This is a genomic window from Streptomyces sp. NPDC025793 (assembly GCF_055558375.1).
The window spans coordinates 1-56,019 of the sequence record NZ_JBVHMR010000028.1; the positions used below are offsets into that span (position 1 = coordinate 1).

52 protein-coding genes (1 of these 52 only partly in view) are annotated in these 56,019 nt (G+C 71.3%); 28 read left to right on the forward strand and 24 right to left on the reverse strand.

Features of this window, described 5'->3' with window-relative positions:
- The 3 genes from ACZ4MF_RS35420 to glgB form a co-directional block, all read left to right on the forward strand.
- Window positions 1–317 (forward strand): alpha-glucosidase C-terminal domain-containing protein (locus tag ACZ4MF_RS35420; RefSeq protein WP_467496645.1); only part of this gene is annotated, 317 nt, incomplete at its 5' end.
- A gap of 100 nt (window positions 318–417) precedes the next feature.
- Window positions 418–1,797: a maltokinase N-terminal cap-like domain-containing protein gene (locus ACZ4MF_RS35425; RefSeq protein ID WP_467496647.1), complete on the forward strand. Its 1,380-nt coding sequence runs from the start codon at window positions 418–420 to the stop codon at window positions 1,795–1,797.
- On the forward strand, window positions 1,794–3,980 hold the full coding sequence (gene glgB / locus ACZ4MF_RS35430; RefSeq protein WP_467496649.1) for a 1,4-alpha-glucan branching enzyme: 2,187 nt from the start codon (window positions 1,794–1,796) through the stop codon (window positions 3,978–3,980). The genes ACZ4MF_RS35425 and glgB overlap by 4 nt, the downstream gene beginning before the upstream one ends.
- On the opposite strand, the gene ACZ4MF_RS35435 is transcribed toward glgB, so the two are convergent.
- The 5 genes from ACZ4MF_RS35435 to ACZ4MF_RS35455 all read right to left on the reverse strand — a co-directional run bounded on the left by ACZ4MF_RS35435 (window position 3,955) and on the right by ACZ4MF_RS35455 (window position 9,718).
- The gene (locus ACZ4MF_RS35435; RefSeq protein ID WP_467496651.1) at window positions 3,955–6,186 is read right to left on the reverse strand and encodes a HelD family protein; all 2,232 of its coding nucleotides are present in this window, start codon (window positions 6,184–6,186) and stop codon (window positions 3,955–3,957) included. The genes glgB and ACZ4MF_RS35435 overlap by 26 nt on opposite strands.
- A 169-nt stretch (window positions 6,187–6,355) precedes the next feature.
- Window positions 6,356–6,700, reverse strand: coding sequence for a thioredoxin family protein (locus tag ACZ4MF_RS35440; protein ID WP_467496653.1), 345 nt, complete (start codon window positions 6,698–6,700; stop codon window positions 6,356–6,358).
- Window positions 6,697–7,125, reverse strand: coding sequence for a MerR family transcriptional regulator (locus tag ACZ4MF_RS35445; RefSeq protein ID WP_356027869.1), 429 nt, complete (start codon window positions 7,123–7,125; stop codon window positions 6,697–6,699). Before ACZ4MF_RS35445 ends, ACZ4MF_RS35440 begins: the two co-directional genes overlap by 4 nt.
- A gap of 29 nt (window positions 7,126–7,154) precedes the next feature.
- Window positions 7,155–7,928, reverse strand: coding sequence for a DUF2127 domain-containing protein (locus ACZ4MF_RS35450; protein ID WP_467496656.1), 774 nt, complete (start codon window positions 7,926–7,928; stop codon window positions 7,155–7,157).
- A gap of 116 nt (window positions 7,929–8,044) precedes the next feature.
- Entirely contained in the window at window positions 8,045–9,718 is a 1,674-nt protein-coding gene (locus ACZ4MF_RS35455; RefSeq protein ID WP_467496658.1) for an MFS transporter, read from the reverse strand.
- Window positions 9,719–9,852: 134 nt separating this feature from the next.
- On the opposite strand from ACZ4MF_RS35455, the gene ACZ4MF_RS35460 reads away from it, so the two are divergent.
- Window positions 9,853–10,473, forward strand: coding sequence for a TetR/AcrR family transcriptional regulator (locus tag ACZ4MF_RS35460; protein WP_467496660.1), 621 nt, complete (start codon window positions 9,853–9,855; stop codon window positions 10,471–10,473).
- A gap of 82 nt (window positions 10,474–10,555) precedes the next feature.
- Here ACZ4MF_RS35460 and ACZ4MF_RS35465 read toward each other — a convergent pair whose 3' ends face one another.
- Window positions 10,556–11,965 carry a cation:dicarboxylate symporter family transporter gene (locus ACZ4MF_RS35465; protein ID WP_467496782.1) on the reverse strand — a complete coding sequence of 470 codons (1,410 nt, stop codon included), beginning with the start codon at window positions 11,963–11,965 and terminating at the stop codon, window positions 10,556–10,558.
- 123 nt (window positions 11,966–12,088) lie between these two features.
- Here ACZ4MF_RS35465 and ACZ4MF_RS35470 point away from each other — a divergent pair, with 123 nt between their 5' ends.
- Window positions 12,089–13,738, forward strand: coding sequence for an ATP-binding protein (locus ACZ4MF_RS35470; protein WP_467496662.1), 1,650 nt, complete (start codon window positions 12,089–12,091; stop codon window positions 13,736–13,738).
- A complete protein-coding gene (locus ACZ4MF_RS35475; protein ID WP_467496664.1) occupies window positions 13,735–14,424 on the forward strand; it encodes a response regulator in 690 nt (229 codons plus the stop codon). The genes ACZ4MF_RS35470 and ACZ4MF_RS35475 overlap by 4 nt, the downstream gene beginning before the upstream one ends.
- Before the next feature lie 93 nt (window positions 14,425–14,517).
- On the opposite strand, the gene ACZ4MF_RS35480 is transcribed toward ACZ4MF_RS35475, so the two are convergent.
- Window positions 14,518–15,066, reverse strand: a complete 549-nt coding sequence (locus ACZ4MF_RS35480; RefSeq protein ID WP_467496666.1) for a hypothetical protein — start codon at window positions 15,064–15,066, stop codon at window positions 14,518–14,520.
- A 155-nt stretch (window positions 15,067–15,221) separates the two neighbouring features.
- Between ACZ4MF_RS35480 and ACZ4MF_RS35485 the strand changes: the two genes are divergently transcribed.
- From ACZ4MF_RS35485 to ACZ4MF_RS35500, 4 genes are all read left to right on the forward strand, one after another.
- Entirely contained in the window at window positions 15,222–16,595 is a 1,374-nt protein-coding gene (locus ACZ4MF_RS35485; protein WP_467496668.1) for an extracellular solute-binding protein, read from the forward strand.
- A complete protein-coding gene (locus ACZ4MF_RS35490) occupies window positions 16,592–17,485 on the forward strand; it encodes a carbohydrate ABC transporter permease (RefSeq protein WP_467496670.1) in 894 nt (297 codons plus the stop codon). The genes ACZ4MF_RS35485 and ACZ4MF_RS35490 overlap by 4 nt, the downstream gene beginning before the upstream one ends.
- Before the next feature lie 6 nt (window positions 17,486–17,491).
- Window positions 17,492–18,319: a carbohydrate ABC transporter permease gene (locus tag ACZ4MF_RS35495; RefSeq protein WP_467496672.1), complete on the forward strand. Its 828-nt coding sequence runs from the start codon at window positions 17,492–17,494 to the stop codon at window positions 18,317–18,319.
- Between the two features lie 129 nt (window positions 18,320–18,448).
- Window positions 18,449–19,135 carry a helix-turn-helix domain-containing protein gene (locus tag ACZ4MF_RS35500; protein ID WP_467496674.1) on the forward strand — a complete coding sequence of 229 codons (687 nt, stop codon included), beginning with the start codon at window positions 18,449–18,451 and terminating at the stop codon, window positions 19,133–19,135.
- Between the two features lie 12 nt (window positions 19,136–19,147).
- Here the strand turns inward: ACZ4MF_RS35500 and ACZ4MF_RS35505 are convergent, their stop codons facing one another.
- A complete protein-coding gene (locus ACZ4MF_RS35505; protein ID WP_356027850.1) occupies window positions 19,148–20,173 on the reverse strand; it encodes an ATP-dependent 6-phosphofructokinase in 1,026 nt (341 codons plus the stop codon).
- Between the two features lie 210 nt (window positions 20,174–20,383).
- Here ACZ4MF_RS35505 and pta point away from each other — a divergent pair, with 210 nt between their 5' ends.
- The 3 genes from pta (at window position 20,384) to pyk (ending at window position 25,209) form a co-directional block, all read left to right on the forward strand.
- Window positions 20,384–22,459 (forward strand): phosphate acetyltransferase, encoded by a 2,076-nt coding sequence (gene pta, locus ACZ4MF_RS35510; protein ID WP_467496677.1) that lies wholly within the window; start codon window positions 20,384–20,386, stop codon window positions 22,457–22,459.
- 29 nt (window positions 22,460–22,488) lie between these two features.
- Window positions 22,489–23,697: an acetate kinase gene (locus ACZ4MF_RS35515; RefSeq protein WP_467496679.1), complete on the forward strand. Its 1,209-nt coding sequence runs from the start codon at window positions 22,489–22,491 to the stop codon at window positions 23,695–23,697.
- A gap of 84 nt (window positions 23,698–23,781) precedes the next feature.
- Window positions 23,782–25,209, forward strand: coding sequence for a pyruvate kinase (gene pyk / locus ACZ4MF_RS35520; protein WP_467496680.1), 1,428 nt, complete (start codon window positions 23,782–23,784; stop codon window positions 25,207–25,209).
- A gap of 115 nt (window positions 25,210–25,324) precedes the next feature.
- Here the strand turns inward: pyk and ACZ4MF_RS35525 are convergent, their stop codons facing one another.
- The 4 genes from ACZ4MF_RS35525 to ACZ4MF_RS35540 form a co-directional block, all read right to left on the reverse strand.
- Entirely contained in the window at window positions 25,325–26,689 is a 1,365-nt protein-coding gene (locus tag ACZ4MF_RS35525; RefSeq protein WP_467496682.1) for a hypothetical protein, read from the reverse strand.
- Window positions 26,679–27,242, reverse strand: coding sequence for a DUF6114 domain-containing protein (locus ACZ4MF_RS35530; RefSeq protein WP_356027840.1), 564 nt, complete (start codon window positions 27,240–27,242; stop codon window positions 26,679–26,681). Before ACZ4MF_RS35530 ends, ACZ4MF_RS35525 begins: the two co-directional genes overlap by 11 nt.
- Window positions 27,243–27,357: 115 nt before the next feature.
- Window positions 27,358–27,990 (reverse strand): DUF6230 family protein, encoded by a 633-nt coding sequence (locus ACZ4MF_RS35535; protein WP_467496684.1) that lies wholly within the window; start codon window positions 27,988–27,990, stop codon window positions 27,358–27,360.
- 619 nt (window positions 27,991–28,609) lie between these two features.
- The gene (locus tag ACZ4MF_RS35540) at window positions 28,610–29,578 is read right to left on the reverse strand and encodes a tetratricopeptide repeat protein (protein ID WP_467496686.1); all 969 of its coding nucleotides are present in this window, start codon (window positions 29,576–29,578) and stop codon (window positions 28,610–28,612) included.
- A gap of 222 nt (window positions 29,579–29,800) precedes the next feature.
- Here ACZ4MF_RS35540 and ACZ4MF_RS35545 point away from each other — a divergent pair, with 222 nt between their 5' ends.
- On the forward strand, window positions 29,801–30,418 hold the full coding sequence (locus tag ACZ4MF_RS35545; RefSeq protein WP_362818797.1) for a TetR/AcrR family transcriptional regulator: 618 nt from the start codon (window positions 29,801–29,803) through the stop codon (window positions 30,416–30,418).
- A gap of 37 nt (window positions 30,419–30,455) precedes the next feature.
- Here ACZ4MF_RS35545 and ACZ4MF_RS35550 read toward each other — a convergent pair whose 3' ends face one another.
- The 4 genes from ACZ4MF_RS35550 to ACZ4MF_RS35565 form a co-directional block, all read right to left on the reverse strand.
- Window positions 30,456–32,156 (reverse strand): acyl-CoA mutase large subunit family protein, encoded by a 1,701-nt coding sequence (locus ACZ4MF_RS35550; RefSeq protein WP_356027832.1) that lies wholly within the window; start codon window positions 32,154–32,156, stop codon window positions 30,456–30,458.
- 97 nt (window positions 32,157–32,253) lie between these two features.
- Window positions 32,254–32,592 (reverse strand): DUF3817 domain-containing protein, encoded by a 339-nt coding sequence (locus ACZ4MF_RS35555; protein WP_356027830.1) that lies wholly within the window; start codon window positions 32,590–32,592, stop codon window positions 32,254–32,256.
- 67 nt (window positions 32,593–32,659) lie between these two features.
- Window positions 32,660–33,169 carry a MarR family winged helix-turn-helix transcriptional regulator gene (locus ACZ4MF_RS35560; protein WP_356027829.1) on the reverse strand — a complete coding sequence of 170 codons (510 nt, stop codon included), beginning with the start codon at window positions 33,167–33,169 and terminating at the stop codon, window positions 32,660–32,662.
- Window positions 33,170–33,180: 11 nt separating this feature from the next.
- Window positions 33,181–34,419, reverse strand: coding sequence for an MFS transporter (locus ACZ4MF_RS35565; protein WP_467496690.1), 1,239 nt, complete (start codon window positions 34,417–34,419; stop codon window positions 33,181–33,183).
- A gap of 83 nt (window positions 34,420–34,502) precedes the next feature.
- Here ACZ4MF_RS35565 and ACZ4MF_RS35570 point away from each other — a divergent pair, with 83 nt between their 5' ends.
- Window positions 34,503–35,483, forward strand: coding sequence for an ArsR/SmtB family transcription factor (locus ACZ4MF_RS35570; RefSeq protein WP_467496692.1), 981 nt, complete (start codon window positions 34,503–34,505; stop codon window positions 35,481–35,483).
- Window positions 35,484–35,492: 9 nt separating this feature from the next.
- Here the strand turns inward: ACZ4MF_RS35570 and ACZ4MF_RS35575 are convergent, their stop codons facing one another.
- The 3 genes from ACZ4MF_RS35575 to ACZ4MF_RS35585 form a co-directional block, all read right to left on the reverse strand.
- Window positions 35,493–36,245 (reverse strand): SRPBCC family protein, encoded by a 753-nt coding sequence (locus tag ACZ4MF_RS35575; protein ID WP_467496694.1) that lies wholly within the window; start codon window positions 36,243–36,245, stop codon window positions 35,493–35,495.
- A gap of 83 nt (window positions 36,246–36,328) precedes the next feature.
- Window positions 36,329–36,640 carry an MTH1187 family thiamine-binding protein gene (locus ACZ4MF_RS35580; RefSeq protein WP_356027821.1) on the reverse strand — a complete coding sequence of 104 codons (312 nt, stop codon included), beginning with the start codon at window positions 36,638–36,640 and terminating at the stop codon, window positions 36,329–36,331.
- Entirely contained in the window at window positions 36,637–36,981 is a 345-nt protein-coding gene (locus tag ACZ4MF_RS35585; RefSeq protein ID WP_356027820.1) for a DUF3817 domain-containing protein, read from the reverse strand. Before ACZ4MF_RS35585 ends, ACZ4MF_RS35580 begins: the two co-directional genes overlap by 4 nt.
- 159 nt (window positions 36,982–37,140) lie before the next feature.
- Between ACZ4MF_RS35585 and ACZ4MF_RS35590 the strand changes: the two genes are divergently transcribed.
- The 4 genes from ACZ4MF_RS35590 to ACZ4MF_RS35605 all read left to right on the forward strand — a co-directional run bounded on the left by ACZ4MF_RS35590 (window position 37,141) and on the right by ACZ4MF_RS35605 (window position 39,819).
- The gene (locus tag ACZ4MF_RS35590; RefSeq protein ID WP_467496697.1) at window positions 37,141–37,773 is read left to right on the forward strand and encodes an AIM24 family protein; all 633 of its coding nucleotides are present in this window, start codon (window positions 37,141–37,143) and stop codon (window positions 37,771–37,773) included.
- Window positions 37,774–37,775: 2 nt separating this feature from the next.
- Window positions 37,776–38,426, forward strand: a complete 651-nt coding sequence (locus tag ACZ4MF_RS35595) for an AIM24 family protein (protein ID WP_356027817.1) — start codon at window positions 37,776–37,778, stop codon at window positions 38,424–38,426.
- The gene (locus ACZ4MF_RS35600; protein ID WP_467496700.1) at window positions 38,423–39,250 is read left to right on the forward strand and encodes an AIM24 family protein; all 828 of its coding nucleotides are present in this window, start codon (window positions 38,423–38,425) and stop codon (window positions 39,248–39,250) included. Before ACZ4MF_RS35595 ends, ACZ4MF_RS35600 begins: the two co-directional genes overlap by 4 nt.
- 92 nt (window positions 39,251–39,342) lie before the next feature.
- Window positions 39,343–39,819 (forward strand): MarR family winged helix-turn-helix transcriptional regulator, encoded by a 477-nt coding sequence (locus ACZ4MF_RS35605; protein WP_467496702.1) that lies wholly within the window; start codon window positions 39,343–39,345, stop codon window positions 39,817–39,819.
- On the opposite strand, the gene ACZ4MF_RS35610 is transcribed toward ACZ4MF_RS35605, so the two are convergent.
- From ACZ4MF_RS35610 to ACZ4MF_RS35620, 3 genes are all read right to left on the reverse strand, one after another.
- Window positions 39,794–41,011 (reverse strand): MFS transporter, encoded by a 1,218-nt coding sequence (locus ACZ4MF_RS35610; RefSeq protein ID WP_467496704.1) that lies wholly within the window; start codon window positions 41,009–41,011, stop codon window positions 39,794–39,796. The two genes, ACZ4MF_RS35605 and ACZ4MF_RS35610, sit on opposite strands and share 26 nt — an antisense overlap.
- A gap of 151 nt (window positions 41,012–41,162) precedes the next feature.
- Window positions 41,163–42,119 carry a methylmalonyl Co-A mutase-associated GTPase MeaB gene (gene meaB / locus ACZ4MF_RS35615; RefSeq protein ID WP_356027809.1) on the reverse strand — a complete coding sequence of 319 codons (957 nt, stop codon included), beginning with the start codon at window positions 42,117–42,119 and terminating at the stop codon, window positions 41,163–41,165.
- 34 nt (window positions 42,120–42,153) lie between these two features.
- Window positions 42,154–43,353 carry an acetyl-CoA C-acetyltransferase gene (locus ACZ4MF_RS35620; protein WP_356027807.1) on the reverse strand — a complete coding sequence of 400 codons (1,200 nt, stop codon included), beginning with the start codon at window positions 43,351–43,353 and terminating at the stop codon, window positions 42,154–42,156.
- 148 nt (window positions 43,354–43,501) lie between these two features.
- Between ACZ4MF_RS35620 and mce the strand changes: the two genes are divergently transcribed.
- The 7 genes from mce (at window position 43,502) to ACZ4MF_RS35655 (ending at window position 53,314) form a co-directional block, all read left to right on the forward strand.
- Complete coding sequence (gene mce, locus ACZ4MF_RS35625; RefSeq protein WP_356027805.1) at window positions 43,502–43,942, forward strand: methylmalonyl-CoA epimerase; 441 nt, start codon at window positions 43,502–43,504, stop codon at window positions 43,940–43,942.
- A 209-nt stretch (window positions 43,943–44,151) separates the two neighbouring features.
- A complete protein-coding gene (gene scy, locus ACZ4MF_RS35630) occupies window positions 44,152–48,066 on the forward strand; it encodes a polarized growth protein Scy (protein WP_467496707.1) in 3,915 nt (1,304 codons plus the stop codon).
- Window positions 48,067–48,249: 183 nt separating this feature from the next.
- Complete coding sequence (locus ACZ4MF_RS35635) at window positions 48,250–49,185, forward strand: coiled-coil domain-containing protein (protein WP_071376412.1); 936 nt, start codon at window positions 48,250–48,252, stop codon at window positions 49,183–49,185.
- A 130-nt stretch (window positions 49,186–49,315) separates the two neighbouring features.
- Window positions 49,316–50,275, forward strand: coding sequence for an ABC transporter ATP-binding protein (locus ACZ4MF_RS35640; RefSeq protein ID WP_467496709.1), 960 nt, complete (start codon window positions 49,316–49,318; stop codon window positions 50,273–50,275).
- A 5-nt stretch (window positions 50,276–50,280) separates the two neighbouring features.
- A complete protein-coding gene (locus tag ACZ4MF_RS35645; RefSeq protein WP_467496784.1) occupies window positions 50,281–51,054 on the forward strand; it encodes an ABC-2 transporter permease in 774 nt (257 codons plus the stop codon).
- A 131-nt stretch (window positions 51,055–51,185) separates the two neighbouring features.
- The gene (locus ACZ4MF_RS35650) at window positions 51,186–52,436 is read left to right on the forward strand and encodes an ABC transporter ATP-binding protein (protein WP_467496711.1); all 1,251 of its coding nucleotides are present in this window, start codon (window positions 51,186–51,188) and stop codon (window positions 52,434–52,436) included.
- Window positions 52,433–53,314 carry an ABC transporter permease gene (locus tag ACZ4MF_RS35655; RefSeq protein WP_467496713.1) on the forward strand — a complete coding sequence of 294 codons (882 nt, stop codon included), beginning with the start codon at window positions 52,433–52,435 and terminating at the stop codon, window positions 53,312–53,314. The genes ACZ4MF_RS35650 and ACZ4MF_RS35655 overlap by 4 nt, the downstream gene beginning before the upstream one ends.
- A gap of 18 nt (window positions 53,315–53,332) precedes the next feature.
- Here ACZ4MF_RS35655 and ACZ4MF_RS35660 read toward each other — a convergent pair whose 3' ends face one another.
- Window positions 53,333–53,665, reverse strand: coding sequence for an ATP/GTP-binding protein (locus ACZ4MF_RS35660; protein WP_467496715.1), 333 nt, complete (start codon window positions 53,663–53,665; stop codon window positions 53,333–53,335).
- A gap of 223 nt (window positions 53,666–53,888) precedes the next feature.
- Between ACZ4MF_RS35660 and ACZ4MF_RS35665 the strand changes: the two genes are divergently transcribed.
- A complete protein-coding gene (locus tag ACZ4MF_RS35665; protein ID WP_467496717.1) occupies window positions 53,889–54,917 on the forward strand; it encodes an LLM class flavin-dependent oxidoreductase in 1,029 nt (342 codons plus the stop codon).
- A 119-nt stretch (window positions 54,918–55,036) separates the two neighbouring features.
- On the opposite strand, the gene ACZ4MF_RS35670 is transcribed toward ACZ4MF_RS35665, so the two are convergent.
- Window positions 55,037–55,429: an SCO5389 family protein gene (locus ACZ4MF_RS35670; RefSeq protein WP_356027789.1), complete on the reverse strand. Its 393-nt coding sequence runs from the start codon at window positions 55,427–55,429 to the stop codon at window positions 55,037–55,039.
- Between the two features lie 278 nt (window positions 55,430–55,707).
- Here ACZ4MF_RS35670 and nucS point away from each other — a divergent pair, with 278 nt between their 5' ends.
- Window positions 55,708–56,019 carry the beginning of an endonuclease NucS gene (gene nucS, locus ACZ4MF_RS35675; protein WP_071376419.1) on the forward strand. 360 nt of this gene lie beyond the right edge of the window, so only the first 312 of its 672 coding nucleotides appear in the window; its start codon is at window positions 55,708–55,710; the stop codon falls past the right edge of the window.

Below are 56,019 nucleotides of genomic sequence, written 5' to 3' on the forward strand. Positions count from 1 at the left end.
TGATCGAGATCCGCAAGCAGAACCCCGCCTTCGGACTCGGGTCGTACAACGAGCTCCAGTCCTCCAACCCGGCGGTGCTCGCCTTCCTGCGCGAGGCCCCCCTGTCGCGGGACGGCGAGGACGACCTCGTGCTGTGCGTGCACAACTTCTCGCGCTTCGCCCAGCCGACCGAGCTGGACCTGAGCCGGTTCCGCGGGCGGCATCCCGTCGAACTGTTCGGCGGGGTCCGCTTCCCGGCGATCGGTGAACTGCCGTACCTGCTCACCCTCGCGGGGCACGGCTTCTACTGGTTCAGGCTGCGCCGCGAGTCCGCGTAGCGGACCCGCGTGGTTCCGGCCGGGCGGGGCGATGGCGCGTTTCCACCGGCCCGCCCGGGGCACGCACAAGGAACACCCCCGACGACCCCGGGGAAAGGACATGACCCCCATGGCGGACCCGGTCACCACCCCCTCGCTCCTGGATTCCCTCGCTCCCCTGTTGCGCACCTGGCTGCCGAGACAACGCTGGTTCGCGGGCAAGGGACGCGCGGTCACCGGGTTCACCCCGGTCGCCGTCACCGAGCTGCTCCCGCCCCACGGCCGCCTCGGCCTCTACCACCTGCTGCTCCGCGTCCACCAGCCGGACCTGCGCGGCCCCGGCGACTGCTACCAGTTCCTCATAGGCGTGCGCGAGGCGCTGCCGCCCCGGCTGGCGCCCGCGCTGATCGGACACGTGGACGAGGGGCCGCTCGCCGGACGCACGGTGTACGAGGCCCTGTACGACCCCCGGCCCGCCGAAGTGCTCCTGGAGGCCCTGCGCACCCGGGCCCGCATCGGCGGGCTGCGCTTCGAACGGGACCCGGGGCACGAGATCCGCACGGGGCTGGTGGCCCGGCTGCTGACCGCCGAACAGTCCAACTCCTCGGTGGTGTACGGCGACACGTTCATCCTGAAGCTGCTGCGCCGGGTGGTGCCCGGCGTCAATCCCGACCTGGAGCTGCCGCTCGCGCTGGCCCGCGAGGGCTGCCCCCGGGTGCCCGCGCCGACGGCGTGGGCGCGCGCGGAGATCGGGCGGGAGACGTATGTCCTCGCCGTGCTCCAGCCCTTCCTGCGCGGCGCGGCCGACGGCTGGGAGCTGGCGCTGCGCGAGCTGGCCAAGGGCGAGGACTTCGTCTCCGAGGCGCGCGCACTGGGCCGGGCCACCGCCGAGGTGCACACCGCGCTCGCCCGCGCCCTGCCGACGGTCACCCTCGGGCACGCCCCCCTGCGGGCGCTGGCCGAGGGGATGAGGGAGCGGCTGGGGGCGGCGGTACGGGCCGTACCGGCGCTGCGGCCGTACGAGGACGGGCTGCGGCACGCCTACGCGGATCTGGACCGGCCGGCCGCCGAGGGCCGCACCTGGACCGCGCAGCGGATCCACGGCGATCTGCACCTCGGGCAGTGTCTGCGCGCGGCCGACGGGACCTGGTCGCTGATCGACTTCGAGGGCGAGCCGGCCCGGCCGCTCGCCGAACGGCGCCTGCCGCAGCCGCCGGTGCGGGACATCGCCGGGATGCTGCGCTCCTTCGACTACGCGGCCCACTCGGTGCGGCCGCCCGCACCGGACTGGGCGCGCGGGTGCCGGGCCGCCTACTGCGCGGGGTACGCGCAGGTGGCGGGCCGCGATCCGCGCGCCGACGCGGTGCTGCTGCGGGCCTACGAGACCGACAAGGCGGTGTACGAGGTCCTCTACGAGGCCCGGCACCGGCCCGACTGGCTCCCCGTACCGCTCTCGGCGATCCGCCGGCTCGCCGCGTCCGACCAGGAGGCCCGTCCGTGACGAACCGGCACACCGGCTCCGCCGCCGTGGACCGAGCCGACCGCGAGCGGCTGCTGCACGGCGTCCATCACGACCCGCACGCGGTCCTCGGCGCCCATCCGGTGCCGGGCGGTGTCGCGTTCCGGGCCTTCCGGCCGTACGCGCTGTCCGTCACCGTCGTCGCCGGCGAGCTGAAGGCGGAACTGCACGACGACGGGGACGGCTTCTTCAGCGGCCTGCTCCCGCTCCCCGAGGTCCCCGCCTACCGGCTGCTCGTGGCGTACGAGGGGACGGTCCTGGAGACCGAGGACGCCTACCGTTTCCTGCCCACGCTCGGCGAGCTGGACCTGCATCTGATCGGCGAGGGCCGGCACGAGCAGCTGTGGCGGGCGCTCGGCGCGCATGTCACCGTCCACCAGGGCGTGTCCGGCACCCGGTTCGCGGTGTGGGCGCCGAACGCGCGCGGGGTGCGGCTCGCGGGCGGTTTCGACTTCTGGGACGGCACCGGGCATCCGATGCGCTCGCTGGGCTCCTGCGGGGTGTGGGAGCTGTTCGTGCCGGGCCTCGGCGAGGGCGAGCTGTACAAGTTCGAGATCACCCGTCCCGACGGCTCGCGCACCCTGCGGGCCGATCCGCTGGCCCGCCGCACGGAGGCCCCGCCCGCCACCTCGTCGATCGTGACCGCCTCGCACCACGAGTGGGGCGACGCGCAATGGATGGCGCACCGGGGGGACAGAGCCGTGCACCGGGCGCCGCTGTCGGTGTACGAGGTCCATCTGCCGTCCTGGCGGCCGGGGCTGACGTATCGCGAGCTGGCCGATCAACTCCCCGCGTACGTCTCCGAGTTGGGTTTCACGCATGTGGAGCTGATGCCGGTCGCCGAGCATCCCTTCGGCGGCTCCTGGGGCTACCAGGTGACCGGCTTCTACGCCCCCACGGCCCGGCTCGGCACACCGGACGACTTCCGCCACCTGGTGGACAGGCTGCATCAGGCCGGGATCGGGGTGCTGATGGACTGGGTGCCGGCGCACTTCCCGCGCGACGACTGGGCGCTGGCCGAATTCGACGGGCGGCCGCTGTACGAGCACCACGATCCGCTGCGGGCCGCGCATCCGGACTGGGGGACGCTGGAGTTCGACTTCGGCCGCCGGGAGGTGCGCAACTTCCTGGTGGCGAACGCCGTGTACTGGTGCGAGGAGTTCCACATCGACGGGCTGCGCGTGGACGCCGTGGCCTCGATGCTGTACCTGGACTACTCGCGCGAGCCCGGCCAGTGGACGCCGAACGAGCACGGCGGCCGGGAGAACCTGGACGCGGTGGCCTTCCTCCAGGAGATGAACGCGACCGTGTACCGGCGCTGCCCGGGGGTCGTCACCATCGCCGAGGAGTCCACGGCCTGGGACGGGGTGACCCGGCCCACCGACAGCGGCGGGCTCGGCTTCGGGCTGAAGTGGAACATGGGCTGGATGCACGACTCGCTCCAGTACGTCCAGAAGGAGCCGGTGCACCGCAAGTACCACCACCACGAGATGACCTTCTCGATGGTGTACGCCTACAGCGAGAACTACGTCCTGCCCATCTCCCACGACGAGGTCGTGCACGGCAAGCGGTCCCTCGTCTCGAAGATGCCCGGCGACTGGTGGCAGCAGCGCGCCGACCACCGGGCCTATCTGGGCTTCATGTGGGCCCATCCCGGCAAGCAACTCCTCTTCATGGGCCAGGAGTTCGCGCAGGGCGCCGAGTGGTCCGAGGCGCACGGCCCCGACTGGTGGCTGCTCGACCCGGCGTACGGCGCCGAGGCCGACCACCGGGGCGTACGGGACCTGGTCCGCGACCTGAACACCCGCTACCGCGCGGCCCCCGCGCTCTGGGAGCGGGACACCGACCCGGCGGGCTTCGAGTGGATCACCGGGGACGCGGCCGACGACAACGTCCTCGCGTTCCTGCGCCGGTCCGCCGACGGCACCCCGCTCCTCGCCGTCTGCCACTTCTCGCCGGTGGTACGCGAGGACTACCGCCTCGGCGTCCCGGAGGACGTGCCGGCGTGGGCGGAGGTGCTCAACACCGACGCCGTGCGCTACGGCGGCAGCGGCGTCGTCCACCCGGACGTGGTCAAGCCGGAGCCGAGGGGGGCCCACGGCCGCCCCGCGAGCATCCGGCTGACCCTGCCCCCGCTGGCTACGGTGTGGCTGCGGCCGGCGTGAGCGCCTCGGGCAGAGCGTCCGTGTACAGCACCCCGAGCCGCTGCGTGGCCCGGGTCAGGGCGACGTAGAGGTCGCTGGTGCCGTAGCGGCCCGGTTCCACCACGAGGACCGCGTCGAACTCCAGGCCCTTGGACTGGCGGGGGTCGAGGAGGACGACGCCGCGGGTGAGGTCGGGTTCGGCGCCGGCCGTGACGCCGTCGAGGCGGGCGGCCAGCCGCCGGTGCAGCTCGCGCGGGGCGATGACCGCCAGGCGGCCCTCGGCGGGGGCGAGTTCGGCGACCGCCTCGGCGACCGCGCCGGGCAGGTCGTCCGCCGCCCGGCGCACCCACGGCCGTACGCCCGTCGAGCGGACCGAGCTGGGCGGCTCGAAGTCCGGGTGCTCGGCGCGCACGACGGCCGCGGCCAGCTCCATGATCTCGGCCGGGGTGCGGTAGTTGACGCCGAGCCGGGTGTGCTCCCAGCGGTCCTCGACGTACGGCGCGAGGATGTCCGACCAGGAGCCGACACCGGCCGCCTCCGCCGTCTGGGCCGGATCGCCGACCAGGGTCATCGAGCGGGTCGGGCTGCGCCGCATCAGCAGCCGCCAGGCCATCGGCGACAGCTCCTGCGCCTCGTCCACGATGATGTGCCCGAACGCCCAGGTGCGGTCGGCCGCGGCCCGCTCGGCGGCGCTGCGGTGGTCCGCCTCCTCCTGCCGCTCGGCGAACCGCTCGGCGTCGATGATGTCGTGCGCGGACAGGACCTCGGAATCGTCGTCGTGCCTGTCCTCGAACTCGTACGTCCGGGACGCGTAGGAGACGTCCAGCACGCCCTGCGCGTAGGCGACCTGCGTCTCGCGTTCCCGCTCGGCCCGGGCGCGGGCCGAGCGGTCGTCCTCGCCGAGGAGTTCGGCCGCCTCGTCGAGGAGCGGGACGTCGGCGACCGTCCAGGCGCGGGTCACCGGTCTGCGGATCGCGTCCGCTTCCGTCTGCGTCAGGTAGTCGTGCGGGTCGGCGAGGAAGTCGGCGACGAGCCGCTGCGGGGTGATCCGGGGCCACAACCGGTCGACGGCGGACCAGACTTCGGGGTTCTCGGCGAGTTCGTCGCGGATCTGGGTGATGTCGGAGGCGTCGAGCAGGCTGGTTCCGTCGTAGGGGTCGGTGCCGACGCGTTCGGCGTACAGCTCGGTGAGGGTGTTGAGGATGTGGCCCTCGAAGTACTCGCGGGCCGCGTTGTGCGGGAGCTTCGCGGCGCGGGTGCGCTCGCGGGCGACGGAGACGAGTCCGTCGTCGAGCATCAGCACCTCGCGGTCGTGCTGGACGGTGATCACCGGGTCGGGCAGGGCCTGCCGGTCGCGGACGACGGCGGCCAGCACCTCGGCCATGTCGGCGCGGCCCTTCACGGCGGCCGCCTCGGGGGTGTCGGTCGCGGTGGCCTTCACACCGGGGAACAGCTCGCCGACGGTGGCGAGCAGCACGCCCGTCTCACCGAGCGAGGGCAGCACCTCGCCGATGTAGCCGAGGAAGGCCGGGTTGGGGCCGACGATCAGCACGGCGCGGCGGGCCAGCAGCTCGCGGTACTCGTAGAGCAGATAGGCGGCGCGGTGCAGCGCGACCGCCGTCTTGCCCGTCCCCGGCCCGCCCTCGACCACCAGCACCCCGCGGTGCGGTGCCCGGATGATCTCGTCCTGTGCGGCCTGGATGGTCTGCACGATGTCGCTCATGCGGCCGGTGCGCGCCGAGTTCAGCGCGGCCAGCAGCACGGCGTCGCCGCTCGGGTCCTCGTGCCCGGTGCGGGTGGTGTCGCCGAGGTCCAGGATCTCGTCGTGCAGCGAGGTCACGGTGCGGCCCTCGGTGCTGATGTGCCGGCGGCGACGCAGGCCCATCGGGGTGTGCCCGGTGGCGAGGTAGAAGGGCCGGGCGACGTCGGCCCGCCAGTCGATCAGCACCGGGGTGTGCTCGGCGTCGTCCTCGCGCAGCCCGATCCGGCCGATGTGGTGGGCGGTGCCGTCGGCCAGGTCGATCCGGCCGAAGCAGAGCGAGCCGTCCACCGCGTTCAGCGCGGCGAGCAGCCCCGAGCGCTCGGCGACGAGGATGTCCCGCTCCAGCCGGGCCTGCATGGGCTTGTCGCCCTGGGCGAGCGCGTCCGTGACCGAGGTCTCGGCCTCCCCGCGCAGAACGTCCACGCGCGCGTACAGTCCGTCGATGAATTCCTGTTCGTTGCGCAATTCATCGCCTGGATATTCGCTGTTTGACAATTCCACTCCCGCCCGGATATACTCTGCTCAGTGAACTTCCTCGCGACATCGCAGGATTGAAGTCGCGAACCACTGAATATACGCAGAGAAATCCCCCGAGCGCAATTGCTCAGGGGATTTTTTGGTGCCCGGCCGTTCTTTACCGCATGTCGTCCAGCACGTCGGCCAGTTCCTCGCGCAGGCGCCGCTTGGGCCGCGCCCCCACCATCGCCTTCACCGGCTCACCGCCCCGGAACAGCATGAACGTCGGCATCGACAGCACCTTGTACGCGTTCGTGGTCTCCGGATTGGTGTCCACATCCAGCTGTACGACCTTCAGCCGGCCCTCCTCCTCGGCCGCGAGTGCGCTGAGCACCGGGCCCATCTGCCGGCACGGCGGACACCAGTCGGCCGTGAACTCGACCAGCACCGGCAGATCCGACCACAGCACCTCCGCCTCGAAATCCGTGTCCCGCACCTCGGCCACGCCCGCCGCGTTGATCACCGCTGCTGTCCTCCCAGTTCGCACCCGGGCTCCGGACCCCCCGGAACCAGCGCGTCGGCGGCCAGCGCGTCCCGCGCCTCCTCGGCCCGCACCAGCTGCCCCGCGACCGTCTCCCGCACCGACCGGAGCTGCCCGATGAGCGCGTCCAGCTCGGCCAGCTTGCGCCGGTAGACCTGGAGCGAGGCCGGGCAGGAGTCGCCCTCCGGGTGCCCGGCCCGCAGGCACTCCACGAAGGGCCGCGTCTCCTCCAGCCCGAACCCGAAGTCCTGGAGGGTCCGGATCTGCGCCAGCAGCCGCAGATCCCCCTCGTCGTACGTGCGGTGCCCCTTGGCGTCGCGCCGGGCCGGCAGCAGCCCGCGCGACTCGTAGTACCGCAGCGCGCGGGTCGTGGTCCCGGCCCGCGCGGCCAGCTCGCCGATTCGCATGACGACGACGGTAGGCGTTGACGCCGGGGTCAGGGCAAGACCGGCTGGACCCCCGCCGACTCCTCGACCTCCATCAGCGACGCGCTCTGCCGCTCCTCCTCGAAGGCCCTGGCGCCGCCCCGGAGGCCGAAGAGGCGTTTGGCGACGGCGATGTAGAGGACGGCCAGGATGTTGAGGACGAGGGTGGCGATCTTCAGATAGCTGACCTTCTCGGTGAGTTCGTAGATCTCCAGAGGGAGGAACGCGGCCGTCGCGACGACGGTCAGGTACTCCGCCCAGCGCTTGGCGTACCACAGGCCGACCGCCTCGATCAGCTCGATCAGGGCGTAGGCCAGCGCCAGTGCGGCGACGACCATGAGGGTGGAGTGCTTGTAGCCGAACGCCTTCTGGATCGAGCCGACCACGGGTGAGTGGTCGAGGTCGTAGTGGAAGTGCCGGAAGACCGGGCGCAGGACGTCCAGGTATTCGTTGAAGAGGCGGCGCACCGCGTCCTGGCTGTTGCTGAACTTCCAGACCGCTATGGCGACCAGCACGATGAACACGCCGCGCACCAGCCGCTCGATCGCGAGGAAGCGCAGGATGAACAGGTCGCGCAGCACCTTGCCGCGCGGCACCAGCGGGGCGTTCACCGCCGGTCCCGAGCCGTGCGGCTCGCCGAGCACGAAGTCGCCGCAGCGCAGACAGCGCCAGGCGTCCCCGAGCGCGGTCTCGGCGTGCAGCCGCGGCCGCAGCGTGGGCTCGTCGGGCGCGTAGGTCGTATGGCCCTTGCGCGCGCAGGTCCGCCGGTCCCAGTCGATCTTCATGTCCCCCGAGCCTCCACTTGCCTGTACCTGATGTCTCGCCTGTACGGACGCCACGCGCGAACGTGCCGTTCCGAATGATCCGGAGCGGCACGTTAGCGGACGGGGGCGAGGAGTGCTCAGGCGGCGGTGCTGTCCGCCAGTTCCCGCTCCTGCTCCTTCACCTCGGGCGCGGCCTTTTCACGGCGCGGGAGCAGAACGGCCACCAGGACGGTGCCGATGCCGAGGATGACCGCGCCGACCAGGCTGGTGTGCGCGACGGCGTCGGAGAAGGAGGAGCCGACCGCGTCGGCCATCTGCCGGGCGCCGGCGGCGAGTTCGGCGGCCTGCTGCTTGAGCTGCGCCGCCTGCTGCGGGTCGGTCGCCTTCGCGGCCTGTGCGGCCAGTGCGTGCGCCTTGTCGCCGATGCCCTGGGCGACCGCGTACCCGGCGCCGACCGAGTCCTGCGCCGTGTCCAGGGCGCTCGCCGGGAGCTTGCTGCCGGCCGTGGCGTCGCTCAGGTGGTTGCCGTACGACGTCGCGAGCACCGAGCCGAGGATGGCGATGCCGAGCGAGCCGCCCAGCTCCAGCGAGGTGTCGTTGACCGCGCCTCCGACGCCCAGTTCGGACTCGGGGAAGGCGCCCATGATGGCGTCGGTGCAGGGCGAGAGGGCGAGACCGATGGCGAGGCCCAGGATGATCAGGGGGGCGAGGAAGTCGCCGTACGTCGAGCCGGCGTCGACCCGGGTCAGCAGGGCGAGGGCGGTGGTGCCGCCGACCATGCCCGCGCCGACCGTCCACTTCATGCCGACGCGCGGGGTCAGGAAGCCGGTCAGGGCCGAGCCGACGAAGACGGCGCCGGCCAGCGGGAGCATCCGGACGCCGGTCTGGAGGGCGTCGTAGCCGAGGACGAACTGGAGGTGCTGGGTCAGGTAGTAGAAGGCGCCGAAGACGGCGAGGAAGAACAGGGCGACGGCGAGGTTGGAGCCCGCGAAGCGGCGGTGCGCGAAGCGGCGGACGTCCAGGATGGGGCGGGGGTGGCGCAGCTCCCAGAGGACGAACGCCACCAGGCCGGCGCCGGCGACGACCGCGGCCGTGATCGCCTTCGCGTGCCAGCCGAAGTGCGGACCCTCGATGATCATGTAGACGAGGGAGCCGGTCCACAGGACGGAGAGCAGGCCGCCGACGTAGTCGATGCGGTCGTGGTGACCGGCCTTGGACGGCGGGATGAGCACGAAGGCGAGGACGATCGCGACGGCCGCGATGGGCACGTTGATCAGGAAGGTCGAGGACCAGCCGTGGTCGCGCAGCAGCGCACCCGCGACGACCGGTCCGGCGGCGATGGCGAGACCGGCGGTGGCGGTCCACAGCACGATCGCCTTGGCGCGCTCGGCGCGCGGGAAGGTCGCGGCGAGCAGGGAGAGCGTGGCGGGCATGATCAGCGCCGCGCCGACGCCCATCACGGCGCGGGCCGCGATGACGGTCGTGGAGCTGTCGGCGAGGTAGCCGAAGACGGCACCGCCGCCGAAGACCGCGAGACCGAGGACGAGGGCGCCGCGCCGGCTGTACTTGTCGCCGATCGCGCCGAGCAGCAGCATCAGCGCGGCGTACGGGACGGTGTAGCCGTCGATCACCCACTGGAGGTCGGCGCTGGAGAGCCCGAGGTCCTTCGTCATGTCGGGTGCGGCGACCGTGAGGGCGGTGTTCGCCATCACGATGATCAGCAGGCTCAGGCAGAGCACGAGCAGTGCCCACCAGCGCCGGGCGTATGGGCGCTCCATCTTCTCGACCGGTTCGGTCATGACGAGTCGCATGGCAGGGGTCGCCTTCCTCGGATCGCGACGGTTGGTGCGGAACGGTGCGGACTTGCACAGTGACGTGCAATTGCACAACCATGTGTAATGTACGCCGTTGCACAGTGGTGTGCAAATCCTGAAGGGCGTGCAGAATGACTGCCATGACCACGGGTAACAGCCGCGCCGACGCCAACCGGCGCCGCATCCTCGACGTCGCCCTCGCGGAACTGCTGCGCGACCCCGACGCCTCCATGGACCAGATCGCGCGCGCCGCGGGGGTCGTACGGCGGACGGTGTACGGCCATTTCCCCAGCCGTGAGGCGCTGATCAGCACGCTGGTCGACGAGGCCGTGGCGGCGCTGGCGGACGCGGACGCGGGCGCCCGCAAGGAGGTCGCCGACCCGGCGGAGGCGGTGGCCCGGTCGGTGCTCGCGATCTGGGAGATCGCCGACCGCTACCGGCTGCTGGTCGCGCTCGCCCAGCGCACGGTCACCGTCCAGGGCATCCGCGAACGCCTCGCCCCGCTGCGCGCGAACAAGGTCCGGCTGCTGGAGCGGGGACTGGAGAAGGGCGTGTTCAGCTCACCGCTGCCGGCCCCGGCGCTGGCGTACGTGCACGAGCAGCTGCTGTTCGCCGTGATGGAGGCGGTGAACGACGGCCTCCTGACAGCGGCGGAGGCGGGCCGCTCGGCCACGGTCACGGTCCTGACCGCGGCGGGCGTGCCCGCCTCGACGGCCACCGAGCTGGTGGCCGAGGTGAGTGAGGAGTCGTAGCAGCGCCGTAGCGGTGCCGTGGACATGCCGGATGCCCGGCCCCGGTTCAGGCGGGGCCGGACATCCGGAGCTTCTTTCGAGGTCAGGCCTTGGCCAGCGCATCCTCCCGCTGCTCGGGCACCTCGGCCACCGTCCCGTGGCCCTCGTCCATGAGCGTCGTCTCGTCGAAGGGCAGCTCACCGGCGAGCACCCGCCGCACCCGCTCCTTGTCGATCTCCTTGGTCCAGGTGCCCACGAGCACCGTCGCCACCGCGTTGCCCGCGAAGTTGGTCAGGGCGCGGGCCTCGCTCATGAAGCGGTCGATGCCGACGATCAGACCGACGCCGTCGACCAGCGCGGGCTTGTGCGACTGGAGGCCGCCGGCCAGGGTTGCGAGACCGGCGCCGCTGACGCCCGCCGCACCCTTGGACGCCAGCAGCAGGAACAGCAGCAGCGGGATCTGCTCGCCGATCGACATCGGCGTGCCCAGCGCGTCCGCGATGTAGAGCGACGCCATGGTCATGTAGATCATCGTGCCGTCGAGGTTGAACGAGTACCCGGTCGGCACGGTGATGCCGACGACCGGCCTGCTGACGCCCAGGTGCTCCATCTTCGCGATGAGCCGCGGCAGCGCGGACTCGGAGGAGGAGGTGGACAGGATCAGCAGGAACTCACGGGCGAGGTACTTGCACAGCGAGAAGACGTTCACCCCCGCGACGATCCGCAGGATCGCGCCGAGCACCACGAAGACGAACAGGACGCAGGTGATGTAGAAGCCGAGCATCAGCACGGCGAGGCTCTTGAGCGCGTCGATGCCGGCCGAGCCGGTCACGGCCGCGATCGCGCCGAAGGCACCGAGCGGCGCGAGCCACATGACCATCGACAGGATGCGGAAGACCAGCCGCTGGATGTGCTCGACGCCGCGCAGCACCGGCTGCCCGACCGGGCCCATGGCCTGGAGCGCGAACCCGGCGAGCAGGGCGATCAGCAGCGTCTGGAGGACCTGGCCCTCGGTGAAGGCGGAGACGAACGTGGTCGGGATGATCGACAGCACGAACTCGACGGGCGGCAGCGCGTCGCTGGAGACCTGGGCGTGCCCGGTGTGCTTGATCGCGTTGGTCAGGTGCAGCCCGTCACCCGGGTGCAGCACATTGCCGACGACGAGGCCGATGGCGAGCGCGACCAGCGACATCACGAGGAAGTAGCCGAGGGCGATACCGCCGACGGCGCCGACCTTGGCCGCCTTCCGTACCGATCCGATGCCGAGCACGATCGTGCAGAAGATGATCGGCGAGATCATCATCTTGATCAGGTTCACGAAACCGGTTCCGAGCGGCTTCAGCTGGACGGCGGCATCGGGCCAGATGAGCCCCACGGCGATGCCGAGCACGACCGCCGCGATCACGGCGATGTACAGGTAATGAGTCCGGTCCCGCTTCACGCGGGGTACGGCTGGTGCCGTATCGGGGGTGCTGGCGGCCACGGCTGCCCTCCTTGACGTCTTCGTCGGCATCACCGGCGTGCGGCTCACGTCCGGGGGTGTTGTGGGGGTTGCCGTGACTATCTCCCGGCCTGTGAGAGCGGTCACCCTTCCGTTCATTTAGTTCACGCTTAACCGAGGGGGCACACTGCTGACATGCGCGTTCCCTCCCTCCCCCGACCTCGCAGCCTGGCGGGCCAGCTGTTCGCCATGCAGGCCGTGCTGATCGCACTGGTCGTGGCCGGGTACGCGCTGTTCACCTACGTCAGCGACCGCGGGCAGGCCGAGGACGCGGCGAAGCGGCAGGTCGTCGCGGTGGCCCGGTCGATCGCGGACGCCCCCTCGGTCCGCTCGGCGATCCACACCCCGAACCCCTCCGCCGCGCTGCAGCCCTACGCCCTCCAGGTCACCCGGGACACGGACGTCGACTTCGTGACGATCATGAACACGGACGGCATCCGCTGGACCCACCCCGACCCCTCGCAGATCGGCAAGCGCTTCCTCGGCCGTATCGACCCCGCCGTGCACGGCCACACCTTCACCGAGACCTACACCGGCACCCTCGGCCCGTCCGTCCGCGCGGTGACCCCGGTCGAGGACGGCGGCCGCGTCATCGGCCTGGTCAGCGCCGGCATCAAGGTGGAGGCGATCAGCGAGCGGGTCCAGGGCCAGGTCACGGCCCTGCTCGGGGTGGCCGGCGGCACCCTGCTGCTGGGCGCGGTCGGCACGTACGTCGTCAACGCGCGCCTGCGCCGCCACACCCACGGCATGAACGCCACCGAGCTGAGCCGGATGCACGACTACCACCAGGCGGCGCTGCACGCGGTCCGCGAGGGCCTGCTGATGCTGGACGGGCAGTACAGGGTGGCGCTGATCAACGACGGCGGGCGGGAGCTGCTGGGGGTGGGGAGCGAGCAGGAGGTGATCGGCCACTCGGTGGCGGACCTCGGCCTCCCGGGCCCGCTGACGGGCGCGCTGCTGTCGTCGGAGCCGAGGGTCGACGAGGTCTATCTGACGACCTCCCGGGTCCTGGTGGTGAACACCTCCCCGGTGTCGGGCGGCGAGCGACGCGGAACGGTGGTGACGTTGCGCGACGTGACCGAACTCCAGGCGCTGATGGGAGAGTTGGACTCGGAACGCGGCTTCACCCAGGCCCTGCGCTCACAGGCCCACGAGGCCGCCAACCGCCTCCACACGGTCGTCTCGCTGATCGAGCTGGGCCGGGCCGAGGAGGCGGTGGCGTTCGCCACGGCCGAGCTGGAGCTGGCGCAGGCGCTGACCGACCAGGTGGTGGCGGCGGTGAGCGAGCCGGTGCTGGCCGCGCTACTGCTCGGCAAGACGGCCCAGGCCAACGAGCGGGGCGTGGAACTGGTCGTCTCCCCCGACAGCCGCCTGGACGACGGCCTGCTCCCGGCGGAACTGTCCTCCCGCGACCTGGTCACGATCCTCGGCAACCTGATCGACAACGCGGTGGACGCGGCGCAGGGCAGCGCCGGGGCGCGGGTGACGGTCACGGCGTACGCCTCGGACGACGAGGTGGTCCTGCGGGTGACCGACACCGGCCCCGGTGTCGACCCGGCCCATGCGGACCTGGTATTCCAGCGGGGGTTCTCCACCAAGCCGGCCGGGCCCGGCGGGCGGGGGCTCGGGCTGGCCCTGGTCCGGCAGGCGGTGGCCCGCCACGAGGGCACGCTGACGGTGGCGGAATCCGACGACAACGGCGCGGACGGCGAGGGCGGAGCGGTGTTCGAGGTGCGGTTGCCGACGCGTGCGGCTTCCCCGGTGCCGGGAGGCGACACGACATGACGGATGCACCGGCGATCAGGGTGCTGGTGGTCGAGGACGACCCGGTGGCCGCCGACGCACACGTGCTGTACGTCGGCCGGGTCCCCGGGTTCGTCGCGGTCGGCAAGGCCCACACGGGCGCGGAGGCACGCCGCGTCCTGGACCGCACGCCCGTGGACCTCCTCCTGCTGGATCTCCACCTCCCCGACGTGCACGGCCTCCAGTTCGCCCGCTCCCTGCGCGCGGCGGGCCATCACGCGGACGTGATAGCGGTGACCTCGGCCCGCGACCTCGCGGTGGTCCGCGAGGGCGTCTCCCTGGGTGTCGTCCAGTACGTCCTGAAGCCCTTCACCTTCGCCACCCTCCGCGACCGCCTCGTCCGCTACGCCGAGTTCCACGCCGCGGCCGGCGAGGCGAGCGGCCAGGACGAGGTCGACCGCGCCCTCGCGACCCTCCGTGCGCCGTCCCCCGTCGCCCTGCCGAAGGGGCTGAGCGCGCCGACGCTGGAACGCGTGACGGCGGCACTGCGGGAGGCGTCGGAGGGGCTTACGGCAGCGGGCCTGGCGGAGTCGGTGGGCATCTCCCGCATCACCGCCCGACGCTACCTGGAGCATCTGGTGGACTCGGGCCGAGCCGGACGCAGCCCGCTGTACGGGCAGGTGGGGAGGCCGGAGTTGGTGTACCGGTGGGTGGCGCAGGGGCGGTGAGGCCGCGCCGGCCCGGCGGCTCTGCGCCCCGCCTCAGGAGAACCCGGCCGGAGCAGCGCCTGAAGGGCGAGGTCCGCTGTGACCCGCGGCTTTTCACTCCGCCGTGGCGAATCCTGCGTACGACACGACCTGCACACCGAGGCCGACCACCGCCAGTGCCTCCAGCACGGAGACCGTGACGAGCATCCCACCGCCGTCCCCCGCCGCCCAGAACAGCACGAGGGCCGCCAACGGCACGACGCAGAAGGCCGTCAGGTCCACCACGCACTGAATGGCCTTGCGCGACCTGCGGCGTGCGTCGGTGCGGTGCTCCGTCTCCCAGCGAAAGACAGAAGGGGCGTCGGGGGCGCCCGCGAGTCGGGTCAGTCGCGGCCCCAGGTCGTCCCTTACGTACGCCCCGATCGCCGAGATCTTCTGATCGTTCACGAGATACGTCCACCCGAGTACGACACACACCGGCGGCAGCGCCAGCAGCATCGACGCCTGCTTGGCCTGAGCGGCGGCGGCGATGACGGCGGCCACGACGGTCAGGGTGACGTACAGCAGATTGTCCCGGAACCCGATCCGGGTCTTCTGCTCGTCCTTGAGCGTCTGGTACTCGGTGAGCAGCAACTGCCCCACGGTGACATCTCGTTCCGACACCCCAGCCCCTTCCCCCGGCAGTACTTCACGAGTGTGCCGGAGACCCAGCCCGCCGTGCCCCAATCCCGCGCACATCCATTGACCTGACTAGACCACTCCTCTTACCTTCACACGGCAGTCATCTCCGCGCCATCCCCACGTGCGCTCAGGAGGTCATGCCCGTGCGCCCCACCGCCGCCCTCTCCACCCTCCTCACCGCCGCTCTCGCCGTCGCGACTCTCACCGCGTGCGGCAGCGGTTCCGGAAGCGGTCCGAACACGCTGAAGGTGTCGTACAAGCAGTCGACCGACAACTCCATCAAGGTGATGGACACCTATCTCGCCGGGATCAAGAAGGAGTTCGAGAAGAAGTACCCGGGGAAGAGGGTCGAGTTCGTTCCGGTGAAGGCACCGGACTCCGAGTACTACACCAAGGTCCAGCAGATGATGCGCTCGCCGAGGACCGCGCCGGACCTGGTCTACGAGGACACCTTTCTCATCAACTCCGACATCACGAGCGGGTATCTGAAGCCCCTCGACCCCTATCTCGCCGGCTGGCCGGACTGGAAGCAGTTCCTCGGCACGGCGAAGGCGTCGGCGCGGGGGGAGGACGGGAAGACGTACGGCGTGCCGGACGGGACCGACACCCGGGGGCTGTGGTTCGACAAGCGGGTGTTCCGGAAGGCCGGGCTGCCGCTCGACTGGCAGCCCAAGACCTGGGCCGACGTCCTCGCCGCCGCCCGCACCATCAGGCAGAAGGTCCCCGGCGTCGTCCCGCTCAACGTCTACACCGGCAAGCCGGCCGGTGAGCGGGCCACCATGCAGGGCATGGAGATGCTGCTGTACGGCACGGGGAACGGGACGTCCGACCCGTTGTACGACAGCGGCAGCAAGAAGTGGATCGCGGGCAGCCGGGGGTTCACGGACTCGCTGAAGTTCATCGAGAGCGTCTACAAGGAGAAGCTCGGGCCCGACGTCTCCGACGCCCTCGACCCGAACTACGCCACCACCGTCGCGGGCGAACTGCTCCCCGAGGGCAAGCTGGGCATCGACCTCGACGGCTCCTGGCTGCCGCAGAACTGGCTGCCGGGCAGCGGCCGTGACTGGCCGGACTGGTCCCAGCAGCTCGGCCTCGCGTACATGCCGACGCAAGCCGGGCAGGCACCGGGCAGGGTGAGCATGTCGGGCGGCTGGACGTGGGCGATTCCGGCCAAGGCCGGCCACCCGGACATGGCTTTCGACTTCATCAAGTTGATGCAGACGGAGGCCAACGCCAGGAAGTGGTACATCGCCAACTCCGGTATCGCGCTGCGCAAGGACGTCGCCGCCGACCCCGCGTACGCCACCGCCCAGCCCGGCATCAAGTTCTTCACCGACCTCGTGTCCAGCACGCACTACCGGCCCGCGTATCCGGCGTATCCGAAGGTGTCCACGGCGATCCAGGAGGCGATGGAGAGCGTGACCACCGGTGACGCGTCGGCCGAGAAGGCGGCGAGCACGTACGACTCGACGCTGAAGGACGTCACCGGCGGCCAAGTGGTCCACAAGTGAGGCGCCGTCCCGGCCGGGCCCGTCCCGGCCAGGCCCGCCGCCGGTTCGCGCGGGCGCTCCCGCTCACCCCCGCCGTCGTCCTCGTCCTGCTCTTCCTCGCCGGGCCGATCGCCTACTGCGTCTACATCGCCTTCACCGACCTGCAGTTGACGGGGCAGGCGCACGCGTCGTTCATCGGGTTCGACAACTTCCGCCGGGCCTTCGGGGACAGCGAGTTCCTGAACGCCGTATGGCTGACGCTGGTGTTCACCGTGCTGTCCTCGCTCGTCGGGCAGAACACCCTGGGGCTCGCGCTGGCCGCGCTGATGAAGCGGGCAAGCAAGCCGGTGCGGACCCTCACCGGCGGGGTGGTGGTCACGGCGTGGGTGCTGCCGGAGGTCGTCGCCGGGTTCCTGCTGTACGCCTTCTTCCGGCGGGAGGGGACCCTCAACGCCATCCTGGAGTTGCTTCATCTGCCGCGTCAGAACTGGCTGTTCACCCTGCCCATCCTCGCGGTGTCCTTCGCCAACGTCTGGCGCGGGACGGCGTTCTCGATGCTCGTCTACTCGGCCGCGCTGGACGAGATCCCCGCCGAGATCACGGAGGCCGCGGAGGTCGACGGGGCCGGCGGCTGGCGCCGGATGTGGCACATCACGCTGCCGATGATCCGCCGGTCCATCGCCACCAACCTCATGCTCAACACCCTCCAGACGCTCTCCGTCTTCGGGCTGATCTGGGTGATGACCCGGGGCGGCCCCGGCAACAAGAGCCAGACCCTGCCGCTGTTCATGTACGAACAGGCCTTCCAGAACAGCATGATCGGGTACGGCACCGCGGTCGCCCTGCTCCTGCTGCTCGTCGGTTCCCTGTTCTCCGTCGTGTACCTGCGTCTGCTGCGAACGGAGGTGTGACCGGCCGTGCCTCGCAAGCGCACCTCCCGCCGGCTCACCGCGGACGCCGCCCTGCTGCTGGTGGCGGCCGCCTTCGCGCTTCCCCTCGCCTGGGTGGTGCTGTCCGCCGTGGACCCGCACGCCGACCTGAGGGTCCGCGTCCCGGGCGGCTTCACGCTCGCCGGCTTCCGGGCCGTCCTCACCCCCGACATCACCTACACCCCGCTGCTCAACAGCCTGATCCTGTGCGGCTGTGCGACCGTGCTGACGGTCGTCTGCGCCGCCCTCGCCGCGTACCCGCTCTCCCGCTTCCGCTCCCGTCTGAACCGGCCGTTCCTGCTGACGATCCTGTTCGCGACGAGCCTGCCGATCACCGCGATCATGGTGCCGGTGTACGCGCTGTTCGTCCGCGTGAACCTGATCGACACCATGCAGGGCACGATCCTGTTCTTCGCCGCCTCCCAACTCCCCTTCGCCATCTGGCTGATGAAGAACTTCATGGACGGCGTGCCGAGGGAGCTGGAGGAGGCGGCCTGGACGGACGGCGCCTCCGGGCTCCAGTCGCTGCTGCGCATCGTGCTGCCGCTGATGGGCCCCGGCGTCGCCGTCGTCACGGTGTTCTCGTTCGTGACGATGTGGGGCAACTTCTTCGTCCCGTTCATGCTGCTGCTCACCCCGGACCAGATGCCGGCCTCGGTCAGCATCAACGACTTCTTCGGCAACCGCGGCATGGTGGCGTACGGCCAGCTCGCCGCGTTCTCCGTGCTCTACTCGACGCCGGTGATCCTGCTGTACGTCCTGGTGGCGCGCAGACTGGGCGGCGGGTTCGCGCTGGGCGGGGCGGTCAAGGGGTAGCCGGGAGAGGTGTTCCGTCCGTTACATTCCTTGCATACCGAACAGTCGGAACTGTACGTTCACACAATCCGTATTCCTGGCCGAACAGACCGTAGCCATCCCCGCACCGGCACCCTTAGTTTGTGCGAGGTGCGCCAACCGTCAGCTCCTCCGTTCAACGCCCAGGCCGCCCGCAGACTGCGCGCGGCGCTCGGCATGGGCCCCGAGCATGTCGCCTACGGCATGCGGGTCTCGTACGGCATGCCCTATGTCACGCCCGATCTCGTCATCGCCTGGGAGCGGGGTACGGCGGTGCCGTCGAGCCCCGAAGTCACCGCTCTCGCCGGGGTGTTGTGGTGCTCCCCCGGCGAGCTGATCGGTCGGCCCCGCACCCTGCGGGAGCACCGCGTCGCGCGTGGCCTCGCCGGTGAGGACGTCGCCCGTGCCACCGGCCTGGAGCACCGCGCCTATCTGCGGATGGAGGAGAGCGACGACTGGCGCGGCAGCGAACGCCAGTCCGCCGCGCTCGCCGAGATCCTCCAGCTGTCCCTGCCGGACTTCGTCGCCGTGACGAAGCGGGAGGGGAAGCTCACCGAGCTGCTGCGCAGCGCGGTCACCACACGCTGGCAGGCCTACGTACGGCCGGTCGCCAGGCTGGTGCCCCTGGACCGGAAGCTGTTGGAGAGCGCTCTCCAACGGCTGCACACGGACTATCAGGGGCAGATGGTGGCCAGCCTCAGCTGGGGCGGGAACAGCGCGGCCGACGCCGCCGGCGACGCGGGCCGCGAGTTCCTCGACGGGATAGTCGAGCGCTTCTGGGCGCTCGCCGTTCCCTAGGGCCTGTCGTGCCTAGAAGACCGACTCCGCCTCGTCCATCCGGTCCTTCGGCACCGTCTTCAGTTCGGTGACCGCCTCGGCGAGCGGCACCATCTGGATGTCGGTGCCGCGCAGCGCGGTCATCCTGCCGAACTCGCCGCGGTGGGCGGCCTCGACGGCGTGCCAGCCGAAGCGGGTGGCGAGGACGCGGTCGTAGGCGGTGGGGACGCCGCCGCGCTGGACGTGGCCGAGGATGACCGGCTTGGCTTCCTTGCCGAGGCGCCGCTCCAGCTCGTAGGCCAGCGCGGTGCCGATGCCCTGGAAGCGCTCGTGGCCGTACTGGTCGATCTCGCCCTTGCCGTAGTCCATGCTGCCCTCGGCGGGGTGGGCACCCTCGGCGACGCAGATGACGGCGAACTTCTTGCCGCGGGCGAAGCGCTCCTCGACCATCTTGACCAGGTCGACCGGGTCGAAGGGCCGCTCGGGCAGGCAGATGCCGTGGGCACCGGCGGCCATGCCGGACTCCAGGGCGATCCAGCCGGCGTGCCGGCCCATGACCTCGACGACCATCACGCGCTGGTGGGACTCGGCGGTGGTCTTGAGCCGGTCCATCGCCTCGGTCGCGACGCCCACGGCCGTGTCGAAGCCGAAGGTGCGGTCGGTGGAGGAGATGTCGTTGTCGATGGTCTTCGGGACGCCCACGACGGGCAGGCCGGCGTCGGAGAGCATGCGGGCCGCGGTCAGCGTGCCCTCGCCGCCGATCGGGATCAGCGCGTCGATGCCGAACTCCTCGACCATGTCGGTCGCCTTGTCGCAGGCCTCGCGCAGCCGGTCGCGCTCCAGCCGGGAGGAGCCGAGGATCGTGCCGCCGCGGGCCAGGATGCCGCTGACGGCGTCCAGGTCGAGGGAGCGGTAGTGGCGGTCGAGCAGACCGCGGTAACCGTCCTCGAAGCCGATGACCTCGTCGCCGTACTGCGTCACGGCCCGGTGCACGACCGACCGGATCACGGCGTTCAGGCCGGGGCAGTCGCCGCCTGCGGTGAGAACTCCGATGCGCATCGTGCTGTGTCTCCTGCTCGCTGTCGGTGCGGGTGAGCCAGTGCCGATTGTTCCACGTCCGCCGGAGCAGTGACCCACTTGACGGGCGCCTTATCCGGAGCCGGAGGTATTGTCAAGAGGGTTCCGCTCACCTTGGTGGGCGATTTTTATGCCGGTGATGCGACATACGAGACATGGCGACATACAAGACATGAGGAACGGAGTGGACGCGTGACGCGCAGCGTGTACGTGACCGGGATCGACCGCGGTGACGGCCGCCAGGTCGTGGAGCTGGGAGTCATGGAGCTCCTGACCCGTCAGGTCGACCGGGTGGGGGTCTTCCGTCCGCTCGTCCACGACCGGCCCGATCGGATGTTCGAGCTGCTGCGGTCGCGCTACCGGCTCTCCCAGGACCCGGCGACCGTCTACGGCATGGACTACCACGAGGCCTCCGCGCTCCAGGCCGAGCGGGGCACCGACGAACTGGTCTCCACGCTGGTCGACCGCTTCCACCTGGTGGCCCGGGACTACGACGTCGTCCTCGTCCTCGGCACCGACTTCGCCGACACCCAGCTGCCCGACGAGCTGTCCCTGAACGCCCGCCTGGCCAACGAGTTCGGCGCCTCCGTGATCCCGGTGGTCGGCGGCCGCAAGCAGCCGGCCGAGTCCGTGCTCGCCGAGACCCGCAACGCCTTCCGCGCCTACGACGGCCTCGGCTGCGACGTGCTCGCCATGGTCACCAACCGGGTTGCCCGCGAGGACCGCGACGAGATCGCCGAGCGGCTGCGCGACCGGCTGCCCGTGCCCTGCTACGTCGTCCCCGACGAGCCCGCGCTGTCCGCGCCGACCGTCTCCCAGATCGTCCACACCCTCGACGCGAAGGTCCTGCTCGGCGACGACTCGGGGCTCGCCCGGGACGCGCTGGACTTCGTCTTCGGCGGCGCGATGCTGCCGAACCTGCTCGGCGCCCTGACCCCGGGCTGCCTGGTCGTCACCCCGGGCGACCGCGCCGACCTGGTCATCGGCTCGCTGGCCGCGCACAGCGCCGGCACCCCGCCGATAGCCGGTGTGCTGCTGACCCTGAACGAGGTGCCGCGCGAGGAGATCCTCACCCTCGCCGCCCGCCTCGCCCCGGGCACCCCGGTGCTGTCCGTGACCGGCAACAGCTTCCCCACCGCCGAGCAGCTGTTCTCGCTGGAGGGCAAGCTGAACGCGGCCACCCCGCGCAAGGCGGAGACCGCGCTCGGCCTGTTCGAGCGCTACGCCGACACCGCCGAGCTGGCCGCGCGGGTGAGCGCACCCAGCACCGACCGGGTCACCCCGATGATGTTCGAGCACAAGCTGCTGGAGCAGGCCCGCTCCGACAGGCGCCGGGTCGTGCTCCCCGAGGGCACCGAGGCGCGCGTGCTGCACGCGGCCGGGGTGCTGCTGCGCCGGGGCGTGTGCGACCTGACCCTGCTCGGCCCCGAGGACCAGATCCGCAAGAAGGCCGCCGACCTCGGCATCGACCTCGGCGACACCCAGCTGATCGACCCGGCCACCAGCGAGCTGCGCGACGCCTTCGCCGAGCAGTACGCCCTGCTCCGGGCACACAAGGGCGTCACCGTCGAGCTGGCCCACGACGTCGTGTCGGACGTCAACTACTTCGGCACCCTGATGGTCCAGGAGGGCCTGGCCGACGGCATGGTCTCGGGCTCCGTGCACTCCACGGCCGCCACCATCCGGCCCGCCTTCGAGATCATCAAGACCACGCCGGAGTCGTCGATCGTCTCGTCCGTCTTCTTCATGTGCCTCGCCGACAAGGTGCTGGTCTACGGCGACTGCGCGGTCAACCCGGACCCGGACGCGCAGGCGCTCGCGGACATCGCCATCCAGTCGGCGGCGACGGCCGCGCGGTTCGGCGTGGAGCCGAGGATCGCGATGCTGTCGTACTCCACCGGCACGTCCGGCTCGGGCGCCGACGTCGACAAGGTGCGCGAGGCGACCGAGCTGGCGCGCTCGCGCCGCCCCGACCTGAAGATCGAGGGGCCGATCCAGTACGACGCGGCCGTCGAGCCCACGGTCGCCGCGACCAAGCTGCCGGACTCCGACGTCGCCGGGCAGGCGACGGTCCTGATCTTCCCGGACCTCAACACCGGCAACAACACGTACAAGGCCGTGCAGCGCTCGGCCGGCGCGATCGCCGTCGGCCCGGTCCTCCAGGGTCTGCGCAAGCCGGTCAACGACCTGTCCCGGGGCGCGCTCGTCCAGGACATCGTCAACACCGTCGCCATCACGGCCATCCAGGCCCAGACGCCCGCCAACTGACCTTCCCGTACAGAGAGTTCTCGAACACCGTGGCTGCAACCCGCGTCCTCGTCCTCAACTCCGGCTCCTCGTCGCTGAAGTACCAGCTGCTCGACATGCGCGACGCCGCCCGGCTGGCCGCCGGTCTGGTGGAGCGCATCGGCGAGCAGACCTCCCGGTTCCGGCACACCTGCCTCACCAGCGGCGAGACCCGCGAGCACACCGGGCCCATCGCCGACCACGACGCCGCGCTCAAGGCGGTCGCCGCCGAGCTGGGCCGGGACGGCCTCGGCCTGGACTCGCCCGAACTGGCCGCGATCGGGCACCGGGTGGTGCACGGCGGGCTGTTCTTCACCGAGCCGACCGTCATCGACGACGCCGTGATCGCCGAGATCGAGCGGCTGGTCCCGGTCGCCCCGCTGCACAACCCCGCCAACCTCACCGGCATCCGCACCGCCCGGGCGCTGCGTCCGGACCTGCCCCAGGTCGCCGTCTTCGACACCGCGTTCCACACGACGATGCCGGAGTCCGCGGCCCGCTACGCGATCGACCCGAAGATCGCCGACCGCCACCGCATCCGCCGCTACGGCTTCCACGGCACCTCGCACGCGTACGTCTCCCGCGAGACGGCGCGACTGCTGGGCAAGGACCCGTCCGAGGTCAACGTGATCGTGCTGCACCTGGGCAACGGCGCCTCGGCCTCGGCGGTCGAGAAGGGCCGGTGCGTGGACACCTCGATGGGGATGACGCCGCTGGAGGGGCTCGTGATGGGCACCCGCTCCGGTGATCTGGATCCGGCCGTCATCTTCCATTTGGCCCGGGTTGGGGATATGTCCATGGACGAGATCGACACTCTCCTCAACAAGAGGAGCGGTCTGTTCGGCCTGTGCGGGGACAACGACATGCGGGAGATCCGCCGCCGGATCGACGAGGGCGACGAAGAAGCCGCACTCGCCTTCGACATTTACATTCACCGGCTCAAGAAGTACATCGGCGCTTATTTCGCCGTACTGGGCACGGTGGACGCGATCGCGTTCACGGCCGGGGTCGGCGAGAACGCCGCGCCGGTGCGCGAGGCCGCGCTCACGGGCCTCGACGGGCTGGGCCTCGCGGTCGACCCGGAGCTGAACGCGATGCGAGCGGGCGAGGCCAGACTGATCTCTCCGAAAGACGCGCGTGTCGCGGTCGCCGTGGTGCCGACGGATGAGGAACTGGAGATCGCGACCCAGACCTACGCACTGGTCGGAAAGAACGACTGAATAGCACCTGAGCGGTGCGCCACTCATTTGTATCTTCCGCCAGACGGAATATTCCGTAGCGAAACAAACCGATAGGATCGCCCCATGCGCCGTTCCAAAATCGTCTGTACGCTCGGCCCCGCGGTCGACTCCCACGAGATGCTCGTCGCCATGATCGAGGCGGGCATGAATGTGGCCCGTTTCAACTTCAGCCACGGCACCCACGCCGAGCACCAGACGCGGTACGACCGCGTCCGGGCCGCGTCCAAGGAGACCGCCCGGGCCATCGGTGTCCTCGCCGACCTCCAGGGGCCGAAGATCCGTCTGGAGACCTTCGCCGAGGGGCCGGTCGAGCTCGAACGCGGTGACGAGTTCGTCATCACGACCGAGGACGTCCCGGGCGACAAGTCCATCTGCGGTACGACGTACAAGGGGCTGCCGGGCGACGTCTCGCGCGGCGACCAGGTCCTGATCAACGACGGCAACGTCGAGCTGAAGGTCCTGGACGTCGAGGGCCCCCGGGTCAGGACGATCGTCATCGAGGGCGGTGTCGTCTCCGACCACAAGGGCATCAACCTGCCCGGCGCGGCGGTCAACGTGCCCGCGCTGAGCGAGAAGGACGTCGAGGACCTGCGTTTCGCCCTCCGCATGGGCTGCGACATGGTCGCGCTGTCCTTCGTCCGGGACGCCAAGGACGTCCAGGACGTCCACCGCGTCATGGACGAGGAGGGCCGCCGGGTCCCCGTCATCGCCAAGGTCGAGAAGCCGCAGGCGGTGCAGAACATGGAGGACGTCGTCGCGGCGTTCGACGCCGTGATGGTCGCCCGCGGTGACCTCGCCGTCGAGTACCCGCTCGAAAAGGTCCCCATGGTGCAGAAGCGCCTGATCGAGCTGTGCCGGCGCAACGCCAAGCCGGTGATCGTGGCGACCCAGATGATGGAGTCGATGATCACCAACTCCCGCCCGACCCGCGCCGAGGCCTCCGACGTGGCCAACGCGATCCTGGACGGCGCGGACGCGGTCATGCTGTCCGCCGAGTCCAGCGTGGGCGCCTACCCGGTCGAGACGGTCAAGACGATGTCGAAGATCGTCCAGGCGGCCGAGGAGGAGCTGCTGAGCAAGGGCCTCCAGCCGCTCGTGCCCGGCAAGAAGCCGCGTACGCAGGGCGGTTCGGTCGCGCGTGCCGCGTGCGAGATCGCGGACTTCCTCGGCGGCAAGGGCCTGATCGCCTTCACCCAGTCCGGTGACACCGCGCGCCGGCTGTCCCGCTACCGCGCGGTCCAGCCGATCGTCGCCTTCACCACGGACGAGGGCACCCGCAACCAGCTCACCCTCAGCTGGGGCGTGGAGTCGCACATCGTGCCGTTCGTCAACACCACCGACGAGATGGTCGACCTGGTGGACCAGGAGGTCGCCAAGCTGGGCCGCTTCGACGCGGGCGACACCGTGATCATCACGGCCGGCTCGCCCCCCGGCGTCCCCGGCACCACCAACATGCTCCGCGTCCACCACCTGGGCACGCAGGGCGGCTGAGCGACCGGCCGTGCCGGGGCCCGCGAGGGCCCCGTACGGCACCGAGGGCGCCTCCTGGGGATCCAGGGGGCGCCCTCGGCTTTTGTGCGGCTCCCGAACGGGCTTGTGCGACCGGTCAGTTGTCGGTCGTGTAGACGTGCATCCCGGGCACGTGGAGGTTGCCGCCGAACTGGCCGGCCTGGACGGCCTTCACGTTGGTGAAGTAGATCAGCGGGATGTTGAGCGGCGGCGGGCTGTCCGGGCTGAAGGTGATCGGGATCAGACCGAACAGATTGCCCGAGATGCTCTCCGTGTACATCGTCGTGGAGCCGCCGGTGATGGTGGACGTCGACCCCTTGGACGCCTGCACGTGGTAGACCTTGCCGGACAGCTTGTCGTTCACCGTCTGGTGCAGGTCACCGATGTCCGTGCCGCCGGAGATGACGTACTTCAGCACCTTCTTGGTGGTGCCGGACGCCGTCTTCACCTCGACGATGCCCTGGTAGTCGGCGCTCTTGAGCAGCAGCGAGCTGGCGCTGAGGTACCAGGGGTCGTCCGCCACCGGCACCTGGTTGTCGACGCCGCTCTGGTCGGTCGTGGCCGCCGGGCAGTCCCCCGCCGGAGTGCCGGCGCTCGCCGACGGACTCGGGGTGGCCGACGCGGCCGCGTCCTTCGCCGCCTTGGTCGTGTCGGCGACCGTCTTGGACACCGTGCCGGTGGCGTTCTTCACCGTGTCCGTGACGGTCGTGCCCGCCTTGGAGGCGGTGCCCTTGACCGTGTCGGCGAGCTTGGAGCCGGTGGACCCCGAGGAACTCGCCGACACGCCCGAGGCCTTCGGGGACGCGCTGGCCGACGGGGTCGCCGACGGCGAGGAGCTCGCGGACGAGCCGGAGTCCGTGCCGCCGCCGAGCAGGCCGCCGAGCGTGTCGCCGATGGTGCCCAGCAGACCGCCGCTGCTCTTGGACGCGGACGGCGACGGCGTCGGCGAGGCCGAGTCGCTGCCCGAACCCGAGCCGCCGGAGCCGGAGGTCGCGCTCGGCGTCGGGGCGGCCTTGCCGCCGGAGCCCGAACCCGATGAAGACGACGAACCCGATGAAGACGACGAAGACGACGACGAGGACGTGTCCGAGCCCTTCGTGCCGGCGCTCGCCGAGGGGGACGGCGTGGCCGAGTCGGACGCGCTCGCGGAGGCGGACGGCGTCGGCGAGGCCGAGCTGTCCTTGCCGGCCAGTTGCTTGACGCAGTTCTTGTACTCGTCCGCCGTCAGGCTCTTCGCGGTCGTCGACGGGGACGGGCTGCCGCCGCTGTCGGCGAGCGCCAGCGTGGACGTGAAGCCCATGCCCATCAGCACCGCGGTCGGCATCGCCACCGAGGCTATCGCCTTGCCGGCGGGCATGTGGAACCTGGTGAACAGCGGCTTTCTGGGTGCCGCGTGGCGGGGCCCGGTTCTCTCACGGGACCCGTCCACCTCGGTCTCGCGGGTCGCCTCGTCAGCCGGCACTGTGCCTCCCGTTCGCCCCGTTGGCCGGGCTCGTTCCTGACAGGTCGTTCTCGCCCACGCCGTCCGTGGCCATGCCCTTGTCGAAGCCGTAGGGGGCCTCGCCCGGCGTCTCGCCCCCGGCCGGGGGGACATCCTGCCCCGGCTGCGGCTGCGGAGGAACGCCCGGCGCCCAGGACACGGCCATCGCTCCGCCGATCAGGGCGAGCAGGAAGCCCATGACGAAGCCGCCGAAGTTGGACACGGGAAGGGACACCAGCGCCAGCAGGATCGCGGCGACTCCCGCGAAGGTCCGTACGTGCTTCTGGAACCAGAGGCTGATGCCCAGGACGACGAGCAGCACACCGATGATCAGGGATCCGGCACCGGCGGTGGTCGCCATCGCCAGCGTGAGATGGCCGATCTGGAGATGCGCGTACGGGAAGTACATGATCGGAAAGCCGCCGAGCAGGACGAACAGACCGGCCCAGAACGGACGCGCACCACGCCAGGCGCGGAACTGCTGCCTCCGGTAGGTGAACTGGCCGGGGTGGGCGGCAGGGGTCTCGGCGCTCATGGAAAACAGCTCCCTGTTGCGGTGTTGCTGTGGCGGTGATGTGCCCCGGGCGCGAAGGACGCCCGAGGAGTGGACGGGCGGGGGCGCCACCTGCCCCCCGCCCGTCATCGAGTGCTCAGTAGCACTCGTGCGTTCCCGTGGACACCGACATGTGCAGACCGCTGAGCTTGAAGGTTCCGGCGGTGGTCGCCCACGCCGTCTGCTTCACGTTCGTCAGCGTGGCCGAGTCGGCCTGCTGGGCGAACCCGTAGGGGTTGGACTGCTCGCTGCCGCCCTTCATGCCCGGACCCTTGCCGGCATCCTTGGCGGCCACACCGATGTCGATGTTGTTGAACGTCGCGTCGGCGCTCAGGTCATCGAGGTCGATGTAGAGGTTCGACGCCTCGACCGGGTCCTTCGCGCCGGCCTTCAGCGTGAGGCTGACCGAGCCGAACACCGGGATGTTCGGCGTCACGACGGACTGGCACATGTTCGTGATCTTCGCGGACTTGAACGCCGAGACGGCGACGGGGTGACCCGTCTTCTGGCCGTCGAGCGTGTAGCCCGAGTCGATCGCTCCGTACTGTTCGAAGCCCGTGCCGTCGAGCCGGTCCGCCGTCACCTTGAACGACTGGCCGGAGACACTGAACGACGCGGCGAGAGCGCCCTGCGCGAGGGCGACACCTATGCACGCCGTGGCGGCGACGCTGGGCACCATGACCACAGCGAACCGCTTCCATCTGGTCCCGCCACGCACCTGGGACTCCATATTTCCTCCTTCTCGGACGTACATCTCCTGGTCCGGACACCGCGGTGGACGGCTCGGCCGGACAGGGATGGGAGAAGTGCTACGTCCTCGGAAGGGGAGCGCCTGCGCCCGGTGGCGCGAAATGCACCACGATCACCGGCGATCACCCCCGAGCGACAACCACTGGTCGCGCCTGACACGCATCACGCACAACCTTGCTGGACAGGCTTCGCCGGCCGGCGAAGACCCCCCTGCCCAAGAGCCGGCGCCACTGCCGCCGGCTCTGCTCGGTGGGGACCCAGAGTCTCCCGTGACCCGACCGGTTGCCGGGGTACGGGAATGGACCGAGCGTCGCCGATCGTGGTGCATTCTCGCCCGTGACACAAGGGGCTTCGTTACTCGGTAGTAACGGCGGGATAACCGTAGGACGACCCGCCGATCTCGGAGTGCGACACACGGTTGCAACTCTGGGCAGAGCAAAGCCGTTGATCCCTGGATGAAACCAGACAGACCAACGGCTTCGATTTACTCCGAGTAACAGCGGCCGCGATTACCAAGATTTGGTAAAGCAGGGCCGCCCTGACGTCTCGTCGGCAAATCTTTCACCCCGGCATCACAAGCCGTGGCGTTTAGTGACTGGTCAGAACAGCGCCCGGGCCAGCGCCCTGCGCGCCCCGACCACCCGCGGGTCCTCCTGGCCCACGACCTCGAACAGCTCCAGCAGCCGCAGCCGCACCTTGTCGCGGTCGTCGCCCGCGGTGCGGCTCACGGTGTCGATCAGACGCCCGAAGGCGTCCTCGACATGCCCGCCCACCAGATCCAGGTCGGCCGCGGCGATCTGCGCGTCGGCGTCCTTCGGCCGCTCGGCGGCCTCCTGACGCACCTTCTGCGGGTCGAAGCCCTGCACCCGCTGGAGCAGTTCGGCCTGCGCCAGGCCGAGCTTGGCCTCCGGGTGCCCCGGGTCGTCGGCCAGCACGTTCTGGTACGCCCGAACGGCACCGGCCAGGTCGCCCGCGTCCAGGGCGTCGGCCGCCGCGTTCAGCGCCGCGTCGTACGGCCCCGCCTGCTCCTGCGCGGGCGCCTCGCCCGGCTCGGCGTCCGGGTCGACGGTCAGGCCGGTCAGCCCGAAGCGCTGCTCGGCGACCTGCACCAGCTGGTCCAGCGTCTCGCGGATCTGCTGCTCGCCGGCCGCACCCTGGAAGAGCGGCAGCGCCTGGCCCGCGACGACGGCGAACACCGCCGGGATGCCCTGCACCCCGAACTGCTGCATCAGCATCTGGTTGGCGTCGACGTCGATCTTGGCGAGGAGGAAGCGCCCGTTGTACTCGACGGCGAGCCGCTCCAGGACCGGGCTCAGCTGCTTGCAGGGCTGACACCACTCGGCCCAGAAGTCGATGACGACCGGGACCTCGGCGGAGCGCTGGAGGACATCGCGCTCGAAGCCCGCCTCATCGACGTCGATGACGAGATCGGCCGGGGCGACGGCCCCAGTGCCGCCCTGCCGGGCGGCCTCGGCGCGCGTCTGCTCGGCCTTGGCCTTGGCCTCCTGGGCCGCCTTCACCGCGGCGAGGTCGACGACGCCGCTCATGGACATGTTCCGTGGCTGCATGCGCCTATCCTCCCCCGTTACCGCGCCGGAATGAAAAAGTCGTGCGCCGGGGCGCCGGGTCCCCACCCCACACCTCATGATCGCGCCCGCGTACGTCCGTCACGGCTGCTCTCACGCGCTTTCGCTACGACTCGTAGCGTAATGCCATGGGACCCCCGCGCGACACCACCCCCCGGTGATCTCCCTCACGACACCACAGGACCCGCCCGTTATGGTCAGGGGATGCAGAGCCGCACCCCCGCCAGCCGTACCGGGCGCCCGCGCGACCCCGCCGCGGACGCCGCGATCCTGGCCGCGACCAGGGCGGCGCTGGTGGAGCTGGGCTGGTCCAAGCTCACCCTGGGAGACGTGGCGACGCGGGCCGGGGTTGCGAAGACGACCCTCTACCGCCGCTGGGCCGGAAAGAACGAACTGGTGGTCGACGCGGTCGCCGAACTCTTCGACGAACTGGAGCTGCCCGACCGCGGCAGCCTGGCCGACGACATCGAGGGCGTCGTGCTCCAGTTCGCGGCGATCCTCGCCCGCCCGGAGGCCAAGAGCGGCCTGATGGCGGTGGTCGCCGAGGCCACCCGCGACGACGCCCTGCGCGAGCGCATCCGCTCCTCCATCGTGGAGCGCCAGATGCGCCTCGTCCTCCAGGGCCGCGCGCGGGCACAGAAACGGGGCGAACTCCCGCCGGAACCCGATCCGCGGGAGGCCGCCCGCACGGTGGACCTCATCTTCGACGTGGTGGCGGGTGCGGTGGTGCACCGCACCCTGGTCAGCGGCAAGGCGGCGGACGAGGAGTGGGTGCGCAGCTTCACACGCGTCCTGATCGGCGGGCTGGCCTCGTCCGCCTGACCCCGCCGCTCACCGGCCGCTCACCCGCCGCTCGCCCTCAGAAGCCCGCCGGCTCCGTGTACACCCCCCACTCGTCCCGCAGCACCCCGCAGATCTCGCCCAGCGTCGCCTCGGCGCGTACGGCGTCCAGCATCGGCTCGATCATGTTCGAGCCGTCGCGGGCCGCGGCCAGCATGGCGTCGAGGGCGGTCCGTACGGCGCTCTCGTCCCGGGCGGCCTTGCGCGCGGCGAGCACCCGCACCTGCTCGCGCTCCACCTCGTGGCTCACCCGCAGGATCTCCAGGTCCCCGGTGACGGACCCGGTGTGGACGTTCACGCCCACGACCCGCTTGTCGCCCTTCTCCAGCGACTGCTGGTAGCGGAAGGCGGACTCGGCGATCTCGCCGGTGAACCAGCCGTCCTCGATCCCGCGCAGGATCCCGGAGGTGATCGGCCCGATCGGGTGCTGCCCGTCGGGGTGCGCCCGCAGGCCCCGCTCCTTGATCTGCTCGAAGATCTTCTCCGCGTCCGCCTCGATCCGGTCCGTCAGTTGCTCGACGAACCACGAACCGCCCAGCGGATCGGCCACGTTGGCGACCCCGGTCTCCTCCATCAGCACCTGCTGTGTGCGCAGCGCGATCTCGGCCGCCTGCTCGCTCGGCAGCGCGAGGGTCTCGTCCAGGGCGTTGGTGTGCAGCGAGTTGGTCCCGCCGAGCACCGCCGCCAGCGCCTCCACGGCCGTACGCACCACGTTGTTGTACGGCTGCTGCGCGGTCAGCGAGACGCCGGCGGTCTGCGTGTGGAAGCGCAGCCACTGCGCCTTGTCGCTCTGCGCGCCGTACACGTCGCGCATCCAGCGGGCCCAGATGCGGCGCGCGGCGCGGAACTTGGCGATCTCCTCGAAGAAGTCCAGGTGCGCGTCGAAGAAGAAGGAGAGGCCGGGCGCGAAGACGTCGACGTCCAGGCCGCGGCTGAGGCCGAGTTCGACGTACCCGAAGCCGTCCGCGAGCGTGTACGCCAGCTCCTGAGCGGCCGTCGAGCCGGCCTCGCGGATGTGGTAGCCGGAGACGGACAGCGGCTTGTAGGCGGGGATGCCGGCCGCGCAGTGCTCCATGAGGTCGCCGATCAGGCGCAGATGCGGCTCGGGCTGGAAGAGCCACTCCTTCTGCGCGATGTACTCCTTGAAGATGTCGGTCTGGAGCGTGCCGTTGAGGACCGACGGGTCCACGCCCTGGCGCTCGGCGGCGACCAGGTACATGCAGAAGACGGGCACGGCGGGGCCGCTGATGGTCATGGAGGTCGTGACGTCCCCGAGCGGGATGTCCTTGAACAGGACCTCCATGTCGGCCGCGGAGTCGATGGCGACCCCGCAGTGCCCGACCTCGCCGAGCGAGCGCGGGTCGTCGGAGTCGCGGCCCATCAGCGTCGGCATGTCGAAGGCCACGGACAGACCGCCGCCGCCGGCGGCCAGGATCATCTTGTAGCGCTCGTTGGTCTGCTCGGCGTTGCCGAACCCGGCGAACTGCCGGATCGTCCAGGTGCGGCCGCGGTATCCGGTCGGATGGAGCCCGCGCGTGAAGGGGTACTCCCCGGGCCACCCGATCCGCTCGAATCCCTCGTACGTGTCACCCGGCCGGGGACCGTACACCGGCTCCACGGGATCGCCGGAGAGCGTGGTGAAGTCAGCGTCGCGCTTGCGCGCGGCGTCATAGCGGGCCTGCCAGCGCCGGCGGCCTTCCTCGATGGCGTGAGCGTCCATACCCTCGAATTTACTTGGACGTCCTAGTAAATGTCGATGGCTGACCGCCGCACGGCACGCGAGGGGCGCTCGTACGGCGGTGGAGTCGCGCGGTGTCTCAGGCCTTCGCGGCGACCGGGGCCCGGTCGGTGACCTTGGCCTCCAGCTCGCGGGTGAGCCGCCGCTCGACGAAGAAGGCGGCGGTGGGAATCGTGCCCGCGAGCAGCACCCACAGCTGGCGGCCGACCGGCATCTTGGCCTTGGAGCCCAGGTCGAAGGCGACGACGAGGTAGACGACGTACAGCCAGCCGTGGGCGATGGCGACGACGCGCGTGACGTCGGCGGCACCGCTGATGTCCAGCCCGTACTTCGCGATCATGCTCAGGCACAGGAGCACCAGCAGGACACCCGTGGTGTAGGCCATGACGCGGTAGCGGGTCAGCACACTTTTTTTCATGGAGTCGAGCGTAACCACCCGTTCCGGCAGATCTTGGCCGGGGTCGGCCGTCGCCTCGGTCCTCGCCTCAGTCCTCGTCGAAGTCGTGCGCCGCGACCCGCAGCGGGCGGAACATCGCGAAGATCTCCGCGCACTCCTCCGCGTCGTACACGCCGAGCCCGAAGTCCATCGCCATCAGGTCGCGGGTGGCCGCGTCGACCACCTCGCGGCCCTTGTCGGTGATCACGGCGAGGGTGCCGCGGCCGTCGTTGGGGTTGGGCCGCCGGGCCACCAGACCGGACTTCACCAGCCGGTCCACGGTGTTCGTGACCGAGGTGGGATGCACCATGAGCCGCTCACCGATCTTGGACATCGGCAGCTCGCCGGCCTTGGAGAAGGTGAGCAGCACCAGGGCCTCGTAGCGCGCGAAGGTCAGCCCGTACGGCTTGACCACCGCGTCCACCTCGGCGAGCAGGATCTGCTGGGCCCGCATGATCGAGGTGATCGCGGCCATGGACGGCACGTTTCCCCAGCGCTGCTTCCAGAGCTCGTCGGCACGGGCGATGGGGTCGAAGGGGAGGCTGAGAGGCTTGGGCACGTCATCAGACCCTACCGGCCGGTCATATCCCGGGCAGCCCCGTCTCGGTCCTCGGTCGCCCGGACCGCCAGGGCCAGCCCGCAGCAGCACAGCACACCGAGCGCGCCGGCCCCCGTCACCGCCGCCCGCACCCCCACCGCCTGCGCCGCCACCCCGGCCAGCGCCATGCCCACGCCCTGGACGGTCATCAGCCCGGCGCTGAGCACGGTCATGGCCCGCCCGCGCCGCTCGTCGGGCACGGCCCGCACGAACCACTGGTCGAGGCCCAGGGTGTACGCAGAGCCGGCCCCGGAGACCAGCAGGAGCAGCAGGGACACGACGAGCCCGGGGCGCAGGGCGAAGCCCAGATAGGGCAGCAGGGTCAGGCACAGCAGGGGGAGCGCGACGCGTTCCCGGTGCGCGGGTGTGAGGCGCGCACCGGCGAGCAGTTCGCCGGCCACCGTGCCGACGGGCAGCGCGCACATCAGCAGCCCGAGCCCGGCGGAGCCGCTGCCGAGCGCGTCGGCGTACGGCGCGGCCAGCGCCTCGGGGACGACGGAGAACGCCGCCGGGAGCCAGAAGACGAGCAGCAGCACCCGGATCCGGCGGTCCGTCGCGAGCCCGCGCAGACCTGCCGGCGCATCCCCGCGGCCCCGGGTGCGGGCGGGCCGGCGCCGGGTGCCGCAGCGCAGCAGGGTGGCGGAGCCGAGGAAGCCGGCGACGGTGATCAGCAGGGCGTGGCGGGGCGTGAGGACCGTGAGGAGGAGCCCGCCGAGGCCGTACCCGACGAGCAGCGCGCTCTGGGCGACGATCCGCAGCAGGGAGCGGCCGAGCACGAACAGGTCGCCGCCGCCGAGGACGTCGGCGAGGGTGGCCATGCGGGTGCCGGCGAACACCGGGGAGACGACGGCGAGCGCGCAGCGCAGCGCGAGCAGGACGCCGATCCCGGTGCCCGGCACCGTCATCAGGGCCACGCAGCCCGCGCACACCAGGTCGCAGACGACCAGCACCCTGCGGGCCGGGAAGCGGTCGGCGACGGGCGCGAGCAGGGTGCCGCCTACGGCGTACGGCAGGAAGCCCAGGGCGAAGGTGAGCGCGCTCAGCAGGGGCGAGCGGGTGAGGTCGTAGACGAGGACGGACAGCGCGATCTCGCTGACGATGACGCCGAGCATGGACAGCACGTGCGCGGCGAAGACGGCCCGGAACTCGGGCACGGCGAGGACACGGCCGTATCCGGCGGGCGCCGGGGCCGTCTGCGGTGGTGCGGACATACGGGGAGCGTGGCGGAGGGCGGACCCGGAGGCGTAGATTTTCGGCTCCAGCCGAATCTTCGCGCTCTTCCGGGAGATGGCCCATGCCCTCACACCTGCATTTCGGCGACGCGGACTTCCTGCGCTGCCGGTTCGCGATCTCGCCGATGTGGGAGACGCAGGAGGCCGTGCGCACCCTGAAGCGCCCGGACCGGCACGGCTATCACGCGCCCTGGCTGCGCCGGATCCGCGCGGCCGCGGCCGGGCTCGACCTCGCCCCGCTGTGGCTGCTGATGCCCCGCCGGGGCCACTCCCCCGACTGGCTGGGGCCGCCGCCGATCGGCCCGGCGGCGACGTTCGAGGAGGAGATCGCGGCCGTACGGGCCTGCGACCCGGAGCCGGCACGGGAGGACACCGCCCTCTCCCTGGCCTGCACCCCGGGGGCGCTGCGGTCGCCGCGGGGGCGGGCCTGGCTGGCGGATCCGGTCCGCATGATCGCGGAGCTGGCGGACGCCGTGGAGGAGGCCTGGCATGTGCTGATCGAGCCGGACTGGCTCCGGCTGCGGGCCCTGCTGGAGGCGGACGTCGCCTTCCACTCGCGCAGACTGGCCGAGGTGGGCCTCGGCACGCTGCTGCCGGAACTGGACCGGCGGCTGTCCTGGGACGGCCGCACGCTCACGCTGGCCCTGCGCGGGGAGTACGCCCGCGACCTCGCCGGCCAGGGCCTGGTGCTGATGCCGAGCGTGTTCTCCTGGCCCGACGTGGTCACCGGCTTCGAGCCCCCGTGGCAGCCGACGGTGGTGTATCCGGCCCGGGGGCTGGCGGGGCTGTGGGCGGATCCGGGCGAGCGGACCCCCGCGGCGCTGGTACGGCTGCTGGGCGCGAACCGGGCGGCCGTGCTGACCGCGCTGGACGAACCGGCGGCCACGACCGCGCTGGCCCACCGCCTGGGCCTCGCTCCTTCGTCGGTGTCGTCCCACCTGACCGCGCTGCGGGACGCGGGGCTGCTGACGTCACGGCGGTACGGCCATCAAGTGCTGTACGAGAGGACGCCGTTGGGGATGGCGCTGGCCGCCGGGAGCTGATCCGGCGTCTCAGCCGTACTGCTCCAGCATGCGCAGCACCCGAGGCGCGCGGACCTCCCCGGCGGTCTCCCTCACACACCTGCGCGCGGCCGGCGTGCACCCGAGCGGCGCTTTGAACAGCGCCAGCGAGCTGGCCACGACCAGCAGCAGCGGACACAGATACGCCACCGTGTCCGCGAACCGCCCGAGGAGCCGGAGCAGCGACTCCAGCCCGAGCCCGGTCAGGCACACCGTGAGGACCAGCGCGCGGACCGTCAGCTCGGCGAGCCAGTTGGCCAGGGCCCGCTCGGGGGTGATGCCCCGCTCCAGCCAGAGCCGCAGCCGGTCCAGGGACCATGCCGTGGCCCAGCCGGTCAGCGGCCGCAGCAGCACCCGGTCGGCGACCGCGCCGAAGGCGCCCCAGCGGGGCCGGTAGTCGAAGCCGGTGACCAGGCGGACGCCGTGGGCGTCGGGCACGTAGCGCCAGTAGCCGCTCGCCTCGGCGATCAGGGACAGCGGGTGCGGGGAGGAGAAGCGCACGGCGGAGGTGCGGGTGCCGTCGGGGCGGTCCGTCTCGTCCGCCGCGTGACCGGTGCCGGACACGGTGAGGAACGGCAGCACGCGCGCGGTGCAGGAGAACCGCCGGGGCTCACCCGCCGCGCCCGGCAGCTCCTCGATCGCGGTGAACCGGAGGTCCCAGCGCCGGTGCGCGTCGGGATCCTGGGTGCGCGCCCACAGCGTGTCCAGGTCGGCGCGTATGTGTGTCCCTATACCGACACTCATGGTGTTCCCCCAGGTCAGAACGTGCTCTGAAGTGATCGCTCAGAGCATCGACAGGGGAACGTACAACGCGGTGGGCGTGCCGCTCAAAACGAGGGGTCCGGCTGACCGGCCAGGTGCCGTTCGACGGTCTCGACCTTGGAGGTCAGGCCGTCCGTCACGCCGGGCCGGATGTCGGCCTTGAGGACGAGCGACACGCGCGGGGCGCGCTCCTCCACGGCGGCGACGGCGCGCCTGACGACGTCCATGACCTCGTCCCACTCGCCCTCGATCGAGGTGAACATGGCGTCGGTGCGGTTCGGCAGCCCCGACTCGCGCACCACGCGGACGGCGTCGGCGACGTACTCCCCCACGTCCTCGCCGACGCCCAGGGGCGTCACGGAGAAGGCGACGATCATGCGTTCACGACCCCTTCCTTACGGGCACGCGCGGCGATGACCTCGTCCTCGGCGGCGCGCTTCAGCTTGCGCTCCGCGAAGAAGCCGCCGGTGGGCAGCACGGACAGCACGAAGTAGAAGAGGCCGGTCTTCAGGGGCCACTTGGTGCGGTTCCAGGCGTCCGCCCAGAAGATCACGTAGAGGATGAAGAGGACGCCGTGGATCCCGCCCATGACGGGGACCGCGTTGAAGTCCGTGGTCCGCTTCAGCACCGAGCAGACGAGCAGGATCAGGAAGGACACGGCCTCCGGGGCCGAGACCAGGCGGAGGCGGCGGAGGGCGGTGGCGGTCTTGATGTCCACAGGTCACCTTCGGTGGGGAGTCGTCGACGCTTTGTGAATGCGTGCACAAACGTTGCCCCATTGTGGCAAACGCCGGCCCTAGGGGTCCGCTCAGGGTCGGTATCCACCCGGGGACCCTGTTCCGCCCACCCGCGGCGCCGCTAGTTTCGCTGCGTGGCGATGTTCCGACTTCAAGGCAGCAAGGTGCTCGCCGTCGACATGACCGGGGACGCCGTGAAGGCGAAGAACGGCTCGATGGTCGCGTACGACGGAAGCATGTCCTTCAAGAAACTGACGGGCGGGGGTGAGGGGCTGCGCGGGATGGTGACCCGCCGGCTCACCGGTGAGCAGATGACGGTGATGGAGGTGAAGGGGCGGGGGACGTGCTGGTTCGCGGACCGCGCCTCGGAGATCAACCTCGTGAGCCTGACGGGAGACAAGCTGTACGTCGAGTCGAGCAACCTGCTCGTGACGGACGCCGCGCTGCGCACCGGGACGACGTTCACGGGACTGCGCGGCGCCTCGCAGGGCAACGGCCTGTTCACGACGACGGTCGAGGGGCACGGGCAGGCGGCACTGCTGTCGGACGGTCCGGCGGTGGTGCTCCGGGTCAGCCCCCAGTACCCGCTGACCGTGGACCCGGGTGCGTACATCGCCCATCAGGGCAACGTCCGGCAGTCCTTCCAGTCCGGCGTGACGTTCCGCACGTTCCTCGGGGAGGGCGGCGGCGAGGCCTTCCAGATCCGGTTCGAGGGCGACGGACTGGTCTACGTGCAGCCGAGCGAGCGGAACACGATCGCGGGGGATCTGTAGAGATGGCGTTCCGGGAGATCAACTCCAAGATGGTCGAGGCGACGGTGCTGCCCGGGCAGCGGCTGTTCAGCCAGCGCGGGGCGATGCTCGCGTACCGGGGGGACGTGTCCTTCACGCCGAACATCCAGGGCGGTCAGGGCGGGCTGATGTCCATGCTCGGGCGCCGGGTGGCGGGCGAGGCGACCCCGCTGATGTCGGTCGAGGGCAGCGGGACCGTCTTCTTCGGGCACGGCGGCCACCACGTCCACGTCATCCACCTCACGGGCGACACCCTGTACGTCGAGGCGGACCGGCTGCTCGCCTTCGAGGGCACGCTGCGGCAGGGGACGATGTTCATGGGCTCCCAGGGCGGAGTGATGGGCCTGGTCCGGGGCCAGGTGACCGGCCAGGGTCTGTTCACGACGACGCTCCAGGGGCAGGGCTCGGTCGCCGTGATGGCGCACGGCGGTGTCTTCGAGCTCCCGATCACCCCGCAGCGCCCGGTCCACGTCGACCCGCAGGCCTACGTCGCCCACCACGGCGAGGTGCGCAACAAGCTGTCGGCCGCGCTCGGCTGGCGCGAGATGGTGGGCCGGGGCTCGGGCGAGGCGTTCCAGCTGGAGCTGAGCGGCAGTGGCACGGTGTTCGTCCAGGCGTCGGAGGAGAAGCTGTGAGCACGTACGGAACGCCGGGCGCGGGACCGGGCGGACCGGGCGGACCGGTCGTGCACGACCCGATGACCCTGCCCGCCGACGACAACGTGAACGCGTACACGTTCTGTGTCGAGCTGAAGAGCGGGCAGTGGTTCCTGCAGAAGGGGAAGATGATCGCCTACTACGGGGCGATCGAGTTCAACGGGATCGGGCACGGACGACTCGACCGACTTGTCCGCACCTCGTTCCATTCGCCACTGCACGCAAGCGACTGGGTCGTGGCCGAGGGCTCGGGCAAGATGCTGCTCGCCGACCGGGCCTTCGACGTCAATTCCTATGACCTCGACGACGGGAACCTGACCATTCGCGCGGGCAACCTGCTCGCTTTTCAGCCAAGTCTCGCGCTGAAGCAATCGATCGTGCCGGGTTTCCTGACCCTTATCGGAACCGGAAAGTTTGTGGCCGCATCTAACGGTCCGGTGGTGTTCATGGAACCTCCGATCCGGGTCGACCCGCAGGCGCTCGTCGGGTGGGCCGACTGCCCGTCCCCGTGCCATCACTACGACCACGGGTACCTGACGGGCGTACTGGGCGGTCTACGTGCGATGACGGGCTTCGGCGGGGTGTCCGGCGAGGAGCACCAGTTCGAGTTCGCGGGCGCCGGGACGGTCCTGCTGCAGTCGTCGGAGAGCCTGATGGACGAGACGGCGACGGGGGCCGTGCCGGCGGAGCCGGGCGTGCCGCAAGGTGGCGCTCCGGGGCCGGGCGGACACGGTCAGCAACCGCCGGGCGCACCGCGCCTTCCCGGACAGCTGGGGGACCTCCAGCGTCGCTTCGGGCTGTGAGCGGTAGTCTGCGGAGTGTGACATCGAACGCGTGCGCACTGTCACATCATCCAAAGTAGTTCGGCATTCAACTTCTTAGGTAGACTTCATTCATGGAGACCGAGACGGCCACGCGCTGGCTGACCGATGCGGAGCAGTGCGCCTGGCGCACCCACCTGGAGGTCAACAGGCTGTTGACGTACCAGTTGGAGAAGGATCTTCAGCCGTTCGGCCTGACGATGAACGACTACGAGATCCTCGTGAACCTGTCCGAGTCCGACGACGTACGGATGCGGATGAGCGACCTCGCCAGTGCCACGCTGCAGTCCAAGAGCCGGCTCTCGCACCAGATCACGCGGATGGAGAACGCGAACCTGGTGCGCCGTGAGAACTGCGAGTCCGACCGGCGCGGGCTCTATGCGGTACTGACCGAGCACGGCATGGAGACGATGCAGAAGGTGGCGCCACATCATGTCGCCTCCGTGCGACGGCACTTCATCGATCTGCTGTCGCCGGAGGCGCTGACGGAGCTGGACAAGGCACTGAAGCCGATCGCCGAGCACCTCAGAGGGCAGCGGGGGCGTCCCTGAGTCTGCGGCCCGAGCGGCCGAGGGTGCCGACGGCGCTGATCAGCGCCGTGGCGCCCGCCAGGGCGAAGCACACCCCCAGCGGGAGGCGGCCGAGCAACAGACCCGTCGCCGCCGCCCCGCCCGAACTCCCCGCGTTCACCGCCGTGTTGACCCAGGCCCCCGCCTGTGTCCGGGCGCCCTCGGCCGCCGACTCGTCGGCCAGCAGGTACGCCGTGGTCAGCGTGGGAGCGATGAACGCACCGGCGCAGGCCATCGCCGCCGTCAGGGTCCACAGCCCCGGAGCGAGGCCCGCCGCGGCGATCACCAGGCCGAGCCCCACCGCGAACCGGCACAGCCGTACCCGGGCCGGTGCCCGCCACCGCACCGCCCCGTTGACCAGCCCGCCCACCGCACTGCCCGCGGAGAGCGCACCCAGGACCCAGGGCACCGGGCCCGTGTCGTGGGAACGTACCGTGGCGAAGGCCATCACCAGCAGCTCCACACCGCTCAGGGCGAGTCCGGCGCCGGCGGCCACGGTGACCGGGGCCAGCAGGCCGGAGAGGGTGCCGGGCGTTCGCCCGGGCGCGGCGGAGCGGGGGCCGGGCAGTCCCGGTGACGTGACGAAGACGCAGGTGCCGCACACGATCAGCAGTGCGCTCAGCAGGATCCCGGACGTCGGCGGGGCGACGCCCGTCAGCGCGCCGACCAGCGCCGGGCCGGAGACGTACAGCAGTTCTTCGGCGACGCCGTCCAGGCTGTAGGCGCGGGCCAGCATGCCCGGCTCCGGGGCCAGTTCGGCCCACACGGCCCGCATCGTCGGACCCAGCGGCGGCGCACACGCGCCCGCGAGCGCGGCGGCCACGGCGATGAACGCCGCCGGTGCGCCCGGGCGCCAGGTCAGGGCGGCCAGGACGCACAGGACGGCGCCGTGGACGGTCGCCATGGGGAGCAGCGCGCGGCGTGGGCCATGGCGGTCGATCAGGGACGCCTTGACCGGCATCAGGAAGATCGTGGCGCCGAACAGGGACATCACGGCGCCGGAGACGGCGTAGGAGCCGGTGGAGCGGATGACGGACAGCAGCATCGCGACGGACACCGTGCCGTAGGACAGGCGGGCCGTCAGGGCGGAGGCGAAGGCGCGGCGGGCGTGGGGCAGGCGCAGGACGGCGGCGTACGAGGGCCGCGCGGGGGCCTGCCGGGCATGCGTGGACATGCGGATGTTCCTCTGGTCGAGGCGGAAGAGGGGACACCGAGGGACGCGAGGGCCGGTCGTTCGTACGGCCTCGCGGTCCGGTGCGCGCTCTACGCCAAGGAGAGGGACATGCCGGTCAAGATAGCTGCCGGGCGCGGGAGTCGGCCGGCGCTCAGCCCCGCGTGAGGCCCGCCACCAGCTCGTCCGCCGCGCGGTACGGGTCCAGCTCGCCCGCGACGATCCGCTCGGCCAGCGCGCTGAGACGGCGGTCACCGTGCAGGTCGCCGATGCGTTCGCGCAGGGCCGTGACCGCGATGGTCTCCACCTCGCGGGCCGCGCGGGCCCGGCGGCGTTCGGCGAGGACGCCGTGCTCCTCCATCCACGCGCGGTGCTTCTCCAGGGCCTCCACGACCTCGTCGACGCCCTCCGCGCGCGCCGCCACCGTCTTCACGATCGGCGGGCGCCAGTCGCCGGGGGCGCGGGCCTCGCCGAGGCCCAGCATGTGGTTCAGCTCGCGGGCCGTCGCGTCGGCGCCGTCCCGGTCCGCCTTGTTGACGACGTAGACGTCGCCGATCTCCAGGATGCCGGCCTTCGCCGCCTGGATGCCGTCGCCCATCCCCGGGGCCAGCAGGACGACCGACGTGTCCGCCTGGGAGGCGATCTCGACCTCCGACTGGCCGACGCCGACCGTCTCGACGAGGATCACGTCGCAGCCCGCCGCGTCGAGGACCCGGATGGCCTGGGGGGCCGCCCAGGCCAGGCCGCCCAGGTGGCCGCGGGTGGCCATCGAGCGGATGTAGACGCCGGGGTCGGAGGCGTGGTCGGACATCCGGACGCGGTCGCCGAGCAGGGCGCCGCCGGAGAACGGGGAGGACGGGTCGACGGCCAGGACGCCGACCCGCCTGCCCTGTTTGCGGTACGCCGTGACGAGTGCGGAGGTCGAGGTGGACTTGCCGACGCCGGGCGAGCCGGTCAGGCCCACCACATAGGCGTTGCCGGTCAGCGGGGCCAGTGCCGCCATGACCTCCCTGAGCTGCGGGGACGCCCCCTCCACCAGAGAGATCAGCCGGGCCACGGCACGCGGCCGGCCGTCCCTGGCCTGGGCCACCAGAGAGGAGACGTCCTGCATCAAACAGCTCCGTTCACTCGCGAGAAAGTACTGCTCAGGCCTTCGGTACCCGCACGATCAGGGCGTCACCCTGACCGCCGCCACCGCACAGCGCGGCCGCGCCGGTACCGCCGCCGCGGCGCTTGAGCTCCAGCGCCAGGGACAGGACGAGCCGGGCACCGGACATGCCGATCGGGTGGCCCAGGGCGATGGCGCCGCCGTTGACGTTCACCCTTTCCGTGGACACACCGAGGTCCTTCATTGACTGCACGGCGACCGCGGCGAAGGCCTCGTTGATCTCGATCAGGTCGAGGTCGGAGACCTCCAGGCCGTCCTTCTTCAGGGCGTGCAGGATGGCGTTGGAGGGCTGCGACTGGAGGCTGTTGTCCGGTCCGGCCACGTTGCCGTGCGCGCCGATCTCGGCGAGCCATTCCAGGCCCAGCTCCTCGGCCTTGGCCTTGCTCATCACGACCACGGCCGCCGCACCGTCCGAGATCTGCGAGGAGGTACCGGCCGTGATCGTGCCGTCCTTGGCGAAGGCCGGGCGCAGCTTGCCCAGGGACTCCACCGTGGTGTCGGCGCGGATGCCCTCGTCCTTGCTGAAGACGACCGGCTCGCCCTTGCGCTGCGGGATCTCGACCGGGGTGATCTCGGCCTCGAACACGCCGTTCTTCTGCGCGGCGGCGGCCCGCTGGTGGGACAGCGCGGCGATCTCGTCCTGCTCGGGGCGCCGGATGCCGAGACGCGTGTTGTGCTTCTCGGTCGACTCGCCCATGGCGATGCCCTCGAAGGAGTCGGTCAGGCCGTCGTGGGCCATCGCGTCGAGCATCTCGACGGCGCCGTACTTGAAGCCCTCGCGGGACTTCGGCAGCAGGTGCGGGGCGTTGGTCATGGACTCCTGGCCGCCCGCGACCACGATGTCGAACTCACCGGCGCGGATGAGCTGGTCGGCGAGCGCGATGGCGTCGAGGCCGGACAGACACACTTTGTTGATGGTCAGCGCCGGGACGCTCATCGGGATGCCGGCCTTGACCGCCGCCTGGCGGGCCGGGATCTGGCCCGCGCCGGCCTGCAGCACCTGGCCCATGATGACGTACTGCACCTGGTCGCCACCGATCCCCGCACGGTCGAGGGCGGCCTTGATCGCGACGCCGCCGAGGTCGGCGCCCGAGAAGGACTTGAGGGAGCCCAGAAGTCGTCCCATGGGCGTGCGCGCGCCCGCGACGATCACAGAGCTGGTCGTTCCAGAAGGCATGAGCTGCGATCCCCTTACCGGCCTGCGCGGCCGAGGAGTGAACGAGGGTTTACTTCGAATGTACTGATGGCACTCCGTGCCGTCACCGGCCCGTCGGTGTGATCGCGCGCACGTTGCGTAACCACCCGCGGGGCGCTGCACTGAATCCATGCTGACGCGAATCGACCACATCGGGATCGCCTGCCACGACCTCGACGCCACCGTCGAGTTCTACCGGGCCACGTACGGCTTCGAGGTGTTCCACACCGAGGTCAACGAGGAGCAGGGCGTGCGCGAGGCCATGCTCAAGATCAACGAGACGTCGGACGGCGGCGCCTCCTACCTCCAGCTGCTGGAACCGACCCGCGAGGACTCCGCCGTGGGCAAGTGGCTGGCGAAGAACGGCGAGGGCGTGCACCACATCGCCTTCGGCACGGCGGACGTGGACGCCGACTCCGAGGAGATCCGCGGCAAGGGCGTCCGCGTCCTCTACCAGGAGCCCCGGATCGGCTCCATGGGGTCGCGGATCACCTTCCTGCATCCAAAGGATTGCCACGGTGTCCTGACAGAACTGGTCACTTCGGCCCCTGTTGAGTCCACTGAGCACTGACTCCCGTACATAAGGGCCGGTAGGGTTGGGGGCGGTCGTCTCCGAACGCGGGGGACGGCCGCATGCCGGGGTCCGGGTTTTCGGGGGACGAGCGTCGGGGCAGCAGCCCGTGCTCCGCCGTTGATCTGACACCATTCCCCGGGGGCCCCGTTCGGCGGTTGGACGGAGCTCGTTGCAGAAGCTGACCAGGGGACGGATGGGACCGCGCAGTGCGGGGCTACGAGAGCCAGGAGCGAGAGCCGGCGGCTGACGTCGACCACCTCTCTCGGTTCGAGGCCGAGATGAAGCGGCTGAGGACCGAGCGGGAAAAGGCGATCCAGCACGCCGAGGACCTCGGCTACCAGGTCGAGGTGCTGCGCGCCAAGCTGCACGAGGCGCGCCGCACCCTCATGACCCGGCCCGCCTTCGACGGCGGCGACATCGGCTACCAGGCCGAGCAGTTGCTCCGCAATGCCCAGATGCAGGCCGACCAGCTGCGCCAGGAGGCGGAGCGGATGGCCGCGGAGGCCCGCGCGCAGACCCAGCGCATCCTCCAGGAGCACGCCGAGCAGGCCGCCCGTCTCCAGGCCGAGCTGCACCAGGAGGCGGTGACCCGGCGCCAGCAGCTCGACCAGGAGCTGGCCGAGCGCCGCTCGACGGTCGAGTCGCACGTCAACGAGAACGTGGCCTGGGCGGAGCAGCTGCGCGCCCGCACCGAGCAGCAGGCCCGCCGGCTGCTGGACGAGTCCCGCGCGGAGGCCGACCAGGCGCTGGCCGCCGCCCGCGCGGAGGCCGAGCGGCTGACCGACGAGGCCCGCCAGCGGCTCACGAACGACGCCGAGGCGGCCCGCGCGGAGGCCGAGCAGATCCTGCGCCGGGCCCGCACGGACGCCGAGCGGCTGCTGAACGCCGCGTCCACGCAGGCCCAGGAGGCCACCGACCACGCCGAGCAGCTGCGCTCCTCCACGCTCACCGAGTCGGACGCCGCCCGCCGGCAGTCCGCCGAGCTGAGCCGGGCCGCCGAGGAGCGGATGGCGGCGGCCGAGGAGGCGCTGCGCAAGGCGCAGGCCGAGGCCGAGAAGCTGGTCACCGAGGCCGAGCAGGCCGCCGCGAAGACCCTGTCGAGCGCCGAGTCCGCGAACGAGACGCGCACGCGCACGGCGAAGGAGCAGGTCGCCCGGCTGGTCGAGGAGGCCACCAAGGAGGCCGAGACCACCCGCTCGGATGCCGAGCAGCTGGTCGCGGACGCCCGCGCCGAGGCCGAGAAGATCGTCGCCGAGGCCGCCGAGAAGGCCCGTACGATCACCGCCGAGGAGAGCGCGACCCAGCTGTCCAAGGCGGCCAAGACCGCCGAGGACGTGCTCGACAAGGCCGCCGAGGAGGCCAAGCGGACCACCCGGGCCGCCGCCGAGGAGGCCGAGCGGATCCGTACCGAGGCCGAGGCCGAGGCGGACCGGCTGCGCGCCGAGGCGCACGACATCGCCGAGCAGCTCAAGGGCGCGGCGAAGGACGACACCAAGGAGTACCGCGCCAAGACGGTCGAGCTGCAGGAGGAGGCCCGCCGGCTGCGCGGCGAGGCCGAGCAGCTGCGCGCCGACGCGGTCGCCGAGGGCGAGTCGATCCGTGCCGAGGCCCGCCGGGAGGCGGTCACGCAGATCGAGGAGGGCGCCAGGTCCGCCGAGGAGCTGCTGGCCAAGGCCAGGGTCGACGCCGACGAGCTGCGCAAGAGCGCGGCCGCGGACAGCGAGAAGGTCCGCACCGAGGCCATCGAGCGGGCCACCGGCCTGCGCCGGCAGGCCGACGAGACCCTGGAGCGCAGCCGTGCGGAGGCCGAGCGGCTGCGGGCCGAGGCCGAGGCGCAGGTCGAGACGGTCCTCACGGACGCCGAGAGCGCGGCGCGCGAGCTGCGCGAGGAGACCGAGCGCGCGATCGAGGCCCGCCGCGCCGAGGCCGCCGCGGAGCTGACCCGGCTCCAGACCGAGGCACAGGAGCGCCTGGACTCCGCCGAGCAGGCGCTCGGCGAGGCGCGCGAGGAGGCCACCCGGATCCGCCGGGAGGCCGCCGAGGAGGCCGAGCGGCTGCGCACGGAGGCCGCCGAGCGGATCCGCACGCTCCAGCAGCAGGCCGAGGCCGAGGCCGAGCGGCTGCGCGACGAGGCCGCGGCCGACGCGGCCGCCTCCCGCGCCGAGGCCGAGTCCGTCGCCGTACGGCTGCGCTCCGAGGCCGGCGCCGAGGCCGAGCGGCTGAAGACGGAGGCGCAGGAGAGTGCCGACCGGGTGCGCACGGAGGCGCAGGCCGCCGCCGAGCGGCTCGCCACCGAGGCATCCGAGACGCTGGCCGCCGCGCAGGAGGAGGCCGCCCGGCGCCGCCGCGAGGCCGAGGAGACGCTCGGCTCGGCGCGCGAGGAGGCCGACCAGGAGCGGCTGCGTGCCCGCGAGCAGAGCGAGGAGCTGCTGGCCTCCGCCCGCAAGCGGGTCGAGGAGGCGCAGGCCGAGGCGGTCCGGCTGGTGGAGGAGGCCGACCGGCGCGCCACCGAGATGGTCTCGGCCGCCGAGCAGCACGCCCAGCAGGTGCGGGACTCCGTCGCCGGGCTGCACGAGCAGGCGCAGGAGGAGATCACCGGGCTGCGCTCGGCCGCCGAGCACGCGGCGGACCGTACGAAGCGGGAGGCCGAACAGGAGGCGGACCGGGTCCGCGCCGACGCCTACGCCGAGCGGGAGCGGGCGAGCGAGGACGCCGCCCGGATCCGCCGCGAGGTCGGCGAGGAGACGGAGGCCGCGAAGGCACTGGCGGAGCGTACGGTCGCGGAGGCGATCGCGGAGGCCGAGCGGCTGCGCGCGGACGCGGGCGAGTACAGCCAGCGTGTGCGCACCGAGGCGTCCGACGCGCTCGCCGAGGCCGACCAGAGCGCGGCCCGCACCCGGGCGGACGCCCGCGAGGACGCCAACCGCATCCGCTCGGACGCGGCGACCCAGGCGGACACCCTGATCACCGAGGCCCGCAGCGAGGCCGAGCGGCTGACGACTGAGACGGCCGCGGAGGCCGACCGGGTGCGCACCGAGGCGCTGGCCGAGGCCGAGCGGCTCCAGTCGGAGACCGTGGCCGAGGCGGACCGGGTCCGCGCGGAGGCGCTGGCGGGCGCCGAGCAGCTGATCGGTGAGGCCACCGACGACGCCGAGCGGCTGCGCGCCGAGGCGGCGGAGACGGTCGGCTCGGCCCAGCAGCACGCCGAGCGGCTGCGGGCGGACGCCGAGCGGCTGCGGGCGGAGGCGGAGGCGGAGGCGGAGCGGCTCGTCAACTCCGCGCGCGAGGAGGCCGACCGGACTCTGGACGAGGCCCGCAAGGATGCCAACAAGCGGCGCTCGGAGGCGGCCGAGCAGGTCGACACGCTCATCACGGAGACCACGGCCGAGGCCGACAAGCTGCTCACCGAGGCGCAGCAGCAGGCGCTGAAGACGACCGCGGACGCCGAGTCGCAGGCCGACACGATGGTGGGCGCGGCCCGCAGCGAGGCCGAGCGGATCGTCGCCGAGTCGACCGTCGAGGGCAACTCCCTGGTGGAGAAGGCCCGTACGGACGCGGACGAGCTGCTGGTCGGTGCCCGCCGGGACGCGACCGCGATAAGGGAGCGGGCCGAGGAGCTGCGCGACCGCATCACGACCGAGATCGAGGAGCTGCACGAGCGGGCCCGCCGCGAGGCCGCCGAGACGATGAAGTCCACCGGCGACCGCTGCGACGCGCTCATCAAGGCCGCCGAGGAGCAGCTGGCCAAGGCGGAGGCGAAGGCCAAGGAGATGGTCTCCGATGCCAACTCCGAGGCGGGCAAGGTGCGTATCGCCGCCGTCAAGAAGGCGGAGGGGCTGCTCAAGGAGGCCGAGCAGAAGAAGGCCAGGCTCGTCAAGGAGGCCGAGGAGCTGAAGGCCGAGGCGATCCGGGAGGCCCGGCGCACGGTCGAGGAGGGCAAGCGCGAGCTGGAGATCCTGGTGCGCCGGCGCGAGGACATCAACGCCGAGATCTCACGGGTCCAGGACGTCCTGGAGGCGCTGGAGTCCTTCGAGGCGCCGACGGCCGGCAAGGACGGCGGGGTCAAGGCGGGCGCCTCGGTCGGCGCCCCACGATCGGGTGGCAAATCGTCAGACGGGTAGCGTGTCGGGGACGTTCCGGTGTCTTCTGGGGGCTTTGCCCGGGTCGTTGGCAAGCTTTCCGGCCGTCAGCCACCCAAAAGGGGTCTCATTCTCCAGATCAAACACGTATCCGCGTGATGACACACCGCTTCGGCCCCTAGGATTCCACCTATCACCTCACCGGTCTCATTCGACAGGAACCCCATGAGCGACACTTCCCCCTACGGCTTCGAGCTTGTGCGGCGTGGGTACGACCGCGCTCAGGTGGACGAACGTATCTCCAAGCTCGTCTCCGACCGTGACAGCGCTCTCGCCCGGATCACCGCCCTGGAGAAGCGCATCGAGGAGCTCCACCTCGAAACGCAGAACGCCCAGGCCCAGGTCACCGACGCCGAGCCGTCGTACGCGGGTCTCGGCGCGCGGGTCGAGAAGATCCTGCGCCTGGCCGAGGAAGAGGCCAAGGAGCTGCGTGAGGAGGCCCGGCGGGCGGCCGAACAGCACCGCGACCTCGCCGAGTCGGCGGCCCAGCAGGTCCGCAACGACGCCGAATCCTACGCCGCCGAGCGCAAGGCCAAGGCCGAGGACGAGGGCGTCCGGATCGTCGAGAAGGCCAAGGGCGACGCGGCCCAGCTGCGCACCGAGGCGCAGAAGGACGCGCAGTCCAAGCGGGAGGAGGCGGACGCCCTCTTCGAGGAGACCCGCGCCAAGGCCGCGCAGGCCGCCGCCGACTTCGAGACGAACCTCGCCAAGCGCCGCGAGCAGTCCGAGCGCGACCTGGCCTCGCGCCAGCAGAAGGCCGAGAAGCGGCTGGCGGAGATCGAGCACCGCGCCGAGCAGCTGCGCCTGGAGGCGGAGAAGCTGCGCACGGACGCCGAGCGCCGCGCCCGCCAGACGGTGGAGACGGCCCAGCGCCAGGCCGAGGACATCGTGGCCGACGCCAACGCCAAGGCGGACCGGATCCGGTCGGAATCCGAGCGCGAGCTCGCTGCGCTGACCAACCGCCGCGACAGCATCAACGCCCAGCTGACCAACGTCCGCGAGATGCTGGCCACGCTGACCGGCGCCGCGGTGGCTGCCGCCGGTGCGCCGGGTGAGGACGAGCCCATCTCCCGTGGGGTGCCGGCGCAGCAGACGCGCTGAACCGACAGGCCGTAGGGGAACTGCGGGCCGGATGTGGCCGGTCGCGCAGTTCCCCGCGCCCCTGAAGGGACGCGACCCAGCCCCCTGCCCTCAAGTGGCAGGGGGCTTTCGCTCGTCTTAGCGTGGCCGCATGATCGAGCTGGCGGGGCTGACCAAGCGGTACGGCGAGAAGGTGGCGGTCGACCATCTCACCTTCCAGGTCAGACCCGGCATCGTGACCGGCTTCCTCGGGCCCAACGGGGCCGGGAAGTCCACCACCATGCGGATGATCCTCGGGCTCGACCACCCCACCGCCGGGGACGTCCGGATCGACGGCAGGCACTACGACCAGTTGGCGGACCCGCTGACGTACATCGGTGCGCTGCTGGACGCCAAGGCCGTGCACGGCGGGCGCAGCGCGTACAACCATCTGCTCTGCCTCGCGCAGAGCAACGGCATTCCGAGGAGCCGGGTCGGCGAGGTGCTGGAGGCCGTCGGACTGACCGCCGTGGCACGCAAGAAGGCCAAGGGGTTCTCGTACGGCATGGGGCAGCGGCTCGGGATCGCCGGGGCGCTGCTCGGCGATCCGCGGATCCTGATGTTCGACGAGCCGGTCAACGGGCTCGACCCGGAGGGCATCCACTGGATCCGGAACCTGATGAAGTCGCTGGCCGCGCAGGGGCGGACGGTGTTCGTCTCCAGCCATCTGATGAGCGAGATGGCGCTGACCGCCGATCATCTGGTGGTCATCGGGCAGGGGCGGCTGCTCGCGGACACGTCCATGGCCGGCTTCATCCGGGACAACGCGCGCGCGTACGTCCGGATCCGCTCGCCCCAGCGGGAGCGGCTGCTCGACGTGCTGCACGAGGACGGGGTCACCGTCGTCGAGGCGGGCGGGGAGGCGCTGGAGGTGGACGGGGGCAAGGCCGAGCGGATCGGTGAGCTGGCGGCGCGGCACGGGATCGTGCTGCACGAGCTGAGCACCCAGCAGGCGTCGCTGGAGGAGGCGTTCATGCGGCTGACGGCGGAGTCGGTGGAGTACCACGCGCAGGCCGGCCCGGAACCGGAATCCGCCCCGCGGGACTGGGGCGCCGGCTGGAAGGGGGTGTGAGCGCCGTGGCGGCGGGTCAGGTCATCCGGTCCGAGTGGACGAAGATCCGGTCGGTGGCGTCGACGGTGTGGACGCTGTCGGTGGCTCTGGTCGTCACGATCGCGCTCGGCATGCTCATCTCAGCGCTGTCCCGCGGCCAGTTCGCCTCGATGCCGGTCACGGACCGGCTGTCGTTCGACCCGACCTTCGTGTCCTTCGCGGGCATGAGCCTCGGCCAGCTCGCCATGATCGTGTTCGGTGTGCTGGTCGTGTCGAACGAGTACAGCACCGGCATGATCCTCGTCTCGCTGGCCGCCGTGCCGCGCCGCGCCACCTTCCTGTTCAGCAAGGTCGCCGTGGCCGCCGCGCTCGCGCTGGTCGTGGCGATGGCGACGAGCTTCGCCGCGTTCTTCCTCGGGCAGGCGGTGCTCGGGCCGTACCGGGCGCACCTCGGGGATCCCGGAGTGCTGCGCGCGGTGGTCGGCGGCGGGCTGTACATGACGCTGATCGCGGTGTTCTCGATGGGGGTCGCGGCGATGCTACGCTCGCCGATGCTCTCGCTCGGCATCCTGATGCCGTTCTTCTTCCTGATCTCCACCATCCTCGGCAACGTCGACGCGACCAAGAAGATCGGCCGGTTCCTGCCGGACCAGGCGGGCAGCCGGATCATGCAGGTGGTGCCGAGACTCGGCGACGAGCGGCCGTACGGGCCCTGGGGCGGGCTCGGGATCATGGTGCTGTGGGTGCTCGCGGCGCTCGCCGGCGGATACGTGCTGCTGAAGCGGCGGGACGCGCAGTAGGCCGATCATTCACGCTTCGTGACGCTCAGGCTTTACTTTCTTTTGAGCGGAACCGTCAGCCGCTCGATATCCTCCTAACCCTTACGGGGGCGTGCGCCCCGCTGTCCAGATCCTTTCGATGGGTGCGGAGCATGATCGAGGCTGTCGGCCTGACCAAGCGCTACGGCGACAAGACCGCCGTGTACAACCTTTCCTTCCAGGTGCGACCGGGAACCGTGACCGGCTTCCTCGGGCCGAACGGCTCGGGCAAGTCGACGACGATGCGGATGATCCTCGGGCTGGACAATCCCACGTCCGGCACCGTGACCATCGGCGGCTACCCGTACCGCAAGCTGCCCAACGCGCCTCGCCAGGTCGGCGCGCTGCTCGACGCCAAGGCCGTGCACGGCGGGCGCAGCGCGCGCAACCACCTGCTGAGCCTCGCCCAGCTGTCGGGCATCCCGGCCCGGCGCGTGGACGAGGTGCTCGGGGTCGTCGGCCTCCAGGACGTGGCCAAAAAGCGCTCCAAGGGGTTCTCGCTCGGCATGGGCCAGCGCCTGGGCATCGCCGCCGCGCTCCTCGGCGACCCGCAGGTGCTGCTGTTCGACGAGCCGGTCAACGGCCTCGACCCCGAGGGCATCCTCTGGGTCCGCAACCTGATGAAGGCGCTCGCGGCGGAGGGCCGTACGGTCTTCGTCTCCTCGCACCTGATGAGCGAGATGGCGCTGACCGCCGACCACCTCATCGTCATCGGCCGCGGCCAGCTGCTCTCCGACATGAGCGTGACGGACTTCATCTCGGCCAACTCCGCCGACTTCGCGCGCGTGCGCACCCCCGACACCGAGCCCCAGCTGCGCGAGAAGCTGACCTCCGCGCTCACCGAGGCCGGCGGCCACGTGCTGCCGGAGCAGGACGGCGCGCTGCGGGTGACCGGGCTGCCGCTGCCCCGGATCAGCGACCTCGCGCACGCGGCGGACGTGCGGCTGTGGGAGCTGTCGCCGCACCAGGCCTCGCTGGAGGAGGCGTACATGCGGATGACGCAGGGCGCCGTGGACTACCGCTCGACCATCGACCAGAAGGCGGGCCTGCAGCAGCCGCTGCCGCCCGGCGCGCAGCCGCCCATGCCGGTGCCCGGCCAGGGCCAGCCCGGCTGGTACGCCCCGCCGCCGCCCCAGCAGGGCGGGCAGCCCGTCCCGGGCCAGGCCCCGGCCGGCGGCCCCTACGGCGCCCAGCCGGGCCCGTACGGCGCCCCGCAGGCCCCGCAGGGCCACCCCGCCGCCCCGGGCGCCCCGAACCCGTACGCGCAGGGCCCGGCGCCCACCGCTCCCCCGGCTCCGGCCGCCGCGCCCGCACCCGCACCCGCCGACCCGACCCGGACCCAGCCCAAGGACGACGCCCGATGAGCACCCACCAGCCCCCGATGCCGCAGGCACCCGCAGCTGCCGCTCCCGACTGGCAGGCGGCGCCCGGCGGGCAGTACCCCGGTTACACCTCGCCGATCCCGGTCGTGCGCGCCCACCTCGGGCACGCGCTGGCCTCCGAGTGGACGAAGATCAAGTCGGTGCGGTCGACGATCTGGACGCTCGGCGTCTTCGTGCTGCTCGTCGTCGGCATCGGCCTGCTGGCCGGCGCGGTGGTCAGCCGCTCCTCCTCGCAGATGAACGACCAGAGCCCGCTCCAGCTCGGCTTCTTCGGGCTGCTGCTCGGCAGCATGTGCATCATGACCCTCGGCGTGCTGACCACGGCGTCCGAGTACGGCACGGGCATGATCCGGACGACGATGACGGCGTGCCCGAGCCGCAGCCGGGTGCTGGCCGCGAAGGCGATCGTGTTCTTCGTCCTGGCCTTCGTGATCACGCTGGCCTGCGCCGCGTTCGTGGCGATGGTGCAGAACGCCATGGTGCAGGGCAATGGCGCGCGGACGCCGACCGGCAGCGAGTGGTTCAAGGCCACCGTCGGCGTGAGCCTCTACATCGCGCTGCTCGGCCTGCTCTCGCTGCTCATCGGCTCGATCATCCGGCACTCGGCGGGCGCCATCACGATCATGATCGGCCTGCTGCTCGCGCCGCTGGTGATCGCGCTGTTCATGTTCTCCGAGTCGCTGCACAAGCTCCGCGAGTGGCTGCTGGAGTACTCGATCCCGAACCAGATGAGCGTGTTCTACTCCAACTCGCTGAGCACGTCCGGCCCGTCGGGCTGGGACCCGCTGTGGATCATGCTGGGCGTGACGGCCGCGGCGTACGCCGGTGCCTTCGCGCTGCTGCGCAGCCGGGACGTGTGACGCCGAGGCCCCCGGCCCTCAGAACTTCGGCGCGTTACGGGACCGCTGCACCCGCGTGGTGCGGCGGTCCTTCGCGTTCCAGCACGCCTTGTGCCAGTGCCGGCGGTCGTCCACGCCCGCGTGCCCGGGCCAGGCCACCACGTGCGGGACCCCGGAGGGGATCAGCTGGTCGCAGCCCGGGCAGCGGTAGGTCTTGCCCTGCGCGCTCGCCCCGGCGACATGGCGCACGCTCCACTCCTCGCCCTGCCAGTCCTCGGTCGACTGCCAGCCGCCGTACCGGCCGGTGCGGTCGTCCTCGGCACTGCGGCCCTGCGATCCGGCTGCCTTGGGTCGGTTGCGGCGCGGGGACACGGGACACCTCTCGGGGCTGCACGGGGAAGCACGGGCTCCGTCCAGCCTACGCGCCGCCGAGCGGGGTACGCGAAGAGCTCCAACCCCTACAAGTCCCCCTCCAGGGCCCGTCATTCTGAAGACAATCGGCAAATCCCTCCGCCAAGCCGTGTCCTGGGCACGTGTCGGACGGTTATGCCGGGTGGGGGAGCTCCGGGTCGGGGCCAAGGAAGCAGGAAACGCGATGTACGTAGGAAGCTTTGTGCTGGGCGCCCAGTTCCCGGGCCAGGGTCCGGGAGAGGCCCTGCACCGGGCGGTCCGCTCGGCGGAGGTCGCCGAGGAGGCCGGGCTGGACGCGGTCTGGCTGGCCGAGCACCACTTCGTGCCGTACGGCACATGCCCGTCCGCGGTCACCCTGGCCGCGTATCTGCTCGGCCGCACCCACCGCATCCGGGTGGGTACGGCGGTCAGCGTACTGCCCACCGCGCACCCGGTGGCCCTCGGCGAGCAGGCCGCGCTGCTGCACCTGACGAGCGGCGGCCGGTTCACGCTGGGCGTGGGCCGCGGCGGCCCCTGGGTGGACCTGGAGGTGTTCGGCATGGGCCTCGGTGCGTACGAACACGGATTCCCGGAGTCACTCGATCTGCTGCTGCGCTGGCTGCGCGAGCCGCGGGTGGCGGGCGAGGGCGAGCGGTTCGCCTTCCGTGAGGTGGCCGTCGTACCCCGCCCCTCGGACGGGCTGACGGAGACGCCCGGCCCCGAGGTCGTCGTCGCCTGCACCTCCCCGGCGAGCGTGCGGCTGGCCGCCGAGCGCGGGCTGCCCATGCTCCTCGGCATGCACGTCGGGGACGAGGAGAAGGCCGAGATGGTCGCCCTGTGGCGGCGCTGCGCCCGGGCGGCGGGCCGGCCCGCCGAGGAGATCGCGGAGGCGGCCCACGTCTCGGCCGGGGTGTGCCAGCTCGCGGACCGGCGCACGGACGCGGTGGAGACCCTGCTGAAAGCGATGCCGGGCTGGCTGAAACAGGGGCTGGAGGCGCATGTGACGGTCGACGGGCGGACGCGTCAGATGCGCGATCCGTACGCCTACACCGAACTGCTCTGCGGCCTGCATCCGGTGGGCACCCCGCGGCTCGCCGCCGACCGGCTCGCGGCCACCTCGGAGCGCACGGGCATCTCCCGCTTCGCCCTCCTCGTCGAGGGCTCGGGCGACCTCGCCGCGACCGAGGAGAACCTGCGGCGGCTGGGCACCGAGGTCCTGCCTCAACTGCGTTGATCCGACGGGCCTTTCGCGCAAGCCACCTGGGGGGCTTGCCGCCCCAGTGGTGAAAGCACCTCCCGCGAGTGGAGCGGCAAGCAAGCGGCTCACTGCCGGTGTCGTGGCGGGGCAGCCCGTCAGCAGTCCCGAAGCTCCGGCGACTGGTTGAGCAACTGGTTGCGCACCGACGTGAAGCGAGCCAAGGTCTCGTCCGCCGAGGCGTCCAGCGGGAACACCGCCACCCGGTGGCAGTTCTGGAAGGCCAGACGCACACCGAAGTGCCGCTGCAGCGCGCCGCGGATGGCATCACTCGCGAGCGCGCGCAACAGCTGACCGCGTGCCTGCTCGTCCGGCGGGGGCGTCAGGTTGTCGGCGAACGGACCGCCGTCGACCTTCAGCCGCGCCACCAGGGAGCTGATCATCTCCCATGCGTAAGGCAGGGAGGTCCGGACGCAGTCGACGAATTCTGCTTCGTCGACCTCGCCTCGCTCGGCCTGTTCGAGTAGGGCCGGTGAGACGTCGAGCGACATGGGTTCTCCTCTCGCACCCCCGCAGGGAGCAGGGGTTGCCGGACAGGTAAGGGAGTTCGCGATGTCGAACACGCTCCGTACATACGCCGCGACCTCACGTTCCCTACGGTAGGCAACCGTAGGTGACCACACCAGCAGAATGCGTATATGGAACGGTCCCGTTACGCGCACAATCGGCCAGGGATGAACAAGAGTTTCCAGGGACAATTGGGGCGATCGTTCGGGAGCAGGGCGGGCGAATCGCGCGCACCTCGGGGTGTCGAGTAGCGTTGCCGACCATGCGTCTCGTCATTGCCCGCTGCTCGGTCGACTACGCCGGCCGGCTCACCGCCCACCTGCCCTCGGCGCCCCGACTGATCCTGGTCAAGGCGGACGGCAGCGTCTCCATCCACGCGGACGACCGGGCCTACAAGCCCCTGAACTGGATGTCGCCGCCCTGCACGCTGAAGGAAGGAAGCGGCGAGGAAGACGGCGTCTGGACGGTCGTCAACAAGGCGGGCGAGAAACTGATCATCACGATGGAGGAGATCCTCCACGACTCCTCGCACGAACTCGGCGTGGACCCCGGCCTGATCAAGGACGGCGTGGAA

Excerpts from the sequence above, each read along its gene's own strand:
- ACZ4MF_RS35425 (WP_467496647.1), top strand. The coding sequence starts at position 418 with ATGACCCCCATGGCGGACCCGGTCACCACCCCCTCGCTCCTGGATTCC.
- ACZ4MF_RS35445 (WP_356027869.1), bottom strand. The coding sequence starts at position 7,125 with ATGCGAATCGGCGAGCTGGCCGCGCGGGCCGGGACCACGACCCGCGCG.
- ACZ4MF_RS35450 (WP_467496656.1), bottom strand. The coding sequence starts at position 7,928 with ATGAAGATCGACTGGGACCGGCGGACCTGCGCGCGCAAGGGCCATACG.
- ACZ4MF_RS35455 (WP_467496658.1), bottom strand. The coding sequence starts at position 9,718 with ATGCGACTCGTCATGACCGAACCGGTCGAGAAGATGGAGCGCCCATAC.
- ACZ4MF_RS35460 (WP_467496660.1), top strand. The coding sequence starts at position 9,853 with ATGACTGCCATGACCACGGGTAACAGCCGCGCCGACGCCAACCGGCGC.
- ACZ4MF_RS35465 (WP_467496782.1), bottom strand. The coding sequence starts at position 11,965 with ATGCCGACGAAGACGTCAAGGAGGGCAGCCGTGGCCGCCAGCACCCCC.
- ACZ4MF_RS35470 (WP_467496662.1), top strand. The coding sequence starts at position 12,089 with ATGCGCGTTCCCTCCCTCCCCCGACCTCGCAGCCTGGCGGGCCAGCTG.
- ACZ4MF_RS35475 (WP_467496664.1), top strand. The coding sequence starts at position 13,735 with ATGACGGATGCACCGGCGATCAGGGTGCTGGTGGTCGAGGACGACCCG.
- ACZ4MF_RS35485 (WP_467496668.1), top strand. The coding sequence starts at position 15,222 with ATGCCCGTGCGCCCCACCGCCGCCCTCTCCACCCTCCTCACCGCCGCT.
- ACZ4MF_RS35505 (WP_356027850.1), bottom strand. The coding sequence starts at position 20,173 with ATGCGCATCGGAGTTCTCACCGCAGGCGGCGACTGCCCCGGCCTGAAC.
- pyk (WP_467496680.1), top strand. The coding sequence starts at position 23,782 with ATGCGCCGTTCCAAAATCGTCTGTACGCTCGGCCCCGCGGTCGACTCC.
- ACZ4MF_RS35530 (WP_356027840.1), bottom strand. The coding sequence starts at position 27,242 with ATGAGCGCCGAGACCCCTGCCGCCCACCCCGGCCAGTTCACCTACCGG.
- ACZ4MF_RS35535 (WP_467496684.1), bottom strand. The coding sequence starts at position 27,990 with ATGGAGTCCCAGGTGCGTGGCGGGACCAGATGGAAGCGGTTCGCTGTG.
- ACZ4MF_RS35540 (WP_467496686.1), bottom strand. The coding sequence starts at position 29,578 with ATGCAGCCACGGAACATGTCCATGAGCGGCGTCGTCGACCTCGCCGCG.
- ACZ4MF_RS35545 (WP_362818797.1), top strand. The coding sequence starts at position 29,801 with ATGCAGAGCCGCACCCCCGCCAGCCGTACCGGGCGCCCGCGCGACCCC.
- ACZ4MF_RS35550 (WP_356027832.1), bottom strand. The coding sequence starts at position 32,156 with ATGGACGCTCACGCCATCGAGGAAGGCCGCCGGCGCTGGCAGGCCCGC.
- ACZ4MF_RS35555 (WP_356027830.1), bottom strand. The coding sequence starts at position 32,592 with ATGAAAAAAAGTGTGCTGACCCGCTACCGCGTCATGGCCTACACCACG.
- ACZ4MF_RS35565 (WP_467496690.1), bottom strand. The coding sequence starts at position 34,419 with ATGTCCGCACCACCGCAGACGGCCCCGGCGCCCGCCGGATACGGCCGT.
- ACZ4MF_RS35570 (WP_467496692.1), top strand. The coding sequence starts at position 34,503 with ATGCCCTCACACCTGCATTTCGGCGACGCGGACTTCCTGCGCTGCCGG.
- ACZ4MF_RS35575 (WP_467496694.1), bottom strand. The coding sequence starts at position 36,245 with ATGAGTGTCGGTATAGGGACACACATACGCGCCGACCTGGACACGCTG.
- ACZ4MF_RS35580 (WP_356027821.1), bottom strand. The coding sequence starts at position 36,640 with ATGATCGTCGCCTTCTCCGTGACGCCCCTGGGCGTCGGCGAGGACGTG.
- ACZ4MF_RS35590 (WP_467496697.1), top strand. The coding sequence starts at position 37,141 with ATGTTCCGACTTCAAGGCAGCAAGGTGCTCGCCGTCGACATGACCGGG.
- ACZ4MF_RS35595 (WP_356027817.1), top strand. The coding sequence starts at position 37,776 with ATGGCGTTCCGGGAGATCAACTCCAAGATGGTCGAGGCGACGGTGCTG.
- ACZ4MF_RS35605 (WP_467496702.1), top strand. The coding sequence starts at position 39,343 with ATGGAGACCGAGACGGCCACGCGCTGGCTGACCGATGCGGAGCAGTGC.
- ACZ4MF_RS35610 (WP_467496704.1), bottom strand. The coding sequence starts at position 41,011 with ATGTCCACGCATGCCCGGCAGGCCCCCGCGCGGCCCTCGTACGCCGCC.
- meaB (WP_356027809.1), bottom strand. The coding sequence starts at position 42,119 with ATGCAGGACGTCTCCTCTCTGGTGGCCCAGGCCAGGGACGGCCGGCCG.
- ACZ4MF_RS35620 (WP_356027807.1), bottom strand. The coding sequence starts at position 43,353 with ATGCCTTCTGGAACGACCAGCTCTGTGATCGTCGCGGGCGCGCGCACG.
- mce (WP_356027805.1), top strand. The coding sequence starts at position 43,502 with ATGCTGACGCGAATCGACCACATCGGGATCGCCTGCCACGACCTCGAC.
- ACZ4MF_RS35635 (WP_071376412.1), top strand. The coding sequence starts at position 48,250 with ATGAGCGACACTTCCCCCTACGGCTTCGAGCTTGTGCGGCGTGGGTAC.
- ACZ4MF_RS35640 (WP_467496709.1), top strand. The coding sequence starts at position 49,316 with ATGATCGAGCTGGCGGGGCTGACCAAGCGGTACGGCGAGAAGGTGGCG.
- ACZ4MF_RS35650 (WP_467496711.1), top strand. The coding sequence starts at position 51,186 with ATGATCGAGGCTGTCGGCCTGACCAAGCGCTACGGCGACAAGACCGCC.
- ACZ4MF_RS35655 (WP_467496713.1), top strand. The coding sequence starts at position 52,433 with ATGAGCACCCACCAGCCCCCGATGCCGCAGGCACCCGCAGCTGCCGCT.
- ACZ4MF_RS35665 (WP_467496717.1), top strand. The coding sequence starts at position 53,889 with ATGTACGTAGGAAGCTTTGTGCTGGGCGCCCAGTTCCCGGGCCAGGGT.
- ACZ4MF_RS35670 (WP_356027789.1), bottom strand. The coding sequence starts at position 55,429 with ATGTCGCTCGACGTCTCACCGGCCCTACTCGAACAGGCCGAGCGAGGC.